Origin of the sequence: Escherichia sp. MOD1-EC7011, assembly GCF_002965005.1 — a bacterium.
GTDB lineage: Bacteria > Pseudomonadota > Gammaproteobacteria > Enterobacterales > Enterobacteriaceae > Escherichia > Escherichia ruysiae.
Map to the genome: position 1 here is coordinate 1 of NZ_PTRD01000044.1, position 57671 is coordinate 57671.

Here is a 57671-nt window from a genome sequence, read left to right on the forward strand (position 1 = left end):
CCATACATGCCGAATCCGGCATTGTTAAAGATCCCATACAGACAATTATCGGTCAGGGCGATCACTTCGTCGGCAGCGCGATCAACACTTTCTGGCGAATCCAGATCGATCAACACACCGGTGAATCCCATGCTGTTCATGCGCTCAACATCATCCGGCTTCCGGCAACCTGCCAGCACATGAAAACCCTGACGTTTTAATTCGAGCGCGCTTTCCAGGCCAATTCCACTGGAACATCCGGTAATTAAGACCGATTTTTGCATAACTTTACCTGTCAGGATCTCCGTTGCTTTATGAGTCATGATTTACTAAAGGCTGCAACTGCTTCGCCATCCAGTCGGCAATAAACGGCTGGGCGTCGCGGTTGGGATGAATACCGTCATCCTGCATCCATTGTGGCTTGAGGTAGACCTCTTCCATAAAAAAAGGCAGCAGCGGAACATCAAACTCTTTGGCGAGTTTGGGGTAAATGGCGCTAAAGGCTTCATTATAACGGCGACCATAGTTTGCAGGCAGACGTATTTGCATTAACAATGGTTCAGCGTTGGCGGCTTTGACATCCTGCAAAATCTGGCGCAGCGTTTGCTCGGTTTGCTGTGGCTGAAAACCACGCAATCCATCATTGCCGCCCAGTTCAACCAGCACCCAGCGCGGCTGATGCTGCTTCAGCAAAGCCGGAAGGCGCGCCAGCCCTTGTTGCGAGGTGTCGCCGCTGATGCTGGCATTAACTACCGACGTTTTACTCTGCCACTTATCATTCAACAAGGCAGGCCAGGCCGCGCTGGCAGACATTCGATACCCGGCGCTCAGGCTATCACCCAGAATCAATAACGTGTCCGCTGCGGCGGCACGGAAGGTTAACAGAACCAGGAACAGGAAGGGCAAATGCCAGCGGAAAACATTGTTGAAGTTCATCATCTTAAGAAGTCCGTCGGTCAGGGGGAGCATGAACTCTCCATCCTCACCGGAGTTGAGCTGGTTGTCAAACGTGGCGAGACCATCGCGCTGGTGGGCGAGTCGGGATCGGGTAAGTCAACCTTGCTGGCGATCCTCGCCGGGCTGGATGACGGCAGCAGTGGCGAAGTGAGTCTGGTGGGACAACCGCTACATAATATGGACGAAGAAGCGCGGGCAAAGTTGCGCGCGAAGCACGTAGGCTTTGTTTTTCAATCATTTATGTTAATTCCTACCCTTAACGCGCTGGAAAACGTCGAGCTTCCGGCGCTGCTGCGCGGTGAGAGTAGCGCAGAAAGTCGTAACGGAGCGAAAGCGTTGCTCGAACAGTTAGGGTTGGGTAAACGTCTTGATCATCTTCCGGCACAGCTTTCCGGCGGCGAACAGCAACGTGTGGCGCTTGCGAGAGCCTTTAACGGTCGGCCTGATGTGCTGTTTGCCGACGAACCCACCGGCAACCTTGACCGCCAGACGGGCGATAAAATTGCCGACCTGCTGTTTTCCCTCAACCGTGAACATGGCACCACGTTGATTATGGTGACTCACGACCTGCAACTGGCGGCGCGCTGCGACCGCTGCTTACGGCTGGTGAACGGGCAATTGCAGGAGGAAGCATGATTGCACGTTGGTTCTGGCGCGAATGGCGCTCGCCGTCGCTATTAATTGTCTGGCTGGCGCTAAGCCTGGCGGTGGCCTGCGTGCTGGCGCTGGGCAATATCAGCGATCGCATGGAGAAGGGCTTAAGCCAGCAAAGCCGGGAGTTTATGGCGGGCGATCGGGCGTTGCGCAGTTCACGCGAAGTGCCGCAAGCGTGGCTGGAGGAAGCGCAAAAGCGCGGCCTGAAAGTCGGCAAGCAGCTTACTTTCGCCACTATGACCTTTGCAGGCGACACACCGCAGCTGGCGAACGTCAAAGCGGTGGATGATATCTACCCGATGTATGGCGATCTGCAAACTAATCCCCCAGACCTGAAACCGCAGGCGGGCAGCGTATTACTGGCCCCACGCCTGATGGCACTGCTTAACCTGAAAACGGGCGACACCATTGACGTGGGCGATGCCACACTGCGGATTGCCGGAGAAGTAATTCAGGAACCTGATTCCGGTTTTAACCCCTTCCAGATGGCTCCGCGTCTGATGATGAACCTGGCGGATGTCGATAAAACCGGAGCCGTGCAGCCGGGGAGTCGCGTCACCTGGCGCTATAAATTCGGCGGCAACGAGAACCAGCTCGACGGCTATGAGAAATGGCTGTTACCGCAGCTTAAACCCGAACAACGTTGGTACGGGCTGGAACAGGACGAAGGCGCGCTGGGGCGCTCGATGGAACGCTCGCAGCAGTTCCTGCTGCTTTCGGCGCTTCTGACCTTGCTGCTGGCAGTGGCAGCGGTGGCTGTGGCGATGAATCATTACTGTCGCAGTCGCTACGATCTGGTGGCGATCCTCAAAACGCTGGGGGCAGGGCGAGCGCAACTGCGTAAGCTAATCGTCGGTCAGTGGTTGATGGTGCTGACGCTTTCAGCCGTTACCGGTGGGGCGATAGGTCTGTTGTTCGAAAACGTGTTGATGGTGCTGCTCAAGCCCGTTCTGCCTGCTGCACTACCGCCAGCCAGCCTCTGGCCGTGGCTGTGGGCGCTCGGCACCATGACGGTCATCTCGCTGCTGGTGGGGCTACGACCGTACCGCTTGTTGCTGGCAACGCAGCCTTTACGCGTATTACGTAATGATGTGGTAGCGAACGTCTGGCCGCTGAAGTTTTATCTGCCGATTGTCAGTGTGGTGGTTGTGCTGCTGCTCGCCGGATTAATGGGTGGTAGTATGCTGCTCTGGGCGGTGCTGGCGGGCGCGGTAGTGCTGGCTTTGCTGTGCGGTGTGCTGGGCTGGATGTTGCTTAATGTACTTCGCCGCCTGACGCTGAAATCGCTACCTTTGCGTCTGGCGGTCAGCCGCCTGTTACGACAGCCGTGGTCAACGTTAAGCCAGCTTTCGGCATTTTCGCTCTCCTTTATGCTGTTGGCACTGCTGCTGGTGTTGCGTGGCGATCTGCTCGACCGCTGGCAACAGCAGCTACCGCCAGAAAGCCCGAACTACTTTTTAATCAACATCGCAACAGAACAGGTTACACCGCTAAAAGCGTTCCTTGCGGAACATCAGATAGTCCCGGAATCGTTTTATCCGGTAGTGCGGGCGCGGCTGACGGCGATTAACGGCAAGCCGACAGAAGGCAATGAAGATGAGGCGCTCAACCGCGAACTCAACCTCACCTGGCAAAATACGCGGCCCGATCATAACCCGATTGTCGCCGGTAACTGGCCGCCAAAAGCGGATGAAGTGTCGATGGAAGAGGGGCTGGCGAAACGCTTAAAAGTTACCCTCGGCGATACCGTGACTTTTATGGGCGATACCCAGGAGTTCCGCGCTAAAGTGACCAGCCTGCGCAAAGTGGACTGGGAAAGTCTGCGGCCTAATTTCTATTTTATTTTCCCGGAAGGGGCGCTGGACGGGCAGCCGCAAAGCTGGCTCACCAGTTTTCGCTGGGAGAACGGCAACGGCATGTTGACGCAACTCAACCGCCAGTTCCCGACCATTAGCCTGTTAGACATTGGCGCGATTTTAAAACAGGTCGGTCAGGTGCTGGAGCAGGTAAGTCGGGCGCTGGAAGTGATGGTGGTGCTGGTCACCGCCTGCGGTATGTTGCTGTTGCTGGCACAGGTGCAGGTGGGAATGCGTCAGCGTCATCAGGAGCTGGTGGTGTGGCGTACACTCGGCGCGGGCAAAAAACTGCTGCGCACGACATTGTGGTGTGAGTTTGCCATGCTCGGGTTTGTTTCCGGCCTGGTGGCCGCCATCGGTGCGGAAACGGCGCTGGCGGTACTGCAATCAAAAGTGTTTGATTTCCCGTGGGAGCCAGACTGGCGATTGTGGATTGTGCTGCCGTGCAGCGGTGCGTTGCTGCTGTCGCTTTGCGGCGGCTGGCTGGGCGCGCGACTGGTTAAGGGGAAGGCGCTGTTCAGGCAGTTTGCGGGGTGATGACAGGCGTAGCGCATCCGGCATGAATAGTGCGCCCTTTGGCAACAATCTGAAACCGACTGTCATGCCGGTTTGTTAAAGGCCGAAGGTGGTAAACCTTCGGCCTTAGCTACGTTTCCTCAGTTATTCAATAAACTGGCGGATCAGTTCCAGCAGCGCGATCAGCGCCTTAAGAACGATGAGAACTTTATCGAGAAAAGTTTTCATCCGTTGCTCCCTTAAGGGAGAAAGACAATCACAGCTTACCCTTACGTTGCCTGTAACTATGATTTTCCTTCATGTGCTAGATGAGGACTGCCTCTCTCCAAATCAGAGCACCAGAATCAGCACCACCTGTATCCTGACCAGGACTTAAAAGTACTTTTCCGCACTGCGGTAATCCCTTGAGGCAGTATCATTACTAGCGTCGGGATTGTATCGCCGGCATAGCTGTTTGAATATGTAGGTATCCTGACTTATAATTCACTTGCTAGATGAGGACTGTTTCATCTCTGCCCAGAACCACCAACTCTCGGGCGGAAAAATAAAAAAACCGACTGTCATGTCGGTTTTTTTATATCTGTATTCTGTTGCAATCATTCTGTTCTCACGACAATCGCCGTTTCAGAATACCGCTCATCACCGCGCCTTAACCCACTCAGCCACTTCCGCCCACTCACCGCGAAAGACAACTTTTTCCGCTTTTTTCTCAAGCTGATAGCGGTACATCGGGTCGTAATACTCTTCAAGCAACGGCACAAGCCAGGCCATATGACCGTCGGTGCTGCCGGTTGCGAGTTGCGTTGTCAGCGCCGCATCCAGCCGGGCAGCCAGTTCATTATATCGTTGTAGCCCCAGCCGACGCTTAATCGCCGAAAGACCGTGATGCAGATATTCGCAATACGCTTGCCAGCCCTGTTCGTCGCCATATGCATGGGTAAAATCATGATGCATACGCAAGAAATATTCTTCGTTCAGGCGTTCAAGCCGGATCTCAAACGGGTCTTCTACCACGGCAATCGCCGCCTGGGTCATTCGCTCGCGCAGACATTCCGGCAGATGGTTTGAACCAATCATCCGGCTTTCATCTTCCAGCACCCACAGGCGCAGATCCTGACGGGCGTCGGTTTTTAGCATTTCGGCAGCCAGCAGGTTTTCAAAACTCGCCTGGCTAAGTTGCGGCTGTAATGTGCGACCAAAAGCAGAACCGCGATGGCGCGCCAGCCCTTCCAGATCGACACCGTTCGGCTGTTGCTGCACTAACAGCGTTTTGCCGCTGCCGGTACAACCGCCAATCAGCACTATCGGTTTTTGTGACAGTTCAATGGTCGCCTGAATCGCGGTCTGGCGCAGTGCCTTATAACCGCCTTCCACCAGCGGATAATCAATCCCCGCTTCATGCAGCCAACGTTGCACAATATGTGAACGTTGACCGCCACGGGCGCAGCAGAGAATACCTTGCGGATTTTGCAGGCACGCTGCCCGCCAGGCGTCCATGCGCTGCTGACGAATTTCACCCGCCACCAGTTTATGCCCCAGCGCCAGCGCCGCGTCTGACCCTTGCTGTTTGTAGCAGGTGCCAACGGCGGCGCGTTCATCGTTATTCATTAACGGCAGGTTGATAGCGGCGGGCATTGTGCCTTGCTCAAACTCAATGGGGGCGCGAACATCAATAATGGGCGTATCAGCAATCAGCAGGGCACGATAGTCCTGTTCCGTGTGTCTCTCTTGCATAGTTAAAAGTGAACCTCAAATCAGCTTGCGCGCTATTTTACGCGCCAACGCGCAAGGAAACTTGATTTTTAACTGTGTGAGTTGCCGAAAATTTCTAAAAATCCGCTGATTTCCGGCCTGCGCTGGGTAAACAAGGTCACAATATCTTCTACCGCTTTGCCGCTGCCAAATTTGCGCCATGCCAGACTCAATGGCGAAGGAGGGCGCATCGTTGGAATGACCCGGCTGACCAGTTGTTGATTATCGATCATTGACTGGCAAAGTGATTTTGGCAAAAAACCAATGCCAATGCCCGCCAGATGGGCGGCGATTTTCGTTTCCATATCAGGAACAATAATTTCTTTTTGCCCCGGCAATCGCCAGGCCACGCGTTTGGTTAATGTGCGGGCGCTGTCTTCAATATTGACCGCCGGAAAGCGCCGTAACTGCGCTTCTGTGAGCGGCTCTTCAACGTTCGCCAGCGGATGATCCACCGCCATGACAAAGCGCCATTGCACCGATCCTAAGGGATCAAGACTAAAGGTATTTGCCAGCGCCTCGGTTCCTGTGACGCCGATAGCCAGTGAAAAACCTTCGTACAATAGAGAATCCCAGACGCCCATATAGATTTGCCGGGAGATGTGAAACTGGGTAAACGGGTAACGTTCATTCAGCCACGCCAGCAATTGGGCGACGGCCTGGGGGGTGTAGAGCAGGTTGTTGATGACAATATTCACCTGGCGTTCTACGCCATCATTCACCTGTTGCAGCTCGCTGGGCATACTTTCCAGCCAGCTCAGCCAGTCTCTGGCCTGACAAAGCAGATGCTCGCCTGCCGCTGTCAATGTCACGCTGCGAGTGGTGCGGAAAAACAACGCCACCCCGGTATTCTCTTCCAGAAGTTTAATGCGATAACTGATGGTCGCCGTGGTTTTGCATAATCGTTCTGCCGCTTTTGAAAAACTTCCTGTTTCAGCAACCGCAATGAAAGTCCGCAAGGTTTCTGGATCAAACATCTTCAGGTATCCCCTTTTAAATCCGCAAGTTGCGTGATTTTGCTGTCCTTTGATTTACTTGTATTTTTACATGATAACCCTGTGTGATTTGTGGGCTAAATCTAGTTTTGGAAAAATATTCCAACTTTTGTGTTGATGTTGTTCTCTTAAGGTTTTAGATTGCCTGTTATTGAAACCAAGCTGACCGGTCGGCGCTGGTTGAACGGAATTATGTTACAAGGACAACAAGATGAAACTTCAGGTATTACCGTTAAGTCAGGAAGCCTTCAGTGCTTATGGCGACGTAATCGAAACGCAGCAACGGGATTTTTTTCATATTAACAATGGCCTGGTGGAGCGTTATCACGATTTGGCGCTGGTTGAGATTCTTGAGCAAGACCGTACTCTGATTAGCATTAACCGCGCGCAACCTGCCAGGCTGCCGCTGACCATTCACGAACTCGAACGTCATCCGCTGGGCACTCAGGCGTTTATCCCGATGAAAGGGGAAGTGTTTGTGGTGGTCGTGGCGTTAGGTGACGACAAACCAGACCTGACAACGCTGCGGGCGTTTATCACCAACGGTGAGCAGGGGGTGAATTACCATCGTAATGTCTGGCATCACCCGCTTTTCGCCTGGCAGCGCGTCACCGATTTTCTGACCATCGATCGCGGCGGCAGTGACAACTGTGATGTCGAAAGTATTCCTGAGCAGGAGCTCTGTTTTGCGTGACGCCTACAACCGACTTGCATAAGATAAACGAATTGTTCATTGTTTATGCTCACTTGTAGGTCGGAGTTAACGTAGGTATGACGGAAGTTAGACGGCGCGGCAGGCCAGGACAGGCGGAGCCTGTGGCACAGAAGGGCGCACAGGCATTAGAGCGGGGAATTGCGATTCTGCAATATCTGGAAAAAAGTGGGGGAAGTTCGTCAGTTAGCGATATTTCTCTCAATCTGGATTTGCCGCTCTCCACGACCTTTCGCCTGCTGAAGGTTTTACAGGCAGCGGATTTTGTCTATCAGGACAGTCAGTTAGGCTGGTGGCATATAGGATTAGGTGTCTTTAACGTCGGTGCGGCGTACATCCATAACCGCGATGTCCTCTCCGTCGCCGGGCCGTTTATGCGCCGCCTGATGTTACTTTCCGGCGAAACGGTCAATGTCGCGATTCGTAACGGCAATGAAGCGGTATTAATTGGTCAGTTAGAGTGTAAATCGATGGTCAGGATGTGTGCACCGCTGGGCAGTCGTCTGCCGTTACATGCTTCCGGCGCAGGTAAGGCGCTGCTTTATCCGCTGGCGGAAGAGGAGCTGATGAGCATCATCCTGCAAACCGGTTTGCAGCAGTTTACGCCAACTACGCTTGTGGATATGCCCACCTTGCTGAAGGATCTGGAACAAGCGCGTGAACTGGGCTATACCGTAGATAAAGAAGAGCATGTTGTTGGCCTGAATTGCATAGCTTCAGCAATTTACGATGATGTGGGTAGTGTTGTTGCCGCTATCTCCATCTCCGGGCCTTCATCAAGACTGACAGAAGATCGTTTTGTCAGTCAGGGTGAGCTGGTCAGAGACACCGCCCGCGATATCAGCACGGCGTTGGGACTGAAAGCACATCCATAGTGTCTGTCGCATCCCGCTCTGCAGAGCGGGTTTTTTTGACAAAATTTGAAAGTTGGAAAATTTTTCCAATTAATTGAGGTAGGAAGAAAATGGCAAAAATGAGAGCCGTTGACGCGGCAATGTATGTGCTGGAGAAAGAAGGTATCACCACCGCCTTCGGCGTTCCGGGAGCAGCAATCAATCCTTTCTATTCAGCGATGCGTAAGCACGGCGGTATTCGTCACATTCTGGCGCGTCACGTGGAAGGTGCGTCGCACATGGCGGAAGGTTATACCCGCGCAACGGCAGGGAATATCGGCGTATGTCTGGGAACATCGGGACCAGCAGGCACTGACATGATCACCGCGCTCTATTCCGCTTCTGCTGATTCCATTCCTATTTTGTGCATTACCGGTCAGGCTCCGTGCGCCCGTCTGCATAAAGAAGATTTCCAGGCCGTTGATATTGAAGCAATTGCCAAGCCGGTCAGTAAAATGGCGGTTACAGTACGTGAAGCAGCACTGGTGCCTCGTGTGCTGCAACAGGCATTTCACCTGATGCGTTCTGGTCGTCCGGGGCCGGTACTGGTGGATTTACCGTTCGACGTTCAGGTAGCGGAAATCGAGTTTGATCCTGATATGTACGAACCGCTGCCGGTCTACAAACCTGCTGCCAGCCGTATGCAGATCGAAAAAGCTGTAGAAATGTTAATCCAGGCCGAACGTCCGGTGATTGTTGCCGGGGGCGGGGTTATCAATGCTGACGCAGCCGCGCTGTTACAACAGTTTGCTGAACTGACCAGCGTTCCGGTGATCCCAACGCTGATGGGCTGGGGCTGTATCCCGGACGATCATGAACTGATGGCCGGGATGGTGGGTCTGCAAACTGCGCATCGTTACGGTAACGCAACATTGCTGGCGTCCGACATGGTGTTTGGTATCGGTAACCGTTTTGCCAACCGTCATACCGGTTCGGTAGAGAAATACACCGAAGGGCGCAAAATCGTCCATATCGATATTGAGCCGACGCAAATTGGCCGCGTACTGTGCCCGGATCTGGGCATTGTCTCCGACGCCAAAGCGGCACTGACGCTGCTGGTTGAAGTGGCGCAGGAGATGCAAAAAGCGGGTCGTCTGCCGTGTCGTAAAGAGTGGGGCGCCGACTGCCAGCAACGCAAACGTACTTTGCTGCGTAAAACTCACTTCGACAACGTGCCGGTGAAACCGCAGCGCGTGTATGAAGAGATGAACAAAGCCTTTGGTCGCGATGTTTGCTATGTCACCACCATCGGCCTGTCACAAATTGCTGCGGCGCAAATGCTGCACGTCTTTAAAGACCGTCACTGGATCAACTGTGGTCAGGCAGGCCCGCTGGGCTGGACCATTCCGGCGGCGCTGGGCGTGTGTGCCGCTGATCCAGAGCGTAATGTGGTGGCGATTTCCGGTGACTTCGACTTCCAGTTCCTGATTGAAGAATTAGCCGTTGGCGCACAGTTCAATATTCCGTACATCCATGTGCTGGTTAATAACGCCTATCTCGGCCTGATTCGTCAGTCGCAGCGTGCATTTGATATGGATTACTGCGTACAGCTTGCGTTTGAAAATATTAACTCCAGTGATGTGAACGGTTATGGCGTTGACCACGTGAAAGTGGCAGAAGGTTTAGGTTGTAAAGCGATTCGCGTTTTCAAACCGGAAGATATTGCACCGGCCTTTGAACAAGCGAAAGTCTTAATGAATCAGTACCGTGTCCCGGTGGTGGTGGAAATTATGCTGGAGCGAGTAACCAATATTTCGATGGGTAGCGAACTGGATAACGTCATGGAATTTGAAGATATCGCCGATAACGCAGCGGACGCGCCGACTGAAACCTGCTTCATGCACTATGAATAAGGGAGATAAATAATGTTACGTTTCTCTGCTAATTTATCGATGTTATTTGGCGAATATGATTTTCTCGCCCGTTTTGAGAAAGCCGCGCAGTGTGGTTTTCGCGGCGTTGAATTTATGTTCCCTTATGACTACGACATTGAAGAATTAAAACAGGTGCTGGCGAGTAATAAACTCGAGCATACGCTGCATAATTTACCTGCGGGTGACTGGGCGGCGGGCGAGCGGGGTATTGCCTGTATTCCTGGCCGTGAAGAAGAGTTTCGTGATGGCGTAGCAGCGGCGATTCGTTATGCCCGTGCGCTGGGTAATAAAAAAATCAACTGTCTGGTCGGTAAAACTCCGGCGGGTTTCAGCAGTGAACAGATTCACGCAACGCTTGTGGAAAACCTGCGTTATGCCGCGAATATGTTGATGAAAGAAGATATTTTATTACTGATTGAACCTATCAACCATTTCGATATCCCTGGTTTCCATCTCACCGGAACTCAGCAGGCGCTGAAACTGATTGATGATGTAGGCTGCTGCAATTTGAAAATTCAGTATGACATTTATCATATGCAGCGGATGGAAGGTGAATTAACCAACACCATGACCCAATGGGCCGATAAAATTGGTCACCTGCAAATCGCCGATAATCCACATCGTGGCGAACCGGGAACCGGAGAAATTAATTACGATTATCTCTTTAAGGTAATTGAAAATTCTGACTACAACGGTTGGGTTGGCTGTGAATATAAACCCAGAACCACCACGGAAGCCGGTTTAGGCTGGATGAAACCGTACCGTTAAAACGTAACGCTGTTCAGACAATGCTTTTTTAGGCCGCTACGTCGGCAGGGGATCGCGTTGTCTGAATTCAGGAAAAGCGACATTTAAAAGAGGCTAAATATGAAACTGGGATTTATTGGCTTAGGCATTATGGGTACTCCGATGGCCATTAATCTGGCGCGCGCCGGTCATCAACTGCATGTCACAACTATTGGTTCGGTTGCTGATGAATTACTGTCACTCGGTGCCGTCAGCGTTGACACTGCGCGCCAGGTAACAGAAGCGTCAGACATCATTTTTATTATGGTGCCGGATACGCCACAGGTTGAAGAAGTTCTGTTTGGTGAAAATGGTTGTACCAAAGCCTCGCTGAAGGGCAAAACCATTGTTGATATGAGCTCCATTTCACCGATTGAAACTAAACGTTTCGCCCGTCAGGTGAATGAACTGGGCGGCGATTATCTCGACGCGCCAGTCTCCGGCGGCGAAATCGGCGCCCGTGAAGGGACATTGTCAATTATGGTTGGTGGCGACGAAGCGGTATTTGAACGTGTTAAACCGCTGTTTGAACTGCTCGGTAAAAATATCACCCTCGTGGGCGGTAACGGCGACGGTCAGACCTGTAAAGTAGCAAACCAGATTATCGTGGCGCTCAATATTGAAGCGGTTTCTGAAGCCCTGCTGTTTGCATCGAAAGCCGGTGCCGATCCGGTGCGTGTGCGCCAGGCGCTGATGGGCGGCTTTGCTTCCTCGCGCATTCTGGAAGTTCACGGTGAGCGTATGATTAAACGCACCTTTAATCCGGGCTTCAAAATTGCTCTGCACCAGAAAGATCTCAACCTGGCGCTGCAAAGTGCGAAAGCACTGGCGCTGAATCTGCCAAACACCGCAACCTGCCAGGAGTTATTTAATACCTGTGCGGCAAACGGCGGCAGCCAGTTGGATCACTCTGCATTAGTGCAGGCGCTGGAGTTAATGGCGAATCATAAACTCGCCTGATAAAAAGGCATCGTTGCCGATAAAGCCTCGATGCCTGCAATAAAAATGGCCGATATCAAATAATTGATTCGGCCAGCAGTAAAAAAAGAAAGCAGCCAACGACGTTGCTTCAGTATTAAAAATTATTTTTTATTTTATTAGTTCCTCATAGCTAGATTAAAACAGCGTTATTCGATACGTGAAATTAAGAGGGATTTATGGAACATCAGAGAAAACTATTCCAGCAACGCGGATATAGCGAAGATTTATTACCGAAAACACAAAGTCAACGTACCTGGAAAACATTTAACTACTTTACCTTATGGATGGGTTCGGTTCATAACGTTCCCAATTATGTAATGGTCGGCGGCTTTTTTATTCTCGGCTTGTCTACTTTTAGTATTATGCTGGCAATTATCCTTAGCGCCTTTTTTATAGCTGCGGTAATGGTATTAAACGGTGCTGCGGGCAGTAAATACGGCGTGCCTTTTGCTATGATCCTGCGAGCTTCGTATGGCGTGCGTGGCGCACTGTTTCCCGGACTGTTAAGAGGCGGGATTGCCGCCATCATGTGGTTTGGTTTGCAGTGTTATGCCGGATCGCTGGCCTGCTTGATCCTGATTGGCAAAATCTGGCCGGGATTTTTAACTCTCGGCGGTGATTTTACCCTGTTAGGGCTTTCTCTACCGGGCTTAATCACTTTCTTACTCTTCTGGCTGGTTAACGTTGGTATTGGTTTTGGCGGTGGCAAAGTTTTAAATAAATTCACCGCTATTCTTAACCCGTGCATCTATATCGTCTTCGGCGGTATGGCAATTTGGGCGATTTCGCTGGTAGGGATTGCTCCAATCTTTGACTACATTCCGAGCGGTATTCAGAAGGCAGAAAATAGTGGCTTCCTGTTCCTGGTGGTGATCAACGCGGTGGTTGCGGTCTGGGCGGCACCGGCGGTGAGCGCATCAGACTTTACGCAAAACGCTCACTCTTTCCGTGAGCAGGCGCTGGGGCAAACGCTCGGTTTGGTTGTGGCCTATATTCTGTTTGCGGTCGCCGGGGTATGTATTATTGCCGGAGCCAGTATTCATTACGGCGCTGACACCTGGAACGTGCTGGATATTGTTCAGCGTTGGGACAGCCTGTTTGCCTCGTTCTTTGCGGTACTGGTTATTCTGATGACGACCATTTCCACGAACGCCACCGGTAATATTATTCCGGCTGGTTATCAGATTGCCGCTATTGCACCGACGAAACTGACCTATAAAAACGGCGTACTGATTGCCAGTATTATCAGCCTGCTGATCTGCCCGTGGAAATTAATGGAAAACCAGGACAGTATTTATTTGTTCCTCGATATTATCGGTGGGATGCTGGGGCCGGTAATTGGTGTGATGATGGCGCATTATTTCGTAGTAATGCGCGGGCAAATTAATCTTGATGAACTGTACACCGCACCAGGTGATTTTAAATATTACGATAACGGTTTTAACCTCACTGCATTCTCAGTCACTCTGGTGGCGGTTATTTTATCTCTCGGCGGTAAATTTATTCCGGTCATGGAACCGTTATCGCGTGTTTCATGGTTTGTCGGCGTCATCGTCGCCTTTGCGGCCTACGCTTTATTAAAGAAACGCACAGCAGTAGAAAAAACAGGAGAGCAAAAAGTCACAGGTTAATTAATCCCGATATTGAACATTGAGTTAAAAAACAATCTGTATTTTACAAGGAGTTTGTTATGTCTTTTGATTTAATTATTAAAAACGGCACCGTCATTTTAGAAAACGAAGCTCGCGTTGTAGATATCGCCGTTAAAGGCGGAAAAATTGCCGCTATCGGTCAGGATCTGGGCGATGCAAAAGAAGTTATGGATGCGTCTGGTCTGGTGGTTTCTCCGGGCATGGTCGATGCGCACAGCCATATTTCTGAACCGGGTCGTAGCCACTGGGAAGGTTATGAAACCGGCACTCGCGCAGCGGCAAAAGGAGGTATCACCACCATGATCGAAATGCCGCTCAACCAGTTGCCAGCAACCGTTGATCGCGCATCGATTGAACTGAAGTTCGACGCCGCTAAAGGTAAGTTGACTGTCGATGCGGCACAACTGGGTGGCCTGGTCTCTTACAACATCGACCGTCTGCACGAACTGGATGAAGTGGGCGTTGTCGGCTTCAAATGCTTCGTTGCGACCTGTGGCGATCGTGGTATCGACAACGACTTCCGTGACGTAAACGACTGGCAGTTCTTCAAAGGCGCGCAGAAGCTGGGCGAAATGGGGCAGCCGGTGCTGGTGCACTGCGAAAACGCTCTGATCTGTGATGAACTGGGCGAAGAAGCGAAGCGTGAAGGTCGCGTAACCGCACATGATTATGTGGCTTCTCGTCCGGTATTTACCGAAGTGGAAGCGATTCGCCGCGTACTGTACCTGGCGAAAGTTGCCGGTTGCCGTCTGCACGTTTGCCACATCAGCAGCCCGGAAGGTGTTGAGGAAGTGACTCGTGCGCGTCAGGAAGGTCAGGATGTTACCTGTGAATCCTGCCCGCATTACTTTGTGCTGGATACCGATCAGTTCGAAGAAATTGGCACCCTGGCGAAGTGTTCACCGCCGATCCGCGATCTGGAAAACCAGAAAGGCATGTGGGAAAAACTGTTTAACGGTGAAATCGACTGCCTGGTTTCCGACCACTCTCCATGCCCGCCGGAAATGAAAGCCGGTAACATCATGAAAGCATGGGGCGGTATCGCCGGTCTGCAAAGCTGCATGGACGTGATGTTCGATGAAGCAGTACAGAAACGCGGTATGTCTCTGGCAATGTTCGGCAAATTAATGGCGACTAATGCAGCAGATATCTTCGGTCTGCAGCAAAAAGGTCGTATCGCCCCAGGAAAAGATGCCGACTTTGTCTTCATTCAACCGAATAGCAGCTATGTTCTTACCAATGACGATTTGGAATATCGCCACAAAGTCAGCCCGTATGTTGGCCGAACCATTGGCGCGCGTATCACGAAAACCATCTTACGTGGTGATGTGATTTACGACATCGAACAGGGCTTCCCTGTTGCGCCGAAAGGTCAATTTATCCTTAAACATCAGCAGTAATCTGGCCCCTGCAATGCCCGTCCTTGCGGCGGGCATTCTCCGGTTAAGGTGTGTTTATGTTCAATTTTGCAGTGAGCCGCGAAAGCCTGTTATCAGGATTTCAGTGGTTTTTCTTTATTTTTTGCAACACGGTTGTGGTTCCTCCTACGCTGCTTTCGGCTTTTCAGTTGCCGCAAAGTAACCTGCTTACGCTCACCCAATATGCTTTTCTTGCTACTGCACTGGCCTGCTTCGCTCAGGCGTTCTGCGGCCATCGTCGCGCTATTATGGAAGGGCCAGGTGGCCTGTGGTGGGGAACTATCCTCACTATCACCCTTGGCGAAGCATCGCGCGGAACGCCTGTCAATGATATCGCCACCAGTCTGGCGGTGGGGATTGCGATTTCCGGCGTGCTGACGATATTGATTGGACTTAGTGGATTAGGTCATCGCCTTGCGCGGTTGTTTACTCCGACGGTGATGGTGCTGTTTATGCTGATGCTGGGCGCGCAGCTGACCACTATCTTTTTCAAAGGTATGCTCGGGCTGCCGTTTGGCATAGCCGACCCGAATTTTAAAATTCAGTTACCGCCGTTCGCGCTCTCGGTGGCGGTGATGTGCCTGGTTCTGGCGATGATTATCTTCCTGCCGCAACGTTTTGCCCGTTACGGCCTGTTGGTCGGCACGATAACCGGCTGGTTGTTGTGGTACTTTTGCTTTCCTTCTTCGCATTCGCTCTCCGGTGAGTTGCACTGGCAGTGGTTCCCGCTCGGCAGTGGCGGTGCGTTGTCGCCGGGAATTATTCTGACGGCGGTGATTACAGGTCTGGTGAATATCAGTAATACCTACGGTGCGATTCGGGGCACGGATGTTTTTTATCCGCAGCAGGGCGCGGGGAATACGCGTTATCGTCGTAGCTTTGTGGCGACCGGATTTATGACGCTGATAACCGTACCGCTGGCGGTAATTCCATTTTCACCGTTTGTTTCATCCATTGGTTTATTAACCCAGACTGGCGATTACACGCGGCGTTCGTTTATTTATGGCAGCGTTATTTGCCTGCTGGTGGCACTGGTTCCGGCACTCACACGACTATTTTGCAGTATCCCTTTACCAGTGAGTAGCGCGGTCATGCTGGTTTCTTATCTGCCTTTACTCTTTTCCGCGCTGGTGTTTAGTCAGCAAATAACGTTTACCGCTCGCAATATTTATCGACTCGCATTGCCGTTATTTGTCGGCATATTTTTAATGGCATTACCGCCTGTGTATCTGCAAGACCTTCCATTAACGCTTCGTCCTCTGCTCAGTAACGGCTTACTGGTCGGAATTTTACTGGCTGTTCTTATGGATAACCTTATTCCGTGGGAACGCATCGAATAATTTGTTGAAAAAGGATTGATAATGAAGATTGTCATTGCGCCAGACTCGTTTAAAGAGAGCTTAAGTGCAGAAAAATGTTGTCAGGCAATTAAAGCCGGGTTTTCGCCCCTCTTTCCCGATGCGCACTATATCTGTTTGCCAATAGCAGATGGCGGCGAAGGAACGGTGGATGCGATGGTTGCCGCGACGGGCGGCAACATCGTGACGCTCGAAGTCTGTGGGCCGATGGGCGAAAAAGTGAATGCTTTTTATGGCCTTACCGGCGACGGGAAAACGGCGGTGATTGAGATGGCGGCAGCAAGTGGCCTGATGCTGGTCGTGCCTGAAAAGCGTAATCCGTTGCTGGCGTCAAGTTATGGCACCGGCGAGCTGATTCGTCATGCGCTGGATAACGGCATTCGCCATATTATTCTCGGCATTGGCGGCAGCGCGACGGTAGACGGCGGTATGGGCATGGCGCAGGCGCTCGGTGTGCGTTTCATTGATGCCGACGGTCAGGCGCTGGCGGCAAACGGCGGCAATTTAGCGCGTGTGGCAAGCATTGAGATGGAGGAATGCGATCCGCGTCTGGCGAGCTGTCATATTGAAGTGGCGTGTGATGTTGATAACCCGCTGGTAGGGGCACGCGGCGCGGCGGCGGTGTTTGGCCCGCAAAAAGGGGCAACGCCGGAGATGGTCGAAGAGCTGGAGCAGGGGCTGCAAAATTTCGCCCGTGTTTTGCAGCAGCAAACGGAAATCAATGTCTGCCAGATGGCGGGCGGCGGCGCGGCGGGCGGTATGGGTATTGCGGCGGCGGTATTTCTCAATGCGGATATTAAACCGGGTATTGAGATTGTACTGCGGGCGGTCAACCTGGAGCAGGCGGTGCAGGGGGCGGCGCTGGTGATCACCGGGGAAGGGCGCATCGACTCGCAAACGGCAGGCGGTAAAGCGCCGCTGGGCGTGGCGTCGGTGGCGAAGCAGTTTAATGTACCGGTGATTGGGATTGCTGGCGTATTGGGTGATGGTGTGGAAGTGGTGCACCAGTACGGCATTGACGCGGTGTTCAGCATTTTGCCACGTCTGGCACCTTTAGCCGAAGTGCTCGCCAGTGGTGAAACCAATCTCTTCAACAGCGCGCGAAATATTGCCTGCGCCATTAAAATAGGTCAGGGAATTAAACCCTGATTCTTACCTTTAAAGCGGATGCGGTTCATATCGCATCTGCTTCTGATTGCTACGAGCATGGCTTTCCCCCTCTCCCCAAAGGGGCGAGGGGATTGTCTGTGCGGTTTTCAGCCTGAAGCGGATGCATTTTATCCCGCATCTGTTTTTTACCTGAATTTACCGCAAAAAAAGCCACGGTATAAACCGTGGCAAAATCCAACATAGCTAAAAATAATCAGGCGAGTGGTATGACTTAAATTTCTACGTCGCGGTTGCAATCTTTCGAGTAAATATAGCTGAACGCTTCACCACGCCCTACGCCATAACCGGCCTGTAAAGAATAAGCGCCCATAAAGATGTAATCGCCTTTTTTTACCGGGATCCAGTTATTATCGAGGTTATAAACTCCCTGACCGGAAAGAATATAAGCACCGTGCTCCTGAACGTGGGTTTCGATATAACCGTGGCTGGCACCTGGCGCAAAAGAGAGGATATGCATGTTCATATCAAAACCTAACTCTTTGGGCAGAAAATCCAGCAGAATAACATCGTCCATACCTTCATAATGAATGCGTTCCAGTTCGCTGGCATTGCCAGAAACCAGCCACGGCGCATGACCTTCTACCGGAACATAGCGACGCTTATATAAAAAGATTTGGCTGTCTTCGGCCTGGGCGTTAACAAAAGTCATTAAGGAGCCTGGCGGGCAATAAAGATAGCCACCTTCACTTAAGGTAAATGTTTTTCCTTCGGCTTCGGCAGTGATATTTCCAGAAATGACATACAGGAACGTTTCAATTCCTTCTCCGCCGAATCCCTGCTGATTACCGCCGTTTTGATGCAGCGTCACCAGATAATCGACAAACGTAGCGCCAAGCTTTGGTGTGGAGAGGATTGTCGCGTCACAATTTTCAAAGCCAGGAATAATATTTTTTACCAGACCATCCGGGGTTAACAGCGCGAAATTACCGTGTTTAACAATCGCACGGTTAGCCAGTAAATCATCGCGGTAACCGGTGACGTTATTTAAATATCCCATTTATAACTCCTTATTTCTGCCAGGCAAGTTGATAAAGCATGAGTGCCAACGTTTTGACCCCTTCGGCAAGGTCGGTAATATTGGTGCGTTCCGCCGGGTTATGGCTGATCCCGTTAATGCTGGGAATGAAAATCATGCAGGTCGGCACGCGAGGCGCGAAAATTTGCGCATCGTGCCCGGCACCACTGTGCATCACCCGGTAATTCAGTTTTTCTGTTTCACACAGTTCCGTCAGGGTGGTGACCAGCTCTTCGTTCATCGGCACCGGTTCTTCGTCCATCCATAAATCGATATCAATACCAATGTCCATTTCATCGCAAATCGCCCGCATGTCGTTTTCTAACTGTTGGGTGAAATCGCGCAGCACGGCAGCGTCGGTGTGACGACAATCAATGGTGAACGTGGTTTTACCCGGCACTACGTTAACCGTATTTGGGCGCGGCTCCACTTTGCCAAAGGTCAGCACCAGCGGATCGCCCATCTTTTTCGCTTTGGCTACGGACTGATTGCAAATGCGGCTAAACGCATAAACCGTGTCACGACGATAGCCCATCGGCGTGGTGCCTGCATGGTTTGATTCGCCGTTCAGCGTCACCGTATAGCGACGTTGCCCGACAATTGCATTCACCACGCCAATTGACTGCCCATTACTTTCCAGCACACAGCCCTGTTCGATATGCAGTTCGACAAAGGCTTTAATATCCTGACGCGGAGTTAGTGGGGCGTTCGGCAGAGTGAATCCGCAAGCCTTCATCGCATCGACAAAACTATTTCCTTTGGCATCACAGATATTCCGTACGTCGTCAGGATTCGCCAGCCCAAAGATATTTTTACTGCCCCAGAAGACATACGGGAAGCGGCTGCCTTCTTCTTCTGCCATCGCCACCACTTCGACCGTACGTAGCGGCGCGCCGTATTGCGTTTTCAGCCAGTCAATTGCCAGCCAGGCCGCCAGCGCGCCGAATTGCCCGTCGAGGTTACCGCCGTTAACCACGGTATCGATATGCGAACCGCTCAGAACCACTTCCTGTGGATATTCGGTGCCATTCAGGCGACCGTATAAATTTCCCACTTCATCGAAACGTGTTTCCAGCCCGCTTGCTGCCATTCTTTTTTTAAATTGCTGTTGGGTTTCCAGCCATTCCGGCGAATAAAGTAAACGGGTCATCCCACCCGTAGGGTCAGCGCCAAAAGAGGAAAGCCAGGGCAGCGTTTCTTCTATGGCTTGACGAAAATGTGTAATCATAAGAAAGTCCTGTCTCAATAATTATTGCGCAAAGGGATTTTTCGTTTCGTATGACGTGTTATAAAGCGCGTCGGAAATTAAATACTGGTAAATGTCATCAACAATTTCGATGCCTTCGACGGCGGCTTTTTGTTGTTTAATATCCTGATCCTGACCGGGATAATAAACCTGGTTAAAACCGGGCGCGGGGGTAATGGCATTTAATTCGCGCATGGTCTGGCTAAGATGTTGACGGAATATTTCACTGGAGGAGAAAAAGTTCGGGTTAATTACCAAATGTAATTGCCCTAAATTACGTCCGGCGTGTAAATCGTCATACATCGAACTGACCTGGCGCCCGAACGGTAAGCCGAGTAAGACGCCTGAGAGGACGTCAATCATCATCATCAGGCCATACCCTTTCGGCCCAGCGGCGGGGAGCAGAGCATGTACCGCGAACGGATCGCTGGTTGGTGCGCCGTTTTTATCGACTGCCCAGCTTTCCGGGATAGACATATTGCGTGAGCGGGCGTCGAGCACTTTTCCCCATGCCTGTACGGTAGTCGCCATATCAAAGGTAAGGATCTCGTTGCCTTCTCCCGGCGCGGCAAAGGCCAGCGGGTTAGTACCGTAGTAAATTTCCGCGCCGCCAAACGGCACCACCATTGGATCGGACTGGCACATCGAAATGCCAATTAATCCGGCGCGAGCTGCCTGCTGCACAAAGTAAGAGATTGCGCCGCTGTGACCCATCCGGCTGATACCGACCACCGCAACGCCATTTTGTTGTGCTGTTTTAATGGCATGTTCCATGCCCATTTTCGCGGCGACCTGCCCGGCGGCATTGTCGGCATGTAAAATTGCCGAACACGGCCCCGTTTCTTCAAGACGGAACTCCGGTTCGCGGTTGGTGCCGCCTTTTGAAATACGTTCTGCGTAGTATTCCACGCGTACCGCGCCATGAGAGTGGATCCCTCTGGCATCGGCATAAACCAATACTTCAGCCACGGTTGCAGCGTGCTCACGTTTTAATCCAGCCTGGCAGAGTTTATTCTCGATTAGCTGGTGGAGTGTTTCCCGACTGATTTTCATCTGTCTTCCTTTTTAACGACGGTGTGAAGCATGACTGCAATTAACATACAGGGAAAATATCTGGATTATGTGATCCAGACAGGCAAAAAAATATAGTTAGAATTTATTTGATAATCCGCGCACTTTTGGTTTGTTTTTTAAAATAACCCTGCTTGTTAAAAATTAGCAGATAATAGTCTGGCGGTTATTTGAATTCTTTTGCTAATAATTCCTGTGTGATATTCATCACCTTATTTTTCATCGGTCATCGATACCGTGATTGACACATTAACACTGCTCGTGCAATTGCCATGGGTGCAATTTTTAAGGAGTTGTTATGATCCACGCCTTTATTAAAAAAGGGTGTTTTCAGGATTCGGTCAGTTTAATGATTATTTCACGAAAACTCAGCGAATCAGAAAATATTGATGATGTTTCCGTAATGATGGGTACGCCCGCCAATAAAGCGTTATTAGATACCACAGGTTTCTGGCATGACGATTTTAATAACGCCACGCCGAACGATATTTGCGTGGCAATTCGTAGCGAAGCGGCGGATGCGGGGATCGCGCAGGCGATTATGCAGCAGCTTGAAGAGGCGCTAAAACAACTGGCGCAAGGTTCAGGCAGCAGCCAGGCGTTGACGCAGGTACGTCGCTGGGACAGTGCCTGTCAGAAATTACCCGACGCCAGTCTGGCGCTGATTTCAGTGGCTGGTGAGTACGCGGCAGAGCTGGCGAATCAGGCGCTGGATCGCAACCTCAACGTGATGATGTTCTCTGATAACGTCACGCTGGAAGATGAAATCCAACTCAAAACCCGCGCCCGGGAAAAAGGCTTGCTGGTGATGGGGCCGGACTGCGGTACGTCGATGATTGCCGACACGCCGCTGGCTTTCGCCAATGTGATGCCGGAAGGCAATATTGGTGTCATTGGCGCTTCTGGTACAGGGATTCAGGAACTGTGCTCGCAGATTGCGCTGGCAGGTGAGGGAATTACTCACGCGATTGGTCTTGGCGGGCGCGATCTCAGTCGTGAAGTGGGCGGGATCAGTGCGCTGACGGCGCTGGAAATGTTGAGTGCCGATGCGAAAAGTGAAGTGCTGGCGTTTGTCTCTAAACCACCTGCCGAAGCCGTGCGCCTGCGTATCGTTAACGCGATGAAAGCGACGGGTAAACCGACGGTGGCGCTGTTTTTAGGTTATGCCCCGGCGGTGGCTCGTGAAGAGAATGTCTGGTTTGCCTCCTCGCTGGATGATGCCGCGCGTCTGGCTTGCCTGCTTTCACGCGTTACGGCGCGACGTAACGCAATAGCGCCTGTCAGCAGCGGATTTATTTGCGGCTTGTATACCGGCGGTACGCTGGCCGCCGAAGCGGCGGGATTACTTGCCGGGCATCCTGGCGTGGTAGCCGACGATGCCCATCATCACGGCATGATGCTGGACGCTGATGGTCACCAGATCATTGACCTGGGCGATGATTTCTACACCGTCGGGCGTCCCCATCCGATGATCGACCCGACCTTACGCAACCAGTTAATTGCCGAGCTTGGTGCAAAACCACACGTGCGCGTATTGCTGCTTGATGTGGTGATTGGCTTCGGTGCGACCGCCGATCCTGCGGCCTCGCTGGTAAGCGCCTGGCAGAAAGCCTGTGCCGCGCGTTCAGACAACCAACCGCTGTACGCCATTGCCACGGTGACAGGTACCGAACGTGACCCGCAATGCCGCTCGCAGCAAATCGCCACGCTGGAAGATGCGGGGATCGCGGTAGTGAGTTCGCTGCCGGAAGCCACATTACTGGCGGCGGCACTGATTCGCCCGCTTTCGCCTGCCACACTGCAACACACACCGTCATTACTGGAAAACGTCGCGGTGATTAACGCCGGATTACGCAGTTTTGCGCTGGAACTACAAGGCGCCAGCAAACCGGTCGTGCATTACCAATGGGCGCCAGTCGCTGGCGGCAATAAAAAACTGGCTCGTTTATTAGAACGTTTGCAATAAGGGGTTCCCATGTTTACATCAGTGGCGCAAGCCAATGCTGCGGTTATCGAACAAATTCGTCGCGCTCGTCCACACTGGCTGGATGTGCAACCGGCGTCTTTACTCATTAGCGAATTGAATCAGGGCAAAACACTGCTTCACGCCGGGCCGCCGATGCGCTGGCAGGAGATGACCGGCCCCATGAAAGGGGCGTGTGTAGGGGCATGTCTGTTCGAAGGCTGGGCGAAAGATGAAGCGCAGGCGCTGGCAATGCTTGAACAAGGGGAAGTGAACTTCATTCCTTGTCACCATGTAAATGCCGTCGGGCCAATGGGCGGCATTACTTCTGCCAGTATGCCGATGCTGGTGGTCGAGAACGTGACCGACGGCAACCGGGCGTACTGCAACCTGAATGAAGGTATCGGTAAAGTGATGCGTTTTGGCGCTTACGGCGAAGATGTTCTGACCCGTCACCGCTGGATGCGCGACGTGTTAATGCCGGTATTAAGCGCCGCGCTGGGGCGCATGGAGCGCGGTATCGATCTCACCGCGATGATGGCGCAGGGCATTACGATGGGCGATGAGTTCCATCAACGCAATATTGCTTCCTCAGCATTGTTAATGCGTGCGCTGGCCCCACAAATTGCCCGCCTCGATCATGATAAACAGCACATCGCCGAAGTGATGGATTTCCTCAGCGTGACCGATCAGTTCTTCCTCAACCTCGCGATGGCCTATTGCAAGGCGGCGATGGATGCTGGCGCGATGATCCGCGCGGGCAGCATCGTCACGGCAATGACCCGCAACGGCAACATGTTCGGGATTCGGGTAAGCGGGCTGGGTGAACGCTGGTTTACTGCGCCTGTAAACACTCCGCAAGGTCTGTTTTTCACCGGCTTCTCGCAGGAGCAGGCGAACCCGGATATGGGCGATAGCGCGATTACCGAAACCTTTGGTATTGGCGGAGCCGCAATGATCGCAGCACCTGGCGTAACGCGCTTCGTCGGTGCAGGTGGTATGGAAGCTGCCAGAACGGTTTCTGAAGAGATGGCGGAAATCTTCCTTGAACGCAATATGCAGTTGCAGATCCCCGGCTGGGATTTTCAGGGCGCGTGTCTGGGGCTGGATATTCGTCGCGTGGTAGAAACCGGCATTACGCCGCTTATCAATACCGGTATCGCCCATAAAGAGGCGGGTATCGGGCAGATTGGCGCAGGCACTGTGCGGGCGCCGCTGGCGTGCTTTGAACAGGCGCTGGAAGCACTGGCTGAAAGCATGGGAATTGGTTGAGGAACGCGCAATGACGATCATCCATCCTCTGCTTGCCAGCCGTAGCGCACCGAATTATCGCCAGTCCTGGCGGTTAGCGGGAGTGTGGCGACGGGCGATTAACCTGATGACGGAAAGCGGCGAACTGTTAACGCTGCATCGTCAGGGAAGTGGTTTCGGCCCCGGAGGATGGGTGCTTCGCCGCGAGCAATTCGATGCGTTATGCGGTGGATTATGCGGCAATGAACGACCACAGATTGTGGCACAAGGGATTCGCCTCGGGCGTTTCACGGTTAAACAGCCACAGCGTTATTGTTTGCTGCGTATTACGCCGCCTGCGCATCCTCAACCGCTTGCAGCAGCATGGATGCAACGCGCGGAGGAAACCGGGCTTTTTGGGCCACTGGCGTTGGCGGCAAGCGATCCGCTGCCCGCTGAATTACGCCAGTTTCGTCACTGTTTTCAGGCCGTGCTCAATGGCGTTAAGACCGACTGGCGGCACTGGCTGGGTAAAGGCCCCGGATTAACGCCAAGTCATGATGACACGCTGACGGGAATGCTGCTGGCGGCCTGGTATTTTGGCGCTTTAGATGCGCGCTCCGGTCGCCCGTTTTTTGCCTGTTCCAACAATCTTCAACTCGTTACCACAGCGGTGAGCGTCAGTTATTTACGTTATGCCGCGCAAGGATATTTCGCCTCGCCACTCCTGCACTTTGTTCATGCTCTGAGTTGCCCGAAACGTACCGCTGTTGCGATTGATTCGCTGCTGGTGCTGGGGCACACGTCAGGGGCAGATACGCTGCTGGGGTTCTGGCTTGGTCAACAATTATTACAAGGAAAACCATGAAAACATTGGTTGTAGCTCTTGGGGGCAATGCCTTGCTTCAGCGCGGTGAGGCGCTGACGGCAGAAAATCAATATCGCAATATCGCCAGTGCTGTACCTGCGCTGGCGCGCCTGGCCCGTTCTTATCGGCTGGCGATTGTTCACGGCAACGGGCCGCAGGTGGGGCTGCTGGCGTTACAGAATCTGGCGTGGAAAGAGGTAGAACCGTATCCGCTGGATGTGCTGGTGGCGGAAAGCCAGGGGATGATTGGCTATATGCTGGCGCAGAGTTTGAGCGCACAGCCGCAGATGCCGCCTGTCACGACGGTGCTGACGCGCATTGAGGTTTCGCCGGATGATCCTGCGTTTTTGCAGCCAGAGAAGTTTATTGGTCCGGTTTATCAGCCAGAAGAACAAGAGGCACTGGAAGCGGCTTACGGCTGGCATATGAAACGTGATGGTAAATATTTGCGCCGGGTGGTGGCGTCTCCGCAACCGCGTAAAATTCTCGACAGCGAAGCCATCGAGTTGTTGCTCAAAGAGGGGCATGTGGTGATTTGCAGTGGCGGCGGTGGTGTGCCTGTGACGGAAGACGGGGCAGGGAGTGAAGCGGTGATTGATAAAGATCTCGCCGCTGCGTTGCTCGCCGAGCAGATTAATGCCGATGGACTGGTGATCCTCACCGATGCTGATGCGGTATATGAACACTGGGGAACGCCGCAGCAACGTGCCATCCGTCATGCCACACCGGATGAGTTAGCGCCATTTGCCAAAGCCGATGGTTCGATGGGGCCGAAGGTAACGGCGGTGAGTGGTTATGTCAGAAGCCGTGGTAAACCCGCGTGGATTGGGGCGTTATCGCGGATTGAAGAGACGCTGGCGGGCGAGGCGGGGACCTGTATTTCGCTGTAGTTGTAGGCAGTAGACATTTGTGCCTGATGCGACGCTTGACGCGTCTTATCAGGCCTACAATGGGTGCCGGATCGGTAGGCCGGATAAGGCGTTCACGCCGCATCCGGCAAGAAAATGAGTACCTGATTAACTGAATTTATTCTGCGCCCAAATCACGCCGCTGGCATATTCCGGCGGCAGCAGCGGGATTAAGGCTTCCAGCGTCGCGGTCAGACGCGATGTATCGCTGTCGGTCAAATTCAGATGCCCCACTTTACGCCCCGGACGGACTTCTTTGTCGTACCAGTGCAGGTGCACCAGCGGCAGTTTCAGCCAGTCATAATTCACATCGCTACCAATCAGGTTGATCATCACCGACGGACTATTCACTACCGGTTGCGGTAACGGCAGATCGGTAATCGCCCGCAGATGCAGCTCAAACTGGCTGATGCTGGCACCGTTTTGCGTCCAGTGACCACTGTTATGCACACGCGGAGCCAGTTCGTTGATCAGCAGACCTTGTGGGGTGACAAAACACTCCATCGCCATCACGCCTACATAGCCCAGCTCCTGCATAATCGCCGACAGCATCTCTTCGGCTTGCGCCTGCTGCTGCGCATTGGCCTGCGGAAAAGCGACGCTGGTGCGCAAAATACCGTCCTGATGCAGGTTATGCGTCAGCGGATAAAACACCGTGCTGCCATCAAAGCCGCGCGCGCCAACCAGCGACACTTCGCCAGAGAAGTTAATGCCCTGCTCGACAATACATTCGCCGTAGCATTCAGCCGGTAACTGTTCGGTTTCATCGGCGCGTAAACGCCATTGACCGCGACCGTCATAGCCACCAGTGCGACGCTTAACAATCGCCAGTTCACCTAAACGATCAAACACCGCAGGCCACTCGCTGCGATCGGCAAGTAACTGCCACGGCGCGGTCGGCAGGTGGAGCTTATCGAAAAGCTGCTTCTGAGTCAGACGGTCGGCAATAATCGGGAACACATCGCGGTTCACAAAGGCCGGATGGCGCGCCAGCTCGCGGGTTAATGCAGTTTCCGGCCAGCGTTCGATCTCAGCGGTAATCACGCTTTGTTGAAAAGGCACCGCCGCCGGTTCAGCATCCAGCCCGACCGGCCAGACAGCAATGCCTAACGGTTCGCCTGCCTGACGCAGCATACGGCCTAACTGCCCGTTACCGAGGACGCAAACCTGTTTCATGCCGCACCTCGCGGGTCCGGGTTTTCCAGCACTTCGTCGGTCTGAGCTTTGCGCCAGTCATTCAGACGCTGGTGCAGTTCTTTATCATGAGTCGCAAGAATTTGTGCTGCCAGCAACGCCGCGTTTGCCGCGCCCGCTTTACCAATCGCCAGCGTACCCACCGGAATGCCACGCGGCATTTGTACGATGGAGTAGAGGCTATCGACACCGCTCAGTGCGGCGCTCTGTACTGGCACGCCCAGCACTGGCACCAGCGTTTTGGCGGCAATCATGCCTGGCAGATGCGCTGCGCCGCCCGCGCCCGCAATAATCACCTGATAACCATTCTCTTCGGCGCTTTCGGCAAAGCTGAACAGTTTATCGGGGGTGCGGTGAGCAGAAACCACTTCAACGTGGTGCGGGACATTCAGGATTTCGAAGATTTCGGCGGCGAACTGCATGGTAGCCCAGTCGCTTTTGGACCCCATCACGATGGCGACACGCGCCGGATTATTGCGGGAAGACATGCGTCTAAAAACTCCTGTGGTGCACAACTCTCGGCTTTAGAGGGCACAGAGAATAGCACGGAAAGAGAGCAAGGAAAACGGTTGCGTGGCTGTGGAATCAGCAAACTTGTGCGTTATTAAAACGGGAAATGGATTAGCTCAACGTCATCCGCCGTGACTTTCACCATCGAACCTTCGGTATGCCAGGCACCCAGTACCACGCGAAAAGCAGGTTGCTGATTGGCGATGAATTCATGCACCGCCGGGCGATGCGTATGCCCGTGGATCAGCCATTGCACCTGATGTTTTTCCATCGCACTGACCACTGCGTTTTGGTTTACATCCATAATTGCCAGCGATTTACTGCTGTTGGCTTCTTTACTGTTCGCGCGCATTCGCGCGGCAATGCGTTTGCGCACAAACAACGGCAGGGCGAGGAATAGCGTTTGTAGCCACGGTTTGTGGACTTTGGCGCGAAAAGCCTGATAACCCGCATCATCGGTGCACAGCGTGTCGCCATGCATAATCAGCACCCGACGACCATAAAGTTCGAGCACCTTTTCTTGCGGCAATAACGTCATGCCGCTTTCACGGGCAAAGCGTTTGCCGAGCAGAAAATCACGGTTGCCATGAATGAAATAACAGGGAACGCCGGAATCGGATACCGCTTTGATCGCTGCTGCTATCTGGCGATGGAGTGGGTTGGGATCGTCGTCGCCAATCCATGCTTCAAACAGATCGCCAAGAATATACAGCGCGTCGGCCTTGCGGGCTTCCCCCGCTAAAAAACGCAGAAAACCGGCGGTGATCGCCGGTTCTTCCACGCAGAGATGAAGATCTGCAATAAAGAGTGTCGCCACGATTACTCGCTAACGGTCACGCTTTCAATGATAACGTCTTCTTTTGGCACGTCCTGGTGCATACCGCTACGACCGGTTGCAACACCTTTGATTTTGTCTACCACGTCCATGCCTTCAACCACTTCAGCAAACACGCAGTAGCCCCAACCTTGCAGGCTTTCGCCAGAGAAGTTCAGGAAGTCGTTATCAACCACGTTGATGAAGAACTGTGCAGTTGCAGAGTGCGGAGCCTGAGTACGGGCCATTGCCAGCGTACCACGGGTATTTTTCAGGCCGTTGTTGGCTTCGTTTTTGATCGGTTCTTTGGTGGCTTTTTGTTTCATGCCCGGTTCAAAACCGCCGCCCTGAATCATAAAACCGTTGATAACACGGTGGAAAATGGTGTTGTTGTAAAAACCTTCGCGGCAGTAGTCCAGGAAGTTTTTAACTGTTTCAGGTGCTTTATCGTCAAAAGTTTTGATGACAATATCGCCGTGATTGGTGTGGAAAGTAACCATTTTTGCATCCTGTTCCGTTTGATTGGTGCTTCAACCCGGTTCGGGTCATATATAGGGTGGTGTTATAGCATAACCGCACGATCGGATCATCTCGCAATGTATGCTGAATCGCGCGGGAAATATGGGTATTATACGCAACTCAATTACCCACACATGTCTAAACGGAATCTTCGATGCTAAAAATCTTCAATACTCTGACACGCCAAAAAGAGGAATTTAAGCCTATTCACGCCGGGGAAGTCGGCATGTACGTGTGTGGAATCACCGTTTACGACCTCTGTCATATCGGTCACGGGCGTACCTTTGTTGCCTTTGACGTGGTTGCACGCTACCTGCGTTTCCTCGGCTACAAGCTGAAGTATGTGCGCAACATTACCGATATCGACGATAAAATCATCAAACGCGCCAATGAAAATGGCGAAAGCTTTGTGGCGCTGGTGGATCGCATGATCGCCGAAATGCACAAAGATTTTGATGCTTTGAACATTCTGCGCCCGGATATGGAGCCACGCGCGACGCACCATATCGCAGAAATTATTGAACTCACTGAGCAACTGATCGCCAAAGGTCACGCTTATGTGGCGGACAACGGCGACGTGATGTTCGACGTACCGACCGATCCAACTTATGGCGTGCTGTCGCGTCAGGATCTTGACCAGCTGCAGGCAGGCGCGCGCGTTGACGTGGTCGACGACAAACGCAACCCGATGGACTTCGTTCTGTGGAAGATGTCTAAAGAGGGCGAACCAAGCTGGCCGTCTCCGTGGGGCGCGGGTCGTCCAGGCTGGCACATTGAGTGTTCAGCAATGAACTGCAAACAGTTGGGTAACCACTTTGATATCCATGGCGGCGGTTCTGACCTGATGTTCCCGCACCACGAGAACGAAATTGCCCAGTCCACCTGTGCGCATGATGGTCAGTATGTAAACTACTGGATGCACTCCGGCATGGTGATGGTTGACCGCGAGAAGATGTCCAAATCGCTGGGTAACTTCTTTACCGTGCGCGATGTGCTGAAATACTACGACGCCGAAACCGTGCGTTACTTCTTAATGTCCGGTCACTATCGCAGCCAGTTGAACTACAGCGAAGAGAACCTGAAGCAGGCGCGTTCGGCGCTGGAGCGTCTCTACACTGCGCTGCGCGGCACAGACAAAACCGTTGCACCTGCCGGTGGCGAAGCGTTTGAAGCGCGCTTTATTGAGGCGATGGACGACGATTTCAACACCCCGGAAGCCTATTCCGTGCTGTTTGATATGGCGCGTGAAGTGAACCGTCTGAAAGCAGAAGATATGGCAGCGGCGAACGCAATGGCGTCTCACCTGCGTAAACTCTCTGCCGTGCTGGGTCTGCTGGAGCAAGAACCGGAAGCGTTCCTGCAAAGCGGCGCTCAGGCAGACGATAGTGAAGTGGCTGAGATAGAAGCGTTAATTCAACAACGTCTGGATGCCCGTAAAGCGAAAGACTGGGTGGCAGCAGATGCGGCGCGTGACCGTCTTAACGAGATGGGGATCGTGCTGGAAGATGGTCCGCAAGGAACCACCTGGCGTCGTAAGTAATTACTCTATTGCCGGATGCGAGTTCTCGCATCCGGTTATCGCCTGCGCCACCACAGCATTCCCATCAGCACCATTCCCGGCAACCACACCCACATCAATTCAGAAATAATCACCTGATGCCCGTACGGCGTGGTGTAACGAGACAATGCAAACGGCGCGACTTTAATCACCTGCCAGGGAGCGAAAAAGCGTTCACCTGACCACGGCCACAGCCAGCCAACGCCTTTACCGCCAGTGGTTACCGAATCCAGCAAGCTGTGCGATAGCAACGAGACGGTTAAAAATAGCCAGCAGCGAATCAGCCCAGCCCTGAACCATCGACGCCCAACCAGCACGCATAGCAGCGGGACAACAAACGCAAACACCAGCGAATGGGTAAATCCGCGATGACCAAAGACATTGCCGTAAGCAACGCCAAATTTAAACGACAATACGTCGGCATCGGGCAGCATCGCCAGGACGATTCCGGCAAATAACAGACGCGGAGGGATGATTTTCGATCCCAGGCCTAAACCAATACAAAGGGGAACGGCGGCGTGAGTAATAACGGTTGGCATGATGATCGCTTCGGCAAAATGTCGACGCTATCAGCATGGATGAAAGCGACGAAGAGGGCAAAGGTCTGAAAAGAGAATCGGCCTGCATACCGGCAGGCCGAAGTGGGATCAGGCAACAACCTGTACGCTGTGGCCTGCAAAACTCACTGTCTGACCGGCGACGATTTTGCAACGTTTGCGTGTTTCAACCGCGCCGTCGACTTTCACCTGGCCTTCGGCGATCGCGATTTTCGCCTGCGCGCCGCTTTCGCTCCAGCCTTCCAGTTTCAGCAAGTCGCACAGCTCAACGTGCGGATGTTTACCTAAAGAAAATGTCGCCATGTTACTCACCCTGTGGATCATGATATTCAACGCACGCCTGGAGCGTGTTTTCAATCAGCGTGGCAACCGTCATCGGGCCAACGCCGCCGGGAACGGGCGTAATGTAAGAAGCGCGCTTAGCCGCTTCTTCAAACACTACGTCGCCCACAACTTTGCCATTTTCCAGACGGTTGATGCCGACATCAATCACAATTGCGCCTTCTTTGATCCAGTCACCTGGAATAAAGCCCGGCTTGCCGACGGCAACGATCAACAGATCGGCGTTTTCTACATGATGACGCAGATTTTTAGTGAAACGGTGGGTCACGGTGGTGGTGCAACCTGCCAGCAGCAGTTCCATGCTCATCGGGCGACCGACGATATTTGATGCGCCAATCACCACAGCATTAAGACCAAAGGTATCAATGTTGTAACGCTCAAGCAGCGTGACGATACCGCGCGGAGTGCAAGGACGCAGACGCGGCGCGCGCTGGCACAGACGACCGACGTTATAAGGATGGAAACCGTCCACGTCTTTGTCCGGGTGAATACGTTCCAGCACTTTGATGTAGTCAATTCCCGCCGGAAGCGGCAACTGCACCAGAATGCCGTCAATGGTGTTGTCGGCGTTCAGCGCATCGATAAGCTCAAGCAGTTCTGCTTCGCTGGTGGTTTCCGGGAGGTCATAGGAGCGGGAGACGAACCCGACTTCTTCACAAGCCTTGCGTTTGCTTGCGACATAAATTTGCGATGCAGGGTTGCTACCCACCAGCACAACGGCCAGTCCTGGCGCCCGCAGTCCGGCCGCAACGCGCGCCTGAACTTTTTGAGCAACTTCAGAGCGCACCTGCTGCGCAATCGTTTTACCATCAATAATCTTTGCTGCCATCAGAGAGAGGATTCCATCTGTTACGTAGGTCGAAGGGGATGCGTCTATTTTGTCAGAAGCGGGGCGTGCTGTCAGTTTTCGTTTTCTGAAAAGTAAAACCTTCTGTACCTGGCGATAATGATAACCGTCGTTGGTTTGCCGCTGTAGCGAGGTAAATCAGATGCGGTCGTACACTTGTTCAGCAACCGGTTCAAAAGCCATTGACTCAGCAAGGGTTGACCGTATAATTCACGCGATTACACGCACATTGTGGTATCAATGCGCCCTTAGCTCAGTTGGATAGAGCAACGACCTTCTAAGTCGTGGGCCGCAGGTTCGAATCCTGCAGGGCGCGCCATTAAAATTCAATCAGTTACGCCTTCTTTATCTCCTCCATAATTCCAGAGTGGGACATATCTGGGACATCATCACCAAAAATGTCGTCTATTTTCCCCGCGTGCTCCGTCAAATGATTAGGTGCAAGGTGAGTATATCTACGCACCATTTCTATGGATTCCCATCCGCCCATTTCCTGAAGCACTGATGAAGAACATCAATGAATGCACCAGAATGAATCCGGTGAGTTAAGTTCAAACTGTAGTACAATTCGCTCCGGTATTAACAGGAAAGAATATGCTATGAACCCTTATATTTATCTTGGTGGCGCAATACTTGCAGAAGTCATTGGTACAACTTTAATGAAGTTTTCAGAGGGTTTTACACGGTTATGGCCCTCTGTTGGTACAATTATTTGTTACTGTGCATCATTCTGGTTATTAGCTCAGACGCTGGCTTATATTCCTACAGGGATTGCTTATGCTATCTGGTCAGGAGTCGGTATCGTCCTGATTAGTTTACTGTCCTGGGGATTTTTCGGCCAACGGTTGGATCTGCCAGCCATTATAGGCATGATGTTGATTTGTGCCGGAGTGTTGGTAATTAACTTATTGTCACGAAGTGCACCACATTAAAAATAATTACTTTTGAATCGAGTGAAATATGGCAGTCCGTATGTTTATACGGGCTGCTTTTTTATAGTGCGGGTAAATTTTTTTTGGCAAGTGGAGCAGGGGATTACCTCATTTGCGTTTTGAACAGTAGCAATAAAGTTTTCGGTGAGAAATTCTGTCGACATTTTATGATTAAATGGTTTATAGCAATATAAAAATAAACTCTTAAGTCTGTTTATTTTGTTAAGCTCATACACATCGTAAATAAAAATGATAACCACCCGCTGAACGGGTGGTTATGCGTAAGTTTAATTTTATAATTTCAGTGAATGTTTACGCTGTAATAATACAAATGATAGTGGACAAAAAGCACAATCAGTTGATCGATTCACCGTAGGATGCGACTGCCTGAGCGGTGTCTCCCCCGCTCAATACCTGTCTGACTCCATCATTTTTCAGCCAATAATAAATATTATTTTCTTTATTAAAAGCGTAAATTCTACAAATACCGCCAATCTCATTATTTGTATTCCATCCACTATTAGCTACATTGCCCCACTCCTGGTAAAGACCTGCGTTAACTTCTCGCGAGATAATATGACCTGAATTATGATCATTATAATCGTAACTATCGATATCCTGTGCTTCAGGAAATTCTCCGTTCATGCTCTCAACCCATGGTAAAATCTTTTGAATTGAATTATAAGTTTCAATACTGTATTTAAAAAAACGCTTAACAGTAAAAATATAAATACCGGCAGTTTTGTTCGTTGATTTATCAGTGGCGAAAATAGCAAAAATCTTCCCAATACACTTTTCGTCAACGTCAGGAAAAGTTACTGTGCCATCCTGACTGACCGCCAGAACATTATTGTCTGCATCAGTGCTACAGCTCCATTTTACCTTGTCATTATTAACCGGGTCATTATCAATAACCATCTTAAAGGTGGCGCCTGGAAACAAGCAGTTAGGAAAATGGTAACCATTCTTCATATCATTGTTAATATCATAGATATGGTTGTCAACTAAAACGCCTGTAATTTTACTCATCTTTGACTCTCTTTGTTTATTAAATAAAAGGTTTTATTCCTGTGTAAAGGAATATGCTGATGTTATTGCAATCAATGAATGATTGTTCTTATTTACAGGTTATATAGTGGCATGAATATAATTATATAATGCCTCTGAGTAGTGGCTACACCGATTATTTGTGTTACGGCTATCTTCTTATTGGCTATGCAAGTCGTAGTGGGGCAAAACCGAAACGCATAAAATGCGTTGAAAACAGAGAGCCAGCTAAACAATTAATACAGACAGGATTCTGATTAGGAAAGTGAAAAGGAAGGGAGCAAGCAAAGTTGCTCCCTTAAACAATTAATACTCGAGGATGCCACGCGCGACGGGCAAATAGCGCAGGGAGAAATAGAGCGCGTCTTTGCCGCAGGCGGAACGTTTTGCTAATAGCGAGGCGATCTCCGCATCCGGTTTTGGTTTAGCTTCAAACGTTTTACCTTTGCCCGCGACAAACAGTTCATAAACAATGCCGCTGGCGGGTGAGGAAGCCTGGCAATCTGCACTGGCTTGCAGATAACGTTCGCGTTGCCCGGCGGTGAGTTTATCCACGCCGCTGCCATCCTGTACCCGGACATTAACGCCGGTTGCTTTAACTTGTTCCAGCAGTTGCCGATAGCCATCGGGCGACATATTTCCGGCGAAGAAACTACTGATATAAACCGGTTTTGCCGAAACATCACTAAGCAGTCGCTGAGCATTGTTTAACCATTTCAGCAATGGCTGACGGGCGGCTTCGCTGCGCCAGTTCAGATCGTCAATTTCCGCACTGATGTACCAGCCATCCGGCGTTACGCCCGGTGCGGCGCTCCATAATCTGGCTTGCTGGAGATCGGCCGCCAGCAGGCGATTAAGATAGCTCTCCAGCGCCGCAGATGACTGCTTCTGATGCATAAAAAATTCCGGATCGGCATTCAGGCCAACAATCAGCTTCAGGCCAGCGTGCTGCGCTGCCGCTGCGCGACTGAACAATAATGCACGCTCTTCTGGCTGGGTGAATGCATCGCCGTAACGGGTCCATTGCAAAACCAGGGTGTCGAAGCCCTGCAAACGTAGCTGGCTCATCAGCCCCTGCCACTGGGCGTCGGTGACCTGACTGTCACGATTTTGCGGTTGCCAAATGATACCTTTCATCGCAAAGGAAAAAGGGCTGACCAACAGCAGTGTCAGCATTACGAAAATTAACTTACGCATTTACCAGTGCACTCCAATGGTGAGAAACGCGTTGTTGCGCTCCCCGCTACGTTGATTAATCGCCTTAAAGGTATGCTGATATTCGACGCCGAGACTGACTTTGTGCGGCCAGGCATCATAGTGCGTCTCGCCGGTCCAGATATTCCAGCGCACGCCAACACCGCCAAGCTGCGCGCCCTGAGTGCCTTTATCACGATAGCCGTTGTCCTGAACGTGAGCGTAAGGCTCAATGGTTTGTCCGTTCGCCACCTTCTGATGCCAGCTCACGCGATAATCTGCCGTCCACGCCTGAATATCCTGGCGGACATATTGCGCCGCATCGAGATACAGGTTTTGGGCAAACCAGCCTGAACCGTTCGGGTGCCACTCGTCGCTGTATTTGCCGCCGTTAAAGAACGAGGCACTGGCGCGCAGCATGGTATCGGAGGCGCCATTTTGCCCGTTCAGCGGCAACTGCTGTTCAACGGCGAGGAAAAAGATTTGGTCGCGCAGGGGCTTCCAGCGCAGGCCGGTGCCGGACATCGGATTTTTCACCGGCATTGCTACACCGTTTTCTCCGGTGTCGGCAAATACACGGCTGTAAACCGAAAGCAGGTCGCCTTCCAGCAGCATATTGCGCCCGATGCGGTACTCAGCTTCCAGTTGCGCGTAGCTACGATAGCTTTTCCCTGGCGCAGCGCCGCCAACATTGTTGTTAGCGGTACTCATCGCCCCGGAACGCAAGCCGATGGAAGAATCGAAACTGAACGTCCAGCGGCGACCGACATCTTCATGCAGACGGCGGAAATTGAAGCGTTGCTGATTTTGCCCCGGCGTCAGTGGGGTTATCAGCGCCTGGTTATCAATATCATCAATTACCCGCCGGGCGTACTGTTGTGTTGCAGGCATATCATCCAGACGCTGGTTCACGTAGGCCAGTTGTCGGATCAGTGCCGGATCGTCCGGCAATCCTTTATGTGCCTGTTCCAGCATTTCCCGCGATTGCGCGATATCACCGCTATCCCACAAGGCGTAACCGAGCGCCGCCTGGGTATTGCTGTTATTGGGTTCCAGTTCCAGAGCGGCGCGCAAATCGCTCACCGCCGCAGAGACATCATGACGTTGGCGATAAATCGTCGCCCGCGCAACGTAAGCGTTAGCAGAAGGTGCAATGTTAATTGAGCGCGTGAGATCGTTCAGTGCGAGTTCCGGCTGACCAGGAATATAACGTTGTGCATGTAGCCACCAGTACAGAGCATTGTTTCCCAGCCCGCGTTGTTCTGCCTGCTGAAGCCAGCGATCGCGAGCCGCGCCATTTCCTGCTGCCTGAGCGGTATTGGCGGCAGCAAGTAGATCTTCATTGCTCATGTCGTGAAGGCTGATTTTCTGCCAGGCCGCCAGTGCGGTGGCGTAGTCCTCAACCTGATATGCCTGATAAGCCACCGCGCGATGTTGCCACGCGTTCGGTTGTCGTTGTTCTGCCTGAAGCCATGCATACAACGCCACACCGGGTAGCGTGTCCCGATAACACTTCGCCAGACGGTTCCAGGCCGCAGCATCGTAGGAAGGCGACATATCGCCCAGCAGGCGGACTATCGCCGGGCAATTATCTGCAATACCCGGCAACTGACTTTGCCACTGACGTTGCTCCGCCAGCGGCAAGGGTTTCGATAAAATCGCCACTTTCGCAGGCGTCGCCAGGTAAGGATGACTTTCCAGCAGAGACGCCAGTCGCGCCATTAGAGTCTGGCTGACACGCGCATCGCCCTGGAAAGGATAGCGGTGCAGCAATAAATCGGCAGCTTCGCGTGACTGCTCGTTCTGCATCAGTTGCCAGGTCAGTTGATCCAGGCGGGTAAGATTTGCCGGTTCTTGCTGATACAGCAATCGTGCCAGACGTAGAGCTTCAGCCTTGTTACGGGTCGCTACGCTAACGGCATAACGCTCCTCAAGCATTTCATTGGCGGGGAGGGTGGCGAGCAGTTTTTGCGCTGCGTCGTACTGACCTTCTTTTAAAAGCACCGGTAGCGTTGCGCCAACAACATACTGGCGGTTATCGGCAAACTGTACCGTGTGATTCGCCAACGCCTGAACGGGGTTGGCGCTGTATTTAGATAACAGATAGAGCCAACTTTTCTCTTGTGCGTCCGTGGTAAACAGCGGCTTATTTTCAATGAGATAATGCTGGAGGCGTGCTTTTTCGCCACGATAAGCCAGCGCGGTCGCGTAAGTAATATATGACTGTGGTTCGGTGAAGATCCCCTGTGATTGCAGCGCCAGTATCCGATCGTCCAGCTGCCCGGCAAGCAGAACATCAAACCACTGACGGCGCTCAGCTGCGTTTAATGTATTTTGTTGCCGTGATTCACTGAATAACGCTTCTGCCAGCGGCCACTGCTTGAGGTAGATTGCGCGTTGCAGCAGATCGGTACGCAACGTTTTTCCTTCCGGCGATGCGGCAAACGTTGCATCGTTCAGTTGCGCTCTGGCGACAGGCAACTGTGCCAGTCGCAGGGCATTCTGCCCGACTTCACTGCGGCAACGCAGGGTCGGCGCAGCATCGCACGCCTTTTGCTGAGCCAGCAGTTCTTCAACGGTATTAACGGTTTTGACTTCTACTGGAATAGCCGCAAGATTGCGTTCAAGGCGGGCATCACCAGGATGACGTTTCAGTTGATCTTCAAGCAACAGCCGCGCGCGATCATCATGACCAAAATGGCGATAGGCTTCCGCCAGATATAACGTCAACGGAATATTATCCGGCACCTGCTGATGAATATATTCAAATTCGCGGATGGCGGTTGCTTCGTCGTTATTTTTCTGTGCCTTTAGCGCCTTATCGAGACGGGGATAAATAACAAAATGGCGATAGTCGCTAAGCCCCAGCTCTTCTGCGCTGGTGCCGATAGTGTCTGCGAGTGCGCTGGTACTCAATAAAGACGTCAGCAGTAAACCAGACCATCCGATGACGCGATTAAGGTTATTCTCCTTCATTTTCGGACTCCAGTTGCGCAACCTGTTCTGTGTTTAAACCTGCTTTGAGTAATAGTGATTGCATCGAAACTTGTAATTCGCGTTGAATTGTCAGGACGCGATCCAACGTTTCCTGGCTGATAACGCCTTCGGTGACCAAAAATTTACCGAGCGGCAGTGAGCTGCGTTCATGGCGCAATAACAACACGTTAATTGCAGAACGATTAATATGGCCGAGCGTGGTCAGTATTTCGGCGAACAGGAACTGATGCGGTACATATTGCTGCCAGATGTCGCTGGCCTGCTGTTCAGTGAGCCATTGCTGCTGAACCGCATTGTGCAACATTGCTCGTGGGTCATAACCGCGACGACGCGCATACCAGTGACGTAAACCGGTGACGATTTGCCCGCGCAGAACAATGACGTAACGCACCTTGCGTCCGACCTTACGTGTCAGAGCCGCCAGTGAAACCGGATCGATACCATCTTCGCTGCCGACAATTAACTCATCGTTTTCCAGACGCAGCGGCAGTACCGCATAATGTAGCGCCACGGACGCAGGCATTTCGTCAATCAGCGAGGAAGGGATCTGCCAGGCATCGATCGATTCCCATGCCACGCCGTTTTGCTCCGCCAGCGCCTGTGCAAGCTGTTCGGCGCTAATCAGCCCCTGCATCAGCATTGAACCGCCGAGGCGTAGACCTTCGACGCGATTACGCAGTGCTGTATCGAGTTGTTCTTCAGTGATGACCTGATTTTCCAGCAGGATTTGACCTAACGGGCGCAACGAACGGGTATCGCCAGTCACGCTGGGGAAATCATGCGTCGTTTTATCCCATGCCACGCGACGCGGATCGCCGTGCTGAAGAACCTGTTTCAGCGCGCGCCAGTTAGCCATAAAGTTAATCAGGTTGCCCCAGAATAGCCGCAGGACGGAGAGTAAACCTTGCGTCAGGCCGTAGTAGCCGGTGACAAAAATCACCCGTTGCACAATGCGGTTGATCATCAAGCCAAAGTTTAGCCACAGCAGGGTCATTAACCATGCGCTGCCGCTGAAAATAGAAAGAAAATGCCAGGCATCGGAGCACAAACTTTCATACGCCATCAACAGCAAAAGCTGGAGCATCACCAGCATCGCGAGGAAGCTGACAAAGTTACTGATTGCCCCTTTGCGGTCGCGCCAGAGAAAGTAGTTCAGCGTCAGGCTGGAGGTCCATTTATGGGTTTTAAAGCCCTGGAAAACAATGCCGATGATCCAGCGAGATTTTTGTCGAACCGCAGTCGAAAAGGTATCGGGGAAATATTCGCGCACGCAGATCATGTTTGACGTCCGCGCGTGCTGTAAAAATTTACGCTGCTCGCGTTCTTTGGCTTCGTCCACCACCGGAAAACGGACAAAAATTTCCGTCATACCTTTTTCTTTCAGGCGGAAACCAATATCGTAATCTTCGGTAAGACTCTGCACGTCGAAAGCAATACCGTCACCGTCAGCTAACAGTGCGGTCACGGCGCGGCGGCTGAAACAGGTACCGACGCCTGCGCTGGGCACTTGTCCGGCGAGGGCTTCACGCACCGGAACATCTTTGCCATGCAGTTCTGAAAACTCATCAATGTAAGTCATGCTGGTGAAGTGCGTCCATTCGCGTTCGAACGGATACACCGGGATCTGAATCAGATCTTTACGCTCAACCAGATAGTTGAACAGACGCAATTCCATTGGCGAAATCACGTCTTCGGCATCATGCAGAATAAAACCAGCAAAAGCGAAATTGGCGCTACGCTCAAACTGGGTGATGGCGTCCAGCACGTTGTTCAGACAGTCAGCTTTACTGGTGGGGCCAGGACGCGCGCAGACCACCTTGTGTACATTCGGAAAGCGAGCGCACACTTCGTCAACATCACGCTGAGTATCGGGGTCGTTGGGGTAAGTGCCAACAAAGATATGATAGTTTTCGTAGTCGAGCGTGGTCGCCGCCAGCTCGGCCATATTGCCGATGACGCCCGTTTCATTCCACGCCGGAACCATAATCGCTAAGGGTTTTTCATCCGGCTTATACAGTTCGCGATAACTCATTCGCGGGTAGCGGCGATAAACACTCAACTTGCGCTTAATGCGGCGTACCCAGTAGACGACATCAATAAAAAAATCGTCCAGCCCGCTGATGAACATGATGACCGCTAACGTTATCGCGATGACTTTTAAGCCGTAGAGCCAGGTAGCAAAAACATCAAGAAGCCAGTCCACACAAAAACCTTACATTAATTCTGGTTATGTTTAGGGTGGCGTATATTAAGGTTTTTTATGAATTGTGACAGCTTTTTACCATTAATAGGTATGACTATTGCGGCACGTTATTTTTACACTGGTTATAAAAGTTGCCGTTTGCTGAATGATTAAGCGGGTAATGTGATCACAAACCTTGTCCCCCGCGCATCTGACGTTACCGCAACCGTGCCTTTATGCGCGACTACAATCGATTTCACTATCGCCAGGCCAATACCACTACCTTCGCCTTTTCGCTGGCGGGAGGGGTCAACGCGGTAGAAGCGGTCAAACAATCGCGGTAAGTGCTCGGGTGCAATGGGCGTACCAGGGTTTTCGACAGTAACTTGCACCTGGTGATCGACCGTCTGGCAGCGCACAACAATTGCCTCTCCGGGCGGCGTATAACGCAGGGCGTTCGAAAGCAGGTTGCTTAACGCCCGACGCAGCATCAGCGGATCGCCCGCAACCTGACACTTGTCGCCAGCAAACCGTAACTCCACGCCGCGATCTTCCGCTAACGCCTCGAAAAAATCGAACACTTTGCCGACTTCATCCGCCAGGTTGAGCATTTTCTTTTCGGGGATTAACTGGTTGTTATCGGCCTGGGCGAGAAACAGCATATCGCTGACCATTTTCGCCATTCGCGTCAGCTCTTCGAGATTAGAGTAGAGCACATCTTCCAGTTCCTTCTGGCTGCGCGACTGGCTGAGGGCGATTTCCGTTTGCGTAATGAGATTAGTAATCGGCGTGCGAATTTCGTGGGCGATATCCGCTGAGAAATTGGACTGGCGGGTAAAGACATCCTCAATACGCTCGATCATATGGTTGAACGACAGTACCAACTGTTCCAGCTCAATCGGCACGGTCTGCGGGTCAAGGCGAACATCGAGATCTTTTGAAGTAATGTTCTGGATCTGACGACTGACGCTGCGAATTGGCGAATGGCCTTTATGTACTGCCAACAGCACGATAAAGACGATCAGGATGCTGATGATCGATGCGGTCATAATAAGTTTATTCATCAAATCATTTATGTAATGAAGATGAAAATCGATCGATAGCGCGATATAGAGCGTATAAGCAGGTTTGCCGTCCGCCAGCGGGCCAACCGGCAAGCTAATCATCCGCCAGTTGCTGTGTTCCATATGCCCATGACCGTGGCTCGGCATCATCATCGTCGGGCCAGAAAGGAGATATACCTCGCCGCCCCGTGCGTCTTTATCGGGTATGGCGTCGCGCGCAAACTCGCGGATATCGGGCGCGTCGGGGGAGTGATACACCGTTTTTCCGTGGCTATCTGCCAGGGAAATCAACACGTTGGAATAACCACTGACAATGTCTTCCAGCGTCATTAAGCGTCGAGCTTGTGTCTCTTCGGGATGATTAAGAATGCGCTTGAGCGTGGTGCTAATCTCTTTTAAATCATTAATATCCTGCTCGGCAAAATGCACCTTTACCGAGTGGATCATGATCCATGCAAAGGCGAAAAATGCCGCGATGGTGGCCAGGCTGATAAAAAAGGTCAGGCGGGTTGCCAGTGAAAACGGGCGCTGAAACGGCTTACTGGCCATCCGGCACCTCGAGCATGTAACCCACGCCGCGCACGGTCTGAATCAGCTTTGGTTCAAAGTCGTTGTCGATTTTGCCGCGCAGCCGCTTCACCGCCACATCAATGGCGTTGGTATCGCTGTCAAAATTCATGTCCCATACCTGCGAGGCGATAAGCGAGCGGGGCAGCACTTCGCCCTGATGGCGGAGGAAAAACTCCAGCAGAGTAAATTCTTTACTGGTCAAAGTGATGCGCGTGCCGCTGCGGGTGACTTTGCGGCTGACGAGATCGACCATCAAATCGGCAACCTGAAACTGACTTTCGATAATCACCGCCGCCCCGCGCCGCAGTAGAGTGCGCACCCGCGCCAGCAGTTCAGCAAAAGCGAACGGCTTCACCAGGTAGTCATCCGCTCCCAGCTCCAGTCCCTTGACGCGATGTTCAATCGTACCCAGCGCGCTGAGCAACAGAATCGGCATCCCTTTATTGGCAGAACGCAACATGCGCACGATATCCCAGCCGTTCACGTCCGGCAGCATAATATCGAGGATTATCAGGTCATAATCACCGGTCATCGCCAGATGGTAGCCATTCAGCCCGTTGTCGGCTAAATCGACCACAAAACCGGCTTCGGTTAACCCTTTGGTTAGGTATTCGCCAGTTTTCTTTTCATCTTCGACAATCAACAGTTTCATATTTCCTCCGCATGTTGCCCGGGCAATTCTAGAGGAGCGGGATCAGATGGCAATCGCTTATTGGCAAAATGACAATTTTGTCATTTTCCTGTCACCGGAAAATCAGAGCCTGGAGGGTAAAGTTGGCGGCATAAAACCACTAAAATTTTGTGCCTATGTCTCCTTGTAAACTTCTGACATTTTGTGTGGGTCTTGTGCTAACCGGTTGTTCGCTGGCACCGGATTATCAGCGTCCGGCAATGCCCGTGCCGCAGCAGTTCTCACTCAGCCAGAACGGGCTGGTTAACGCAGCAGATAACTATCAGAACGCGGGCTGGCGCACCTTTTTTGTTGATAATCAGGTGAAGACGCTGATTAGCGAGGCGCTGGTGAATAACCGGGATTTGCGCATGGCGACGCTGAAAGTGCAGGAAGCGCGTGCGCAATATCGTCTGACCGATGCCGATCGCTACCCACAGCTCAATGGCGAGGGCAGCGGTAGCTGGAGCGGCAATCTTCAGGGCGATTCGGCTACGACACGGGAGTTCTCGACTGGCCTTAACGCCAGCTTTGACCTCGATTTTTTCGGTCGCTTAAAGAACATGAGCGAAGCCGAGCGACAAAATTATTTAGCCTCTGAGGAAGCTCAGCGCGCGGTGCATATTCTGCTGGTTTCTAATGTCGCGCAAAGCTATTTCAATCAGCAGCTGGCGTATGCGCAATTGCAAATAGCCGAAGAAACGCTGCGTAATTATCAGCAGTCATATGCGTTTGTCGAAAAACAACTGTTAACCGGCAGTAGTAATGTTCTGGCGCTGGAACAGGCTCGCGGGGTGATTGAAAGTACCCGCAGCGATATCGCTAAACGTCAGGGGGAACTGGCGCAGGCGAATAATGCATTGCAACTGTTACTGGGAAGCTACGGCAAGCTGCCGCAAGCGCAGACAGCGGATAGCGACAGCCTGCAAAGTGTTAAATTACCGGCGGACTTGTCGTCACAAATCTTGTTGCAGCGCCCGGATATTATGGAAGCTGAACACGCGTTAATGGCGGCTAATGCCAATATTGGCGCCGCACGCGCGGCATTTTTCCCGTCTATAAGCCTGACCAGCGGAATATCGACCGCTAGTAGCGAACTGTCGTCATTATTTAACGCCAGCAGCGGGATGTGGAATTTTATTCCCAAAATTGAGATCCCCATTTTTAATGCCGGGCGCAACCAGGCCAATCTGGATATCGCCGAAATTCGCCAGCAGCAGTCGGTAGTGAATTATGAACAGAAAATCCAGAATGCCTTTAAAGAAGTGGCTGATGCGCTGGCATTACGTCAAAGCCTGAACAATCAAATCAGCGCCCAGCAGCGTTATCTGGCGTCGCTACAAATTACCCTGCAACGGGCGCGGGCATTATATCAGCACGGCGCGGTAAGTTATCTGGAAGTGCTGGATGCCGAACGTTCTTTATTTGCAACCCGACAAACTTTACTCGACCTGAATTATGCCCGTCAGGCTAACGAAATTTCTTTATATACCGCACTTGGTGGCGGTTGGCAGCAATAATTTTTAACTCCAGGAGAAAATAAATGAAAAAAGCACTGCAAGTCGCAATGTTCAGTCTGTTTACCGCTATTGGCTTTAATACTCAGGCTAACGAACATCATCATGAAACCATGAGTGAAGCACAACCGCAGGTCATTAGCGCCACCGGTGTGGTAAAAGGCGTTGATCTGGAAAGCAAAAAAATCACCATCCATCACGATCCGATTGCCGCAGTCAACTGGCCGGAGATGACCATGCGTTTTACCATCACCCCGCAGACGAAAATGAGCGAAATTAAAACCGGCGACAAAGTGGCGTTTAATTTTGTCCAGCAGGGCAATCTCTCTTTATTACAGGATATTAAAGTCAGCCAGTAACCCAGGTTTAATTCAATGAAAAAAATCGCGCTTATTATCGGCAGCATGATCGCGGGCGGCATTATTTCTGCGGCAGGTTTTACCTGGTTTGCAAAGGCGGAACCGCCAGTGGAAAAAACGCCAACCGCAGAACGTAAAATCTTATTCTGGTACGACCCGATGTATCCCAATACGCGGTTCGATAAACCAGGTAAATCGCCGTTTATGGATATGGATCTGGTGCCGAAATATGCCGATGAAGAGAGTTCTGCGTCTGGTGTGCGCATTGACCCGACTCAGACGCAGAATCTGGGGGTGAAAACGGCTACCGTCACGCGCGGGCCGCTGACGTTTACCCAGAATTTCCCGGCGAATGTCAGTTACAACGAGTATCAGTATGCCATTGTGCAGGCTCGCGCCGCCGGGTTTATCGACAAGGTGTATCCGCTTACCGTGGGCGATAAAGTGCAAAAGGGCACACGGCTTCTCGACCTGACCATTCCCGACTGGGTGGAAGCGCAGAGTGAGTATTTACTGCTGCGCGAAACCGGCGGTACGGCGACCCAGACTGAAGGCATTCTTGAGCGGCTGAGACTGGCGGGAATGCCGGAGGCTGATATTCGCCGCCTGATCGCCACGCAAAAAATCCAGACTCGCTTTACGCTCAAAGCGCCCATTGATGGCGTGATCACCGCGTTTGATCTGCGCGCGGGAATGAATATCGCCAAAGATAACGTGGTCGCGAAAATTCAGGGTATGGATCCGGTGTGGGTCACTGCTGCGATCCCGGAGTCCATCGCCTGGCTGGTGAAAGATGCCTCGCAGTTTACGCTCACCGTTCCGGCGCGACCCGATAAAACGCTCACCATCCGCAAATGGACGCTACTACCGGGCGTGGATGCCGCGACCCGCACTTTGCAACTGCGTCTGGAAGTCGATAATGCCGACGAGGCACTAAAACCGGGAATGAACGCCTGGTTGCAACTCAACACCGCCAGCGAACCGATGCTGCTCATTCCGTCACAGGCGCTGATTGATACTGGTAACGAACAGCGGGTGATTACCGTTGATGCCGACGGACGCTTTGTACCGAAACGCGTTGCCGTTTTCCAGGCCTCGCAAGGCGTCACCGCGCTACGCTCTGGTCTGGTGGAAGGGGAAAAGGTGGTTTCCAGTGGCCTGTTCCTGATTGATTCTGAAGCCAATATTTCTGGCGCGCTGGAGCGGATGCGCTCTGAAAGTGCTACCCACGCGCATTGAGGGAATAGCCAATGATTGAATGGATTATTCGCCGCTCGGTGGCGAACCGTTTTCTGGTGCTGATGGGCGCGTTGTTTCTGAGCATTTGGGGCACCTGGACCATCATTAACACGCCAGTGGATGCACTGCCGGATCTCTCCGATGTGCAGGTGATTATTAAAACCAGCTATCCCGGTCAGGCTCCGCAAATCGTTGAAAATCAGGTCACTTATCCGCTGACCACCACCATGTTGTCGGTGCCTGGTGCGAAGACCGTGCGCGGTTTCTCGCAGTTTGGCGACTCTTATGTGTATGTCATTTTCGAAGATGGCACCGATCCGTACTGGGCGCGCTCGCGGGTGCTGGAGTACCTCAACCAGGTGCAGGGTAAGCTGCCTGCAGGAGTCAGCGCCGAGCTGGGGCCAGACGCCACGGGTGTTGGCTGGATCTATGAATACGCGCTGGTGGATCGCAGCGGTAAGCACGATCTGGCCGATTTACGCTCATTGCAGGACTGGTTTCTCAAATATGAGCTAAAAACCATCCCTGACGTTGCGGAAGTGGCGTCGGTGGGCGGTGTGGTGAAAGAGTATCAGGTGGTTATCGATCCCCAGCGCCTGGCGCAATATGGCATCAGTCTCGCTGAAGTTAAAAGCGCGCTGGATGCCTCAAACCAGGAAGCGGGTGGTTCGTCGATTGAACTGGCGGAAGCGGAATATATGGTGCGCGCCAGCGGCTATCTGCAAACGCTCGACGACTTTAATCACATCGTTTTAAAAGCCAGTGAAAATGGCGTGCCCGTTTATCTGCGTGATGTTGCGAAAGTCCAGGTAGGGCCGGAAATGCGCCGGGGCATTGCGGAACTGAACGGCGAAGGCGAAGTGGCGGGCGGAGTGGTGATCCTGCGCTCCGGCAAAAACGCCCGTGAAGTGATCGCCGCCGTGAAGGACAAGCTGGAAACGCTGAAAAGCAGTCTGCCGGAAGGCGTGGAGATAGTTACAACATACGATCGCAGCCAGCTCATTGATCGCGCCATCGACAACCTCAGCGGCAAGTTGCTGGAAGAGTTTATTGTGGTGGCGATAGTCTGCGCGCTGTTTCTCTGGCATGTGCGCTCGGCGCTGGTGGCGATTATTTCGTTGCCGCTGGGGTTGTGTATTGCTTTTATTGTCATGCACTTTCAGGGACTGAACGCCAATATTATGTCGCTGGGCGGCATTGCGATTGCCGTCGGGGCGATGGTCGATGCCGCTATCGTCATGATCGAGAATGCGCATAAACGGCTGGAAGAGTGGCAGCACCAGCATCCTGACGCCACGCTGGATAATAAAACGCGCTGGCAGATTATCACCGATGCATCTGTTGAAGTGGGGCCGGCGCTGTTTATCAGTCTGCTGATTATCACGTTGTCGTTTATCCCGATCTTCACCCTGGAAGGGCAGGAAGGGCGTCTGTTTGGCCCACTGGCGTTCACCAAAACCTATGCCATGGCGGGTGCGGCGCTGCTGGCGATCGTGGTGATCCCGATCCTGATGGGCTACTGGATACGTGGCAAAATTCCGCCAGAAAGCAGTAACCCGCTCAACCGTTTTTTGATTCGTATTTACCATCCGCTGTTGCTGAAAGTACTGCACTGGCCGAAAACCACGCTGCTGGTGGCGGCGCTTTCGGTGCTGACGGTTATCTGGCCGCTGAATAAAGTTGGCGGGGAATTTTTACCGCAGATCAATGAAGGCGACTTGTTGTATATGCCTTCGACGCTGCCGGGGATTTCCGCGTCGGAAGCAGCGAGTATGTTGCAAAAAACCGACAAGCTGATTATGAGCGTGCCGGAAGTGGCGCGGGTGTTTGGCAAGACCGGGAAAGCGGAAACCGCCACCGATTCTGCCCCGCTGGAGATGGTAGAAACGACCATTCAGCTTAAGCCACAGGATCAGTGGCGACCAGGCATGACGATGGACAAAATCATCGAAGAGCTGGATAACACCGTGCGGCTGCCGGGGCTGGCGAATCTGTGGGTGCCGCCAATCCGTAACCGCATCGACATGCTCTCGACCGGCATTAAAAGCCCCATCGGCATTAAAGTTTCCGGCACTGTGCTGGCGGATATCGACGCGATGGCGGAGCAAATTGAAGACGTGGCGCGAACGGTGCCAGGCGTGGTTTCGGCCCTTGCCGAGCGTCTGGAAGGTGGGCGCTATATCAACGTTGAGATTAACCGTGAAAAAGCCGCGCGTTACGGTATGACGGTGGCGGATGTGCAGTTGTTTGTGACTTCTGCGGTGGGCGGGGCGATGGTTGGCGAAACGGTGGAAGGAATTGCCCGTTATCCGATTAATCTGCGTTATCCGCAAAGCTGGCGCGATAGCCCGCAGGCGCTGCGACAGTTACCGATCCTGACGCCGATGAAGCAGCAAATCACCCTGGCGGACGTGGCCGACGTTAACGTCTCCACCGGACCGTCGATGCTGAAAACCGAGAATGCGCGCCCGACAAGCTGGATTTATATCGACGCCCGCGATCGTGACATGGTGTCGGTGGTTCACGATCTGCAAAAAGCGATTGCCGAGAAAGTGCAGTTGAAACCGGGCACCAGCGTGGCGTTTTCCGGTCAGTTCGAGTTACTGGAGCGCGCCAACCATAAGCTGAAACTCATGGTGCCGATGACGCTGATGATCATCTTCGTGCTGTTATATCTGGCGTTCCGTCGCGTGGGGGAAGCGTTACTGATTATCAGCAGCGTACCGTTTGCGCTGGTGGGCGGCATCTGGTTCCTGTGGTGGATGGGCTTTCATCTTTCCGTCGCGACGGGCACCGGTTTTATCGCTCTCGCCGGAGTCGCTGCCGAGTTTGGCGTGGTGATGCTGATGTATTTACGTCACGCCATAGAGGCAGAGCCGTCGCTGGATAACCCGCAGACCTTTAGCGAGCAGAAACTGGATGAGGCGTTGTATCACGGCGCGGTACTGCGCGTGCGCCCGAAAGCGATGACGGTGGCGGTGATTATCGCCGGTTTGCTGCCGATTCTGTGGGGAACGGGGGCGGGTTCAGAGGTGATGAGTCGCATCGCCGCGCCGATGATTGGCGGCATGATTACTGCACCTTTGCTGTCGCTGTTTATTATCCCGGCGGCGTATAAGCTGATGTGGCTGCACCGGCATCGGATTTAGGCAAAATTGCCTGATGCGCTACGCTTATCAGGCCTACAGCGTGAATTATAATTTATTGAATTTGCACATTTCTGTAGGCCAAATAAGGCGTTAACACCCTAATTGGCAATAACAAGGTACTTTTTGTCGGCAATTTGCATAAGAAAGGGATACCCGGTTTAACTGTGTGGATTGTGTCTTGCGACGACCAGCACTAAATGTTAAAAGGAGCCCCTCAATAAAAAAGACACACAGGGGAAAGGCGTGAAAAACGCGTCAACCGTATCGGAAGATACTGCGTCGAATCAAGAACCGACGCTTCATCGGGGATTACATAACCGTCATATTCAGCTAATTGCGCTGGGTGGCGCCATTGGTACAGGTCTGTTTCTTGGCATTGGTCCGGCGATTCAGATGGCGGGGCCGGCTGTATTGCTGGGCTACGGCGTTGCCGGGATCATCGCTTTCCTGATTATGCGCCAGCTCGGCGAGATGGTGGTCGAAGAGCCGGTATCTGGTTCGTTTGCCCACTTTGCCTATAAATATTGGGGACCGTTTGCAGGCTTCCTCTCCGGCTGGAACTACTGGGTGATGTTCGTGCTGGTGGGAATGGCAGAGCTGACCGCTGCGGGCATCTATATGCAGTACTGGTTCCCGGATGTTCCAACGTGGATTTGGGCTGCCGCCTTCTTTATTATCATCAACGCCGTTAACCTGGTGAACGTGCGCTTATATGGCGAAACCGAGTTCTGGTTTGCGCTGATTAAAGTGCTGGCGATCATCGGCATGATCGGTTTTGGCCTGTGGCTGCTGTTTTCTGGTCACGGCGGCGAGAAAGCCAGTATCGATAACCTCTGGCGCTACGGTGGTTTCTTTGCCACCGGCTGGAATGGGCTGATTTTGTCGCTGGCGGTGATTATGTTCTCCTTCGGCGGTCTGGAGCTGATTGGGATTACTGCCGCTGAAGCGCGCGATCCAGAAAAAAGCATCCCTAAAGCAGTGAATCAGGTCGTGTATCGCATCCTGCTGTTTTATATCGGTTCACTGGTGGTTTTACTGGCGCTCTACCCGTGGGTGGAAGTGAAATCCAACAGTAGCCCGTTTGTGATGATTTTCCATAATCTCGACAGCAACGTGGTAGCTTCTGCGCTGAACTTCGTCATTCTGGTAGCATCGCTGTCAGTGTATAACAGCGGAGTTTACTCCAACAGCCGGATGCTGTTTGGCCTTTCTGTGCAGGGTAATGCGCCGAAGTTTTTGACTCGCGTAAGCCGTCGCGGTGTTCCGATTAACTCGCTGATGCTTTCCGGAGCGATCACTTCGCTGGTGGTGTTGATTAACTATCTGCTGCCGCAAAAAGCGTTTGGTTTGCTGATGGCGCTGGTGGTGGCAACGCTGCTACTTAACTGGATTATGATCTGCCTGGCGCATCTGCGTTTTCGTGCGGCGATGCGACGTCAGGGGCGTGAAACCCGCTTCAAAGCTCTGATGTATCCGTTTGGCAACTATCTTTGCATTGCCTTTCTCGGCATGATTTTGCTGCTGATGTGCACAATAGATGATATGCGCTTGTCAGCGATCCTACTGCCGGTGTGGATTGTGTTCCTGTTTGTGGCGTTTAAAACGCTGCGTCGGAAATAAGGCGTTCACGCCGCATCCGACAAAACGATGTCAACAATCTGAAGCCGCTCTCATCCATTCGATGAGAGCGGTTTTTTTATTATTGCTTAAATGCACCCGCCAGAGAGCGAATATCATTTCCGGTTGGTGACTGATGGAGTCGTAGACCAAACTCTTCGACAATGGCAAATATATGGTCAAAAATATCCGCCTGAATGCTTTCATATTCCAGCCACACTACGGTATTGGTAAACGCATATATCTCAAGCGGTAAACCATTATCGCCCGGTGCAAGCTGACGTACCATTAAGGTCATATCTTTACGAATACGTGGATGGTTACGTAGATATTCGTTCAGATAGGCACGAAATGTTCCAATATTCGTCATTCGGCGCAGGTTTAATACTGACTCCGTAGACCCTTGCTGGCGGTTCCACTCATTAATTTCCTGATGGCGGCTGGTTAAATAAGGCTTTAACAGATGCGCTTTATTCAGCCGCTGCATTTCGGTTTCATCAAGAAAGCGAATGCTGGTGACATCAATACTGATACTGCGTTTAATGCGTCGTCCACCAGAGGCTGACATTCCGCTCCAGTTTTTAAAGGAGTCAGAAACCAGAGACCAGGTGGGAATAGTGGTAATGGTATTGTCCCAGTTACGTACTTTGACGGTGGTTAAACCAATATCGATCACCGCGCCATCCGCGCCGTATTTCGGCATTTCCAGCCAGTCGCCCAGTTTCAGCATATCGTTCGCGGAAAGCTGAATACCTGCCACCAGACCAAGAATCGGATCTTTAAATACCAACATCAGCACGGCAGCCATTGCGCCAAGACCACTGATCAGAATGGTCGGTGACTGACCAATCAGCAGCGAGATCATCAAAATGCCGACCAGAATAGCGCCGATCAGCTTTATCCCCTGAAATATCCCTTTCAGCGGTAACTGTTTTGCTGCCGGGAATTTCTGCGCCAGATTTAAAATAACATCCAGCAACGAGAAGACTGAAAGCAGCGCATACATCATGATCCACAACTGTGCGCAGGTGGTCAGAATATCAGCCGCTTCGGTGCCTTTTTGCAGCCAGAATACCGCCTGAATATTGACGATAATCCCCTGCAGGGTAAAAGCTAAACGGTGAAATAGTTTATTCTGGGTAATGATTTGCAGCCACAGCCGTGAACTGGCAATGGCGCGTTTTTCGAAGGTACGTAATACCACCCAGTGCAAAATAATATGCACTACAACGGCGGTCAGAAAAATAATACCGAAAATCATCACCATTGAGGTGGTGTGATCAATCTCAATACCCGCTAAATCTTCAACCTGGGATATTAAATCCTGCATAACGTCTCCTGTATACAACAGCGGACTATGATGACGGCTGAAACAGGGTTATGCAAATCAGGAAAATCTGATGTGAAATAGCCGGGATCAGTTCCCGGCTATAAAGGAGAATTACACTTCAGTTAAGGTGATACTTTGCGGCAGACGAGATTTTGGCAGGGTAGCGTTAAAATCTTCCACGCTGTGATGGCCTACCGGTACGACCACCAGACTGGTGTAACCTTTCTCTTTCAAACCAAATTCTTCATCGAGGATCGTCGCGTCAAAACCTTCGATTGGCACCGCGTCCAGACCCAGTGCCGCAACGCCCAGCAGGAAGTTACCGACGTTGAGATAAACCTGTTTTGCCATCCACTCTGCATCATCATGCAGATCTTTACGGTGCATATCGGCGAAGAACTTACGGCCTTTATCGTTCGCGGCTTTCGCTTCCGGCGTGGCAAAGCGGCCGTCAGCATCTTCCTGGTCAATAACCCGTTTCAGCCATGCATCGTCCATTGCGGTTTTCGCGCAGAACACCACGACGTGCGAGGCATCAAGTATTTTACGTTCGTTGAACACGTAATTGTCGGCGGCGGATTTAGCGACACGCGCTTTACCTTCTTCCGTGCTGGCCACAATAAAATGCCATGGCTGGGAGTTGGTGCTGGATGGGCTGTACTGCAACAGGGTTTTGATCTGCTCGGCTTGTTCCGGGGTAAGTTTTTTGCTGGCATCAAATGCCTTAGTGGAATGACGCTTTAGGGCGACAGAAATGATATCCATAAAGACTCCTTGTGAAAGATGTTTGTGTGCCAGCAGATTACAAGGATCGAAGTAAAATGGTAAGCGAGAAAAATGCGCTATAGATTTCCGCTTTAGTCTGGACGTACTCTTTTTTGATCGCGTTTAGCCAGGCCATCAACCACTAAGTTCCACGAATCGTTAATCAGATCGCTGAGCAACGATTCAGAGATTTCGTCGCCGGGATACACCGAAATCCAGTGCTTTTTATTCATGTGATACCCAGGCTTAATGCTCGGGTATATTTGCTGATTTAACAGGGATTTTTGTGGATCGGACTTCAGATTGATAAAGGGGACGCCGCGCAGTTCTGACGACAGCATAAAAATCTTGCCGCCAATTTTAAAAACATCGAACTCCGGGCCAAAAGGCCAGCAAAGCTCGACAAAGGGTAACTCAAGGGCCAGGCGTTTCGCCGTTTCGTGCAGTGATTGCTTATCCATAAACGTTCCTTTAGGCGAAGGAAAATAAGCAAAGTATGCCGCGAAGTTCGGCGATAATCGACGTTTAATCCGCTAGCGAGAACCAGCGTCGCCAGATAAAGCGCAGAACAAAATACTCAATAGCGCCCAGCACTAAAAACCATAGGCAAAATAACAACGTGTAAAGCTGACTCAGATCCATCAGATGGAACGTGGCCATCAGTTTCTGTGCCAGCGTCAGCCCCAGCGCGGGGGCGGGCAGCAGCAGGCAAGAGAGAAAAGCCATCAGCAAAATGCCTGCTGCTGCGGTCAAGGTTTCTAAGGGGTGTTTCATAACATTGTTAAATGTAAGTAAAACACCATTGTCGGGGATATTCTTCTGTAAGGCAATTCCCGGCTTAGTCACCGGCCCAGATCTCACAATGCTTTTTCACCAGCCCAATCAGCGAGCCGCCATCGGCGACGAAATCGCGCATTAGCTGCGCTTCATTCAGACCGCTGACGACCTGGCGATGCAGTGCTTCTATTGCGCTCGATGCGCCAATTTTATTTGCAGAAGGGGCGATTTTTTCCAGTAAACGCAAGGTGTCTTCCATTAGTGACCGACGATCGCCAGTATGCGGATCGGTAATGACGCCTTCCAGCCCATAGCGACAGGCCTGGAAACGGTTGAATTTATACAGCAGGTAATCTTTCTCCTGATGTTTAAACGGGCGTTCCGTCAGTAACCAGTGGGCGGTGGCCTGAATCAATCCCGCCATATTTACCGCATGGCTAAGGGTTAACGGGGTATCCATCACCCGAACCTCCACCGTGCCAAAATGAGGACTGGGGCGAATATCCCAGTGCAGATCTTTAATGCTGTCGATCATCGTGGTGTAACTCAGGCAGCGAAACAGGGCTTCAAATTGTTGCCAGTTACTGACCCACGGCATTGGACCATTATCGGGAAAGGCAGAAAAAATATTCGGTCGTGAGGAGGCAAAACGTGTATCCGTTCCCTGCATATACGGCGATGCGGCAGAAAGGGCGATAAAGTGCGGTACAAAGCGTGATAAGCCGTGCAGCAAATAAATAGCGTCATCACCACTGGCGCAGCCAACGTGAACATGCTGACCAAAAACAGTCGCTTGTTGAATGAGATAGCCGAAGTTTTCCAGCGTCCGTTGATAACGTTCGTTATCGCACACCTCCTGACGCTGCCATTTCTGAAACGGGTGCGTACCACCGCCGCAAATTTCCAGATGATGGTCTGCGGCTGCCTGCAATACGACTTTCTGCATCGCTGAAAATTGCCCGGCAGCCTGGTTGATATCACGGCAAACATCCGTCGCCAGTTCCAGCATACTTTCGGTGATATCGTGCTTCACCTCCCCGGCAGTGATCTTGCTTTTTACCGCGTCAATCAGCGTTGAAGAGTCCTGGCTAAGGTCATATCCCGGAGGATTAACCACCTGCATTTCCAGTTCAATACCGAGGGTAAAAGGTTCAGAGACATGAAAATCGGGTAATGGCATAGGTTTCTCTTATGTTGGCGTTTTCATTCCAGTATAGAAGTGTCAGCGGCAGGGCGAGATGCGGAAGTTCTGGAATGTTTCTTTTTTTGGTGATGGTGAACTGATTGCTACTGAAGCAATTTGGCTACTTTTGCAATGTGACAAGTAGCGGCAGAGCTGGCTGGCGGCGAAGAATTTTGACGATTGGGGCGTGCAGAAAAAAACTGGCTCAGCTTCGGTTGATCAAATGAGTAGTGTGAGAAGTCCGGAACAGGATTTACTGTATAAATAAACAGATATTTTGCTAAGGAAGGGTAAGATAACAGCGGGTGCCTGAAGCTTTCCGGTTTCAGGTTAACTCTGAGGTCTGGAAAGATGAAGCCCCAGGAGATATTTCTATCAACCCTGGGGCTGCCACTCCAAACCCAACAATTTGGATGGTAGTCCCTTCTTCGCATGGAGGCAATATAAACATGCTGACGAAATATGCTCTTGTGGCGGTCATGGTGCTGTGTTTAAAGGTAATTTTTATCCGGTTTATTCGGAGCAATAGTGATTGCAAGCGTATCAAGAAAATTCTTATAGAACTGAGCAATTTGTTGCCAGAATGACGATACAACCTGATCCAGAAGTAATATAGAACGCCCGTCGCAAACTTGGGGAGTATGCAGAACATGGAATGCCTGAGAAGGATAACCACTCCAGTCAACGGCAATGACGCACAACGTAAGGTCTCGGGGCTGAAACCGGGTAATATTATGAAAAATAGCCGGGATATCGCGGTGTAAAGCGTCATTGCCTGGCAGGCGATCGATGAGCTTAATCTTGTTTTAACCTGAGCATTACCTGGCATATACCGTCCAATGCTGGTAAGGATGAGGGATGCGTCCCGACTAAGCGCAGCAGTGGCGTCAAGGATGGCATTCTGGCGGTACTGATGAAATGGAGTCAAATCATCACGGAAAAACTTTTGGCATGATGAGCGAACGGGCATAGAGGTGATCTCCTGAATTGTTAGCACAACCAGTCGACCACAAAACTCTATGCCCGTCTTTTTTACCCGCCTATTACTGAGGATTTCTCCGTACCATTACCGGCATTTGTTATCTTTCATTGCTACATACGTCATCCCCCAACAAAGCAATGCTTTATAATATTATCGTAATGTCTTATTTTTTATTATTGCGATGGCTTTCTGAACATTTTATAGTGTTAGGTGTAAATCATTTATATTGATTCACGATAGGAGGATATGGACACCACACTTATTTTATGTCACTCAAGAAACACTTAAAATTCGTTGCACGTGTTATTATTCTATTAAATAATTGCACATAATAGATTTTTTCTATTATGTAATAAAATAAAACACTATTAGATACTAGATATGCTAATAGTTTTATACTCTAAATAATTCGAGTTACAGGTAGTGTATAAGTGAGTTCCCAAGAGCTTGCATAAGTAAGTGACTGAGGGAGCGTAAGTGCAGTACATGCAACTTGTTGCATGACAAATATATTATCTATTAACAATAAGAGGTTACAATGAAGAAATATATTTTAGTATCTCTGATGGGATTAAGTTTGAACGCATTTGCGGGTGGCAGCGGCTGGAACCCAGACAGGGTAGACCCGAGCCGTTGTGTTATGGCTACGGGGTCAGGTCCTACCTCTGCGGGTTATATGGTATACCGAACGACTGACTCAGTGTGTATGCAGGGTATAAATGAAGGAAAAGTGAAAGGTGTCCATATTTATGATGGGCATCATGAGTTCAATGATGGTACTGTTGACACGTTTAGCGGTAATGTTACCCCAATATCACCTTTGACATTAAAAACTGATGTTCAAAAAGTTAATAAAGTTGGCATCAAACGCTGGTGGTATAAAGCTAGCTGGATTAAATAAAAAATACCTTGCCAAACGTTAATAAATAACTTAAACACATCGAATGCGAATCTTTGCATTCGGTGTATTTTTTTCAAAAAAATGATTGTGTTTTTTTACATTAAAGATGCTTTGCAAAATATTGCTGAAAATAAAAAGCAAATTTTCACATTTGTGATTTTTTTAACACTTAGTTTCATCGGTATAACAATTACTGATTCGTTGATTTTTAGTGTTTCAAAAAAAGCAGAAGAAGAGCTCAAAACTTATGGTGACAATGTTATTTCTATTGACATCTATAATCAAAAAAACATTAATGAGGTAATGCAAGTATTATCTCCTATATATAAATCATTATCATACTCAAAAACTTATATATTCAATGGCGGTCAAACACCTTACGATGACAAACCTTTATCAGTGACAGGTATTGATGCACTAGGTTTATCCATAAATAAAATAACCACCAATAACATGGAATTTAATGGAGATGTTGCTATTGTTAGTGAGGATAGTCCATATTTACACAATGGGATTGTTTTCCTTAATGGGATACCGTTTAAAATTATTGGCGTAATTCCAAAAATGAAAATGGACTTCCTGGACAGTCTTGGGTTATCGAAATATCAGAGCAACAATCAGCTCTTTATCCCCTTAAGTACATTATTCAGATTCAAGCTAAGCAGTAACATTGACAATGTTAAGATAGTGTTAAGTGATAAAGTTAGCGAAAATGATATTAACACAACAAAAAAAACGCTTGGTGAGGAAAAAATACCAGAATACAATATTATAACAGCTCTTGATGTAAGAAGCACCGTCGACAAAGTGTTGAATAGATTCTCCATATTAACAAACACTATATATATAATGTTGACATTGTTTGCTGCGGTTATATGTATTGTGTTGTGTAAACGAACATTTTCTTCCCGAAGCACAGAATTTGCACTAAAAATTATCCACGGTATAAAACAAAACTCGATAATTCTCGTTGTCATCATAGAATCAATGATTACATTAGT

The 57671-nt window shown here is 51.3% G+C and carries 49 protein-coding genes, 1 tRNA gene and 4 pseudogenes (1 of these 54 running past the window's edge); 25 read left to right on the forward strand and 29 right to left on the reverse strand.

All coding sequences use genetic code 11. The features are described 5' to 3' along the window. Together ybbO and tesA are read right to left on the reverse strand one after the other, a co-directional pair. A pseudogene (gene ybbO / locus A7098_RS19530) lies at positions 1-302 on the reverse strand (NADP(+)-dependent aldehyde reductase); the annotation flags it as partial. Further along, positions 292-915 carry a multifunctional acyl-CoA thioesterase I/protease I/lysophospholipase L1 gene (gene tesA / locus A7098_RS19535; RefSeq protein ID WP_001295836.1) on the reverse strand — a complete coding sequence of 208 codons (624 nt, stop codon included), beginning with the start codon at positions 913-915 and terminating at the stop codon, positions 292-294. The pseudogene ybbO and the gene tesA, both read right to left, overlap by 11 nt. Here tesA and ybbA point away from each other — a divergent pair. Together ybbA and ybbP are read left to right on the forward strand one after the other, a co-directional pair. Then, positions 886-1572 carry a putative ABC transporter ATP-binding protein YbbA gene (ybbA, locus tag A7098_RS19540; protein ID WP_001110573.1) on the forward strand — a complete coding sequence of 229 codons (687 nt, stop codon included), beginning with the start codon at positions 886-888 and terminating at the stop codon, positions 1570-1572. The two genes, tesA and ybbA, sit on opposite strands and share 30 nt — an antisense overlap. Continuing rightward, complete coding sequence (ybbP, locus tag A7098_RS19545) at positions 1569-3983, forward strand: putative ABC transporter permease subunit YbbP (protein WP_105281313.1); 2415 nt, start codon at positions 1569-1571, stop codon at positions 3981-3983. The genes ybbA and ybbP overlap by 4 nt, the downstream gene beginning before the upstream one ends. 123 nt (positions 3984-4106) lie before the next feature. Here ybbP and dinQ read toward each other — a convergent pair whose 3' ends face one another. The 3 genes from dinQ to allS all read right to left on the reverse strand — a co-directional run bounded on the left by dinQ (position 4107) and on the right by allS (position 6691). Further along, on the reverse strand, positions 4107-4190 hold the full coding sequence (dinQ, locus tag A7098_RS24410; protein ID WP_349808740.1) for a damage-inducible type I toxin DinQ: 84 nt from the start codon (positions 4188-4190) through the stop codon (positions 4107-4109). Positions 4191-4601: 411 nt separating this feature from the next. Continuing rightward, complete coding sequence (gene mnmH, locus A7098_RS19555) at positions 4602-5696, reverse strand: tRNA 2-selenouridine(34) synthase MnmH (RefSeq protein ID WP_105281314.1); 1095 nt, start codon at positions 5694-5696, stop codon at positions 4602-4604. Between the two features lie 68 nt (positions 5697-5764). Next, positions 5765-6691, reverse strand: coding sequence for an HTH-type transcriptional activator AllS (gene allS, locus A7098_RS19560; protein ID WP_105281315.1), 927 nt, complete (start codon positions 6689-6691; stop codon positions 5765-5767). Positions 6692-6920: 229 nt separating this feature from the next. Here allS and allA point away from each other — a divergent pair, with 229 nt between their 5' ends. From allA to glxK, 9 genes are all read left to right on the forward strand, one after another. Next, on the forward strand, positions 6921-7403 hold the full coding sequence (gene allA, locus A7098_RS19565; RefSeq protein ID WP_000776394.1) for an ureidoglycolate lyase: 483 nt from the start codon (positions 6921-6923) through the stop codon (positions 7401-7403). 77 nt (positions 7404-7480) lie between these two features. Continuing rightward, positions 7481-8296, forward strand: a complete 816-nt coding sequence (gene allR, locus A7098_RS19570) for an HTH-type transcriptional repressor AllR (RefSeq protein WP_000141275.1) — start codon at positions 7481-7483, stop codon at positions 8294-8296. A gap of 89 nt (positions 8297-8385) precedes the next feature. Continuing rightward, on the forward strand, positions 8386-10167 hold the full coding sequence (gene gcl, locus A7098_RS19575; RefSeq protein WP_105281316.1) for a glyoxylate carboligase: 1782 nt from the start codon (positions 8386-8388) through the stop codon (positions 10165-10167). 12 nt (positions 10168-10179) lie between these two features. Next, positions 10180-10956: a hydroxypyruvate isomerase gene (gene hyi / locus A7098_RS19580; protein WP_105281317.1), complete on the forward strand. Its 777-nt coding sequence runs from the start codon at positions 10180-10182 to the stop codon at positions 10954-10956. 99 nt (positions 10957-11055) lie between these two features. Beyond that, a complete protein-coding gene (glxR, locus tag A7098_RS19585; protein ID WP_105281318.1) occupies positions 11056-11934 on the forward strand; it encodes a 2-hydroxy-3-oxopropionate reductase in 879 nt (292 codons plus the stop codon). 197 nt (positions 11935-12131) lie between these two features. Then, a complete protein-coding gene (locus A7098_RS19590) occupies positions 12132-13586 on the forward strand; it encodes a putative allantoin permease (RefSeq protein WP_000401111.1) in 1455 nt (484 codons plus the stop codon). Positions 13587-13645: 59 nt separating this feature from the next. Continuing rightward, the gene (gene allB / locus A7098_RS19595) at positions 13646-15007 is read left to right on the forward strand and encodes an allantoinase AllB (protein WP_000006875.1); all 1362 of its coding nucleotides are present in this window, start codon (positions 13646-13648) and stop codon (positions 15005-15007) included. Between the two features lie 56 nt (positions 15008-15063). Next, complete coding sequence (locus A7098_RS19600; protein WP_105281319.1) at positions 15064-16365, forward strand: uracil/xanthine transporter; 1302 nt, start codon at positions 15064-15066, stop codon at positions 16363-16365. A 21-nt stretch (positions 16366-16386) separates the two neighbouring features. Beyond that, positions 16387-17532 (forward strand): glycerate 3-kinase, encoded by a 1146-nt coding sequence (gene glxK, locus A7098_RS19605; RefSeq protein ID WP_105281320.1) that lies wholly within the window; start codon positions 16387-16389, stop codon positions 17530-17532. 232 nt (positions 17533-17764) lie between these two features. Here the strand turns inward: glxK and allE are convergent, their stop codons facing one another. The 3 genes from allE to allD are packed head-to-tail and all read right to left on the reverse strand — an operon-like array spanning position 17765 to position 20867. After that, a complete protein-coding gene (allE, locus tag A7098_RS19610; RefSeq protein WP_032224848.1) occupies positions 17765-18550 on the reverse strand; it encodes a (S)-ureidoglycine aminohydrolase in 786 nt (261 codons plus the stop codon). A 10-nt stretch (positions 18551-18560) separates the two neighbouring features. Continuing rightward, entirely contained in the window at positions 18561-19796 is a 1236-nt protein-coding gene (gene allC, locus A7098_RS19615) for an allantoate deiminase (protein WP_105281321.1), read from the reverse strand. 21 nt (positions 19797-19817) lie between these two features. Beyond that, positions 19818-20867 carry an ureidoglycolate dehydrogenase gene (gene allD / locus A7098_RS19620; RefSeq protein ID WP_105281322.1) on the reverse strand — a complete coding sequence of 350 codons (1050 nt, stop codon included), beginning with the start codon at positions 20865-20867 and terminating at the stop codon, positions 19818-19820. 316 nt (positions 20868-21183) lie between these two features. On the opposite strand from allD, the gene A7098_RS19625 reads away from it, so the two are divergent. From A7098_RS19625 to A7098_RS19640, 4 genes are read left to right on the forward strand one after another with little or no spacing between them, the layout of a single operon-like run. Continuing rightward, entirely contained in the window at positions 21184-22851 is a 1668-nt protein-coding gene (locus A7098_RS19625; RefSeq protein ID WP_105281323.1) for an acyl-CoA synthetase FdrA, read from the forward strand. Between the two features lie 9 nt (positions 22852-22860). Further along, complete coding sequence (locus tag A7098_RS19630; protein WP_105281324.1) at positions 22861-24120, forward strand: DUF1116 domain-containing protein; 1260 nt, start codon at positions 22861-22863, stop codon at positions 24118-24120. Positions 24121-24130: 10 nt separating this feature from the next. Beyond that, positions 24131-24946 (forward strand): DUF2877 domain-containing protein, encoded by an 816-nt coding sequence (locus tag A7098_RS19635; protein WP_105281325.1) that lies wholly within the window; start codon positions 24131-24133, stop codon positions 24944-24946. Further along, positions 24943-25836, forward strand: coding sequence for a carbamate kinase (locus A7098_RS19640; RefSeq protein ID WP_105281326.1), 894 nt, complete (start codon positions 24943-24945; stop codon positions 25834-25836). The genes A7098_RS19635 and A7098_RS19640 overlap by 4 nt, the downstream gene beginning before the upstream one ends. Before the next feature lie 126 nt (positions 25837-25962). On the opposite strand, the gene purK is transcribed toward A7098_RS19640, so the two are convergent. The 4 genes from purK to ppiB all read right to left on the reverse strand — a co-directional run bounded on the left by purK (position 25963) and on the right by ppiB (position 28872). Then, a complete protein-coding gene (gene purK / locus A7098_RS19645) occupies positions 25963-27030 on the reverse strand; it encodes a 5-(carboxyamino)imidazole ribonucleotide synthase (protein ID WP_000815526.1) in 1068 nt (355 codons plus the stop codon). After that, positions 27027-27536, reverse strand: a complete 510-nt coding sequence (gene purE, locus A7098_RS19650) for a 5-(carboxyamino)imidazole ribonucleotide mutase (RefSeq protein ID WP_001295318.1) — start codon at positions 27534-27536, stop codon at positions 27027-27029. The genes purK and purE overlap by 4 nt, the downstream gene beginning before the upstream one ends. Positions 27537-27652: 116 nt before the next feature. Next, a complete protein-coding gene (gene lpxH, locus A7098_RS19660; RefSeq protein WP_032224857.1) occupies positions 27653-28375 on the reverse strand; it encodes a UDP-2,3-diacylglucosamine diphosphatase in 723 nt (240 codons plus the stop codon). Positions 28376-28377: 2 nt separating this feature from the next. After that, on the reverse strand, positions 28378-28872 hold the full coding sequence (ppiB, locus tag A7098_RS19665; RefSeq protein WP_000256002.1) for a peptidylprolyl isomerase B: 495 nt from the start codon (positions 28870-28872) through the stop codon (positions 28378-28380). A gap of 173 nt (positions 28873-29045) precedes the next feature. Here ppiB and cysS point away from each other — a divergent pair, with 173 nt between their 5' ends. Next, positions 29046-30431: a cysteine--tRNA ligase gene (cysS, locus tag A7098_RS19670; RefSeq protein WP_105281327.1), complete on the forward strand. Its 1386-nt coding sequence runs from the start codon at positions 29046-29048 to the stop codon at positions 30429-30431. Between the two features lie 35 nt (positions 30432-30466). Here cysS and A7098_RS19675 read toward each other — a convergent pair whose 3' ends face one another. The 3 genes from A7098_RS19675 to folD form a co-directional block, all read right to left on the reverse strand. Beyond that, on the reverse strand, positions 30467-30988 hold the full coding sequence (locus A7098_RS19675) for a metal-dependent hydrolase (protein ID WP_105281328.1): 522 nt from the start codon (positions 30986-30988) through the stop codon (positions 30467-30469). A gap of 108 nt (positions 30989-31096) precedes the next feature. After that, positions 31097-31309, reverse strand: a complete 213-nt coding sequence (ybcJ, locus tag A7098_RS19680; protein ID WP_000190288.1) for a ribosome-associated protein YbcJ — start codon at positions 31307-31309, stop codon at positions 31097-31099. Position 31310: 1 nt separating this feature from the next. Next, complete coding sequence (gene folD, locus A7098_RS19685) at positions 31311-32177, reverse strand: bifunctional methylenetetrahydrofolate dehydrogenase/methenyltetrahydrofolate cyclohydrolase FolD (protein ID WP_000729172.1); 867 nt, start codon at positions 32175-32177, stop codon at positions 31311-31313. A gap of 260 nt (positions 32178-32437) precedes the next feature. Here folD and A7098_RS19690 point away from each other — a divergent pair. Then, positions 32438-32514 (forward strand) — tRNA-Arg (locus A7098_RS19690). Between the two features lie 15 nt (positions 32515-32529). On the opposite strand, the pseudogene A7098_RS19695 reads toward A7098_RS19690, so the two are convergent. Then, positions 32530-32700, reverse strand: a pseudogene (locus A7098_RS19695) (integrase); the annotation flags it as partial. 94 nt (positions 32701-32794) lie between these two features. On the opposite strand from A7098_RS19695, the gene emrE reads away from it, so the two are divergent. Next, positions 32795-33127: a multidrug efflux SMR transporter EmrE gene (gene emrE, locus A7098_RS19700; RefSeq protein ID WP_001070440.1), complete on the forward strand. Its 333-nt coding sequence runs from the start codon at positions 32795-32797 to the stop codon at positions 33125-33127. 354 nt (positions 33128-33481) lie between these two features. On the opposite strand, the gene A7098_RS19705 is transcribed toward emrE, so the two are convergent. The 6 genes from A7098_RS19705 to cusR form a co-directional block, all read right to left on the reverse strand. After that, complete coding sequence (locus tag A7098_RS19705) at positions 33482-34156, reverse strand: hypothetical protein (protein WP_000036639.1); 675 nt, start codon at positions 34154-34156, stop codon at positions 33482-33484. Between the two features lie 324 nt (positions 34157-34480). Further along, a complete protein-coding gene (locus tag A7098_RS19710; protein WP_105281329.1) occupies positions 34481-35371 on the reverse strand; it encodes a DUF4434 family protein in 891 nt (296 codons plus the stop codon). Further along, a complete protein-coding gene (gene nfrA / locus A7098_RS19715; protein ID WP_105281330.1) occupies positions 35372-38344 on the reverse strand; it encodes a bacteriophage adsorption protein NfrA in 2973 nt (990 codons plus the stop codon). Beyond that, positions 38331-40568, reverse strand: a complete 2238-nt coding sequence (gene nrfB / locus A7098_RS19720; RefSeq protein ID WP_032224863.1) for a cyclic di-3',5'-guanylate-activated glycosyltransferase NrfB — start codon at positions 40566-40568, stop codon at positions 38331-38333. Before nrfB ends, nfrA begins: the two co-directional genes overlap by 14 nt. 149 nt (positions 40569-40717) lie before the next feature. After that, positions 40718-42160: a Cu(+)/Ag(+) sensor histidine kinase CusS gene (cusS, locus tag A7098_RS19725; RefSeq protein ID WP_105281331.1), complete on the reverse strand. Its 1443-nt coding sequence runs from the start codon at positions 42158-42160 to the stop codon at positions 40718-40720. After that, positions 42150-42833: a copper response regulator transcription factor CusR gene (gene cusR, locus A7098_RS19730; RefSeq protein ID WP_000770938.1), complete on the reverse strand. Its 684-nt coding sequence runs from the start codon at positions 42831-42833 to the stop codon at positions 42150-42152. The genes cusS and cusR overlap by 11 nt, the downstream gene beginning before the upstream one ends. A 155-nt stretch (positions 42834-42988) precedes the next feature. Here cusR and cusC point away from each other — a divergent pair, with 155 nt between their 5' ends. The 5 genes from cusC to pheP all read left to right on the forward strand — a co-directional run bounded on the left by cusC (position 42989) and on the right by pheP (position 50735). Continuing rightward, entirely contained in the window at positions 42989-44371 is a 1383-nt protein-coding gene (gene cusC, locus A7098_RS19735) for a Cu(+)/Ag(+) efflux RND transporter outer membrane channel CusC (RefSeq protein ID WP_105281332.1), read from the forward strand. A gap of 23 nt (positions 44372-44394) precedes the next feature. Continuing rightward, the gene (gene cusF, locus A7098_RS19740) at positions 44395-44727 is read left to right on the forward strand and encodes a Cu(+)/Ag(+) efflux RND transporter periplasmic metallochaperone CusF (RefSeq protein ID WP_105281333.1); all 333 of its coding nucleotides are present in this window, start codon (positions 44395-44397) and stop codon (positions 44725-44727) included. Between the two features lie 15 nt (positions 44728-44742). Continuing rightward, positions 44743-45966, forward strand: coding sequence for a Cu(+)/Ag(+) efflux RND transporter periplasmic adaptor subunit CusB (gene cusB, locus A7098_RS19745; protein WP_105281334.1), 1224 nt, complete (start codon positions 44743-44745; stop codon positions 45964-45966). A gap of 11 nt (positions 45967-45977) precedes the next feature. Then, the gene (gene cusA / locus A7098_RS19750; RefSeq protein ID WP_085460494.1) at positions 45978-49115 is read left to right on the forward strand and encodes a Cu(+)/Ag(+) efflux RND transporter permease subunit CusA; all 3138 of its coding nucleotides are present in this window, start codon (positions 45978-45980) and stop codon (positions 49113-49115) included. A 243-nt stretch (positions 49116-49358) separates the two neighbouring features. Beyond that, positions 49359-50735, forward strand: coding sequence for a phenylalanine transporter (pheP, locus tag A7098_RS19755; RefSeq protein WP_085460495.1), 1377 nt, complete (start codon positions 49359-49361; stop codon positions 50733-50735). A 79-nt stretch (positions 50736-50814) separates the two neighbouring features. Here the strand turns inward: pheP and ybdG are convergent, their stop codons facing one another. From ybdG to A7098_RS24300, 7 genes and pseudogenes are all read right to left on the reverse strand, one after another. Further along, the gene (gene ybdG, locus A7098_RS19760) at positions 50815-52062 is read right to left on the reverse strand and encodes a mechanosensitive ion channel YbdG (RefSeq protein WP_001153137.1); all 1248 of its coding nucleotides are present in this window, start codon (positions 52060-52062) and stop codon (positions 50815-50817) included. Between the two features lie 111 nt (positions 52063-52173). Then, positions 52174-52827 (reverse strand): oxygen-insensitive NAD(P)H nitroreductase, encoded by a 654-nt coding sequence (nfsB, locus tag A7098_RS19765; RefSeq protein ID WP_105281335.1) that lies wholly within the window; start codon positions 52825-52827, stop codon positions 52174-52176. 92 nt (positions 52828-52919) lie between these two features. Then, complete coding sequence (locus A7098_RS19770; RefSeq protein WP_000360945.1) at positions 52920-53288, reverse strand: MmcQ/YjbR family DNA-binding protein; 369 nt, start codon at positions 53286-53288, stop codon at positions 52920-52922. Between the two features lie 64 nt (positions 53289-53352). Further along, positions 53353-53601, reverse strand: a complete 249-nt coding sequence (locus tag A7098_RS19775; protein WP_000682507.1) for a DUF1158 domain-containing protein — start codon at positions 53599-53601, stop codon at positions 53353-53355. Positions 53602-53665: 64 nt separating this feature from the next. Beyond that, positions 53666-54784 (reverse strand): YbdK family carboxylate-amine ligase, encoded by a 1119-nt coding sequence (locus A7098_RS19780; protein ID WP_105281336.1) that lies wholly within the window; start codon positions 54782-54784, stop codon positions 53666-53668. A gap of 222 nt (positions 54785-55006) precedes the next feature. Then, positions 55007-55268, reverse strand: a pseudogene (locus A7098_RS24415) (hypothetical protein). A gap of 34 nt (positions 55269-55302) precedes the next feature. Next, positions 55303-55757 (reverse strand): annotated as a pseudogene (locus tag A7098_RS24300) (IS4/IS5 family transposase); the annotation flags it as partial. A 550-nt stretch (positions 55758-56307) separates the two neighbouring features. On the opposite strand from A7098_RS24300, the gene A7098_RS19795 reads away from it, so the two are divergent. Both A7098_RS19795 and A7098_RS19800 read left to right on the forward strand, forming a co-directional pair. Continuing rightward, complete coding sequence (locus A7098_RS19795; RefSeq protein WP_001561605.1) at positions 56308-56670, forward strand: hypothetical protein; 363 nt, start codon at positions 56308-56310, stop codon at positions 56668-56670. Between the two features lie 81 nt (positions 56671-56751). Next, positions 56752-57671 carry part of the coding region annotated (locus tag A7098_RS19800; protein ID WP_105281337.1) for a permease on the forward strand (this coding region is incomplete at its 3' end). Its footprint extends 61 nt past the window's final position, so 920 of the 981 annotated nt are shown.

Bases quoted from the DNA above. Each gene is read 5' to 3' on its own strand.
- ybbA (WP_001110573.1), top strand. From the start codon at position 886: ATGCCAGCGGAAAACATTGTTGAAGTTCATCATCTTAAGAAGTCCGTC.
- tesA (WP_001295836.1), bottom strand. From the start codon at position 915: ATGAACTTCAACAATGTTTTCCGCTGGCATTTGCCCTTCCTGTTCCTG.
- ybbP (WP_105281313.1), top strand. From the start codon at position 1,569: ATGATTGCACGTTGGTTCTGGCGCGAATGGCGCTCGCCGTCGCTATTA.
- dinQ (WP_349808740.1), bottom strand. From the start codon at position 4,190: ATGAAAACTTTTCTCGATAAAGTTCTCATCGTTCTTAAGGCGCTGATC.
- mnmH (WP_105281314.1), bottom strand. From the start codon at position 5,696: ATGCAAGAGAGACACACGGAACAGGACTATCGTGCCCTGCTGATTGCT.
- allS (WP_105281315.1), bottom strand. From the start codon at position 6,691: ATGTTTGATCCAGAAACCTTGCGGACTTTCATTGCGGTTGCTGAAACA.
- allA (WP_000776394.1), top strand. From the start codon at position 6,921: ATGAAACTTCAGGTATTACCGTTAAGTCAGGAAGCCTTCAGTGCTTAT.
- allR (WP_000141275.1), top strand. From the start codon at position 7,481: ATGACGGAAGTTAGACGGCGCGGCAGGCCAGGACAGGCGGAGCCTGTG.
- gcl (WP_105281316.1), top strand. From the start codon at position 8,386: ATGGCAAAAATGAGAGCCGTTGACGCGGCAATGTATGTGCTGGAGAAA.
- hyi (WP_105281317.1), top strand. From the start codon at position 10,180: ATGTTACGTTTCTCTGCTAATTTATCGATGTTATTTGGCGAATATGAT.
- glxR (WP_105281318.1), top strand. From the start codon at position 11,056: ATGAAACTGGGATTTATTGGCTTAGGCATTATGGGTACTCCGATGGCC.
- A7098_RS19590 (WP_000401111.1), top strand. From the start codon at position 12,132: ATGGAACATCAGAGAAAACTATTCCAGCAACGCGGATATAGCGAAGAT.
- allB (WP_000006875.1), top strand. From the start codon at position 13,646: ATGTCTTTTGATTTAATTATTAAAAACGGCACCGTCATTTTAGAAAAC.
- A7098_RS19600 (WP_105281319.1), top strand. From the start codon at position 15,064: ATGTTCAATTTTGCAGTGAGCCGCGAAAGCCTGTTATCAGGATTTCAG.
- glxK (WP_105281320.1), top strand. From the start codon at position 16,387: ATGAAGATTGTCATTGCGCCAGACTCGTTTAAAGAGAGCTTAAGTGCA.
- allE (WP_032224848.1), bottom strand. From the start codon at position 18,550: ATGGGATATTTAAATAACGTCACCGGTTACCGCGATGATTTACTGGCT.
- allC (WP_105281321.1), bottom strand. From the start codon at position 19,796: ATGATTACACATTTTCGTCAAGCCATAGAAGAAACGCTGCCCTGGCTT.
- allD (WP_105281322.1), bottom strand. From the start codon at position 20,867: ATGAAAATCAGTCGGGAAACACTCCACCAGCTAATCGAGAATAAACTC.
- A7098_RS19625 (WP_105281323.1), top strand. From the start codon at position 21,184: ATGATCCACGCCTTTATTAAAAAAGGGTGTTTTCAGGATTCGGTCAGT.
- A7098_RS19630 (WP_105281324.1), top strand. From the start codon at position 22,861: ATGTTTACATCAGTGGCGCAAGCCAATGCTGCGGTTATCGAACAAATT.
- A7098_RS19635 (WP_105281325.1), top strand. From the start codon at position 24,131: ATGACGATCATCCATCCTCTGCTTGCCAGCCGTAGCGCACCGAATTAT.
- A7098_RS19640 (WP_105281326.1), top strand. From the start codon at position 24,943: ATGAAAACATTGGTTGTAGCTCTTGGGGGCAATGCCTTGCTTCAGCGC.
- purK (WP_000815526.1), bottom strand. From the start codon at position 27,030: ATGAAACAGGTTTGCGTCCTCGGTAACGGGCAGTTAGGCCGTATGCTG.
- purE (WP_001295318.1), bottom strand. From the start codon at position 27,536: ATGTCTTCCCGCAATAATCCGGCGCGTGTCGCCATCGTGATGGGGTCC.
- ppiB (WP_000256002.1), bottom strand. From the start codon at position 28,872: ATGGTTACTTTCCACACCAATCACGGCGATATTGTCATCAAAACTTTT.
- cysS (WP_105281327.1), top strand. From the start codon at position 29,046: ATGCTAAAAATCTTCAATACTCTGACACGCCAAAAAGAGGAATTTAAG.
- A7098_RS19675 (WP_105281328.1), bottom strand. From the start codon at position 30,988: ATGCCAACCGTTATTACTCACGCCGCCGTTCCCCTTTGTATTGGTTTA.
- ybcJ (WP_000190288.1), bottom strand. From the start codon at position 31,309: ATGGCGACATTTTCTTTAGGTAAACATCCGCACGTTGAGCTGTGCGAC.
- folD (WP_000729172.1), bottom strand. From the start codon at position 32,177: ATGGCAGCAAAGATTATTGATGGTAAAACGATTGCGCAGCAGGTGCGC.
- emrE (WP_001070440.1), top strand. From the start codon at position 32,795: ATGAACCCTTATATTTATCTTGGTGGCGCAATACTTGCAGAAGTCATT.
- A7098_RS19705 (WP_000036639.1), bottom strand. From the start codon at position 34,156: ATGAGTAAAATTACAGGCGTTTTAGTTGACAACCATATCTATGATATT.
- A7098_RS19710 (WP_105281329.1), bottom strand. From the start codon at position 35,371: ATGCGTAAGTTAATTTTCGTAATGCTGACACTGCTGTTGGTCAGCCCT.
- nfrA (WP_105281330.1), bottom strand. From the start codon at position 38,344: ATGAAGGAGAATAACCTTAATCGCGTCATCGGATGGTCTGGTTTACTG.
- cusS (WP_105281331.1), bottom strand. From the start codon at position 42,160: ATGGCCAGTAAGCCGTTTCAGCGCCCGTTTTCACTGGCAACCCGCCTG.
- cusR (WP_000770938.1), bottom strand. From the start codon at position 42,833: ATGAAACTGTTGATTGTCGAAGATGAAAAGAAAACTGGCGAATACCTA.
- cusC (WP_105281332.1), top strand. From the start codon at position 42,989: ATGTCTCCTTGTAAACTTCTGACATTTTGTGTGGGTCTTGTGCTAACC.
- cusF (WP_105281333.1), top strand. From the start codon at position 44,395: ATGAAAAAAGCACTGCAAGTCGCAATGTTCAGTCTGTTTACCGCTATT.
- cusB (WP_105281334.1), top strand. From the start codon at position 44,743: ATGAAAAAAATCGCGCTTATTATCGGCAGCATGATCGCGGGCGGCATT.
- cusA (WP_085460494.1), top strand. From the start codon at position 45,978: ATGATTGAATGGATTATTCGCCGCTCGGTGGCGAACCGTTTTCTGGTG.
- ybdG (WP_001153137.1), bottom strand. From the start codon at position 52,062: ATGCAGGATTTAATATCCCAGGTTGAAGATTTAGCGGGTATTGAGATT.
- nfsB (WP_105281335.1), bottom strand. From the start codon at position 52,827: ATGGATATCATTTCTGTCGCCCTAAAGCGTCATTCCACTAAGGCATTT.
- A7098_RS19770 (WP_000360945.1), bottom strand. From the start codon at position 53,288: ATGGATAAGCAATCACTGCACGAAACGGCGAAACGCCTGGCCCTTGAG.
- A7098_RS19775 (WP_000682507.1), bottom strand. From the start codon at position 53,601: ATGAAACACCCCTTAGAAACCTTGACCGCAGCAGCAGGCATTTTGCTG.
- A7098_RS19780 (WP_105281336.1), bottom strand. From the start codon at position 54,784: ATGCCATTACCCGATTTTCATGTCTCTGAACCTTTTACCCTCGGTATT.
- A7098_RS19795 (WP_001561605.1), top strand. From the start codon at position 56,308: ATGAAGAAATATATTTTAGTATCTCTGATGGGATTAAGTTTGAACGCA.